Origin of the sequence: Prescottella sp. D32, assembly GCF_037287305.1 — a bacterium.
Classification (GTDB): domain Bacteria; phylum Actinomycetota; class Actinomycetes; order Mycobacteriales; family Mycobacteriaceae; genus Prescottella; species Prescottella equi.
Genome location: NZ_JARBSW010000002.1, coordinates 114,813 through 171,125 on the forward strand (window position 1 = coordinate 114,813; position 56,313 = coordinate 171,125).

A 56,313-nucleotide genomic window follows, 5' to 3' on the forward strand; every position below is an offset into this window, starting at 1 on the left:
GTGCGTTGCCGGAGAGCCGGTAGGCCAGCCGGTAGACCCGGTCGCCGTGCTCGCGAACGAGCTCGTCCCACGACGGCATCGCGGACTTGTCTCCCGTTGCGTCGAACGCGGCGGTGCCCGTCGGTTCGGTCACGTCCGCGTCGATGCCGAGCGCGGACACACCTGAATCTGTGCCCGCCGCGAGCGTACGGTCGGCGGTGTCGGTGTCGATGCGTTCGGCATTGATCATGTGGATGGGTGGATCCTCCTACTCAGGACCGCTGATCACGAGACACGGAATTCTGCCGGTTCAACTCCCGAGAACGAGAAATTGTTCCCGACGATCCGCGGTTGCGCGATCTTCACGCCGTGCGGTCTAGTCGTCCGGCGATGAGATCACCCTCTCGCACCTCGATATGTGGCGAATATGAGCAACCTGAGCGGCGCCTGAGAATCTTGCAGGGCGCGGACCCGAGCGAGCCTCGGCACCGCGCAGGAACGGCCCGGCTAGCCTCTATTGCGTGCTCACCAACGCCGAACGAATTCTCACTCACACCGAGGACACCATCCTCGAGGACGAGATGCTCGCCACCGCGCGCGATCGCGCCGTGGAACTCGGCGCAGCGCCCGTGCCTCCGCCCGTGGGGGCGGCCCTCGCGCTCTTCACCAAGATGCTCGACGCGAAGACGGTCGTCGAGGTCGGGACGGGCGCAGGAGTGAGTGGTCTGTGGCTGCTGCGGGGCATGCGCGAGGACGGCGTGCTCACCACCATCGACAGCGAGCCCGAGCACCAGCGCGCCGCCAAGCAGACGTTCCGGGTCGCGGGCGTGGCCCCGTCCCGCACCCGGCTGATCAACGGCCGCGCCCTCGACGTGCTGCCGCGGCTCGCCGATTCCGCGTACGACCTGGTGTTCGTGGACAACGCCCCGGCGGATCACCCGCACTTCGTCCGCGAGGGTGTGCGTCTGCTGCGCCCGGGCGGCGTCATCGTGCTCCACAACGCGCTGCTCGGCGGTCGGGTCGCCGATCCCGGCCAGCGCGACGCGGCGACGGTCGCGGTGCGCGAGGCCGCGCGCGCGATCGCGGACGACGAGCGCCTCACCCGCGTGCTGTTCCCCATCGGCGACGGCCTGCTGTGCGCCGCCCGCCTCTGATCGCTAGATCCAGACGCCCTTCCCGATCGTGACGACGCCGCCGTTGCTGACCGCGAAACGCTGACGGTCACGTTCGAGGTCGACGCCGATGATCTCGCCCTCCCCCACGACGACGTTCTTGTCGAGGATGGCGCGACGCACCACGGCGCCCTTGCCGACGCGCACGCCCGGCATCAGGACGCTGCCCTCGACGGTGGCGCCGTCCTCGACCATCACGTTGGAGCTCAGTACCGAATTGCGAACCGTCGCCGCGGACAGGATGGATCCGGCGCCGACCACCGATTCCTGTGCCAGACCGCCCTTGACGAACTTGGCCGGCGCGAGGTTCTCGGCGCCACCGCGGATGGGCCAGCGCCGGTTGTAGAGGTTGAACACCGGGTGCACCGACACCAGGTCCATGTGCGCGTCGTAGAACGCGTCGATCGTCCCCACATCGCGCCAGTACCCGCGGTCCCGGTCCGTGGCACCCGGCACCACGTTGTTCTTGAAGTCGTACACCGAGGCGACCCCGGCGTCGACGAGCGCGGGAATGATGTCCCCGCCCATGTCGTGGTCGGAGTCCGAGTTCTCGGAGTCGGCCCGGATGGCGTCGACGAGAACCTTCGTGGTGAACACGTAGTTACCCATCGACGCGAAGGTGACGTTGGGATCGTCGGGGGTCCCGGGCGGATGCGCCGGCTTCTCCAGGAACTGAGTGATCCGGCCGGATTCGTCGCTGTCGATGCAGCCGAAGGCGTACGCCTCGCTGCGGGGCACCCGGATGCCGGCGACGGTGACGCCGGCGCCGGAGTCGATGTGATGCTGGACCATCTGCTCGGGGTCCATCCGATACACGTGGTCGGCACCGAAGACGACGATGTACTCGGGGTCCTCGTCGTACACCAGGTTGAGCGACTGGAAGATCGCGTCGGCACTGCCCGTGTACCACCGTGGCCCGAGCCGCTGCTGCGCCGGGACCGGGGTGATGTACTCGCCGGCGAACCCGGACAACCGCCAGGTCTGGGAGATGTGCCGGTCCAGGGAGTGCGACTTGTACTGGGTGAGCACGCAGATCCGCAGGTAACCGGCGTTCACGAGGTTGCTCAGCACGAAATCGATGAGCCGGTACGCGCCGCCGAAAGGGACGGCGGGCTTGGCGCGGTCAGCGGTGAGCGGGTACAGGCGTTTACCCTCGCCACCGGCGAGCACGATCCCGAGCACATGTGGCTGACTCCTCACACCAGTCAACCTATCCGGCGTCCACCGGCCGCCGCCAGCGTTGCAGGCAAACGCCCGGCGCCGCTGGCCGGAAACGGGTTCCGGCGGTTACGTTTAGCCGGTGCGGGTCGCGATGATGACGAAGGAATATCCCCCGGAGATCTACGGCGGCGCGGGTGTCCACGTGACCGAGCTGGTCTCGCACCTGCGCGCGCTGTGCGAGGTGGACGTCCACTGCATGGGCAGGGCGCGCGACGGCGCCGTCGTCCACGACCCGGACGCGGACCTGTCCGCCGCCAATCCCGCCCTGCGCACACTGTCGGCGGAGCTGCGGATGGCGAACGGCGCGGGGGGCGCCGACGTCGCACACTCGCACACCTGGTACACCGGTCTCGCCGGGCACCTCGCGGGCGCTCTCTACGACATCCCGCACGTCGTCACGGCGCACTCGCTCGAGCCGCGTCGGCCCTGGAAGGCCGAGCAGCTGGGTGGCGGATACCGGATCTCGTCGTGGTCCGAACGCAACGCGATGGAACATGCCGACGCGATCATCGCGGTCAGCGCCGGAATGCGGGCCGACGTGCTCGACACCTATCCGGCGATCGATCCCGCCCGAGTGCACGTGGTGCACAACGGGATCGACACGGACGTCTGGTACCCCGGCCCGGCAGACGCCGGCGCCACCTCGGTACTCGCCGCGCACGGCATCTCGCTCGAGCGGCCGATCGCGGTTTTCGTCGGACGCATCACCCGACAGAAGGGACTTGCCCACCTCGTCGCCGCCGCGCACCGGTTCGATCCCTCGATCCAGTTGGTGCTGTGCGCGGGCGCGCCCGACACGGCGGAACTGGCGGAGGAGACGGAGCGGGAGGTCGCCCGCCTCGCCGCGGCGCGAGGCGGAGTGTTCTGGATCCGCGACATGTTACCCACCGCCCAGGTGCGCGAAATACTTTCCGCCGCGACGGTTTTCGTGTGCCCGTCGGTCTACGAGCCGCTGGGGATCGTGAACCTGGAGGCGATGGCGTGCGCCACGGCGGTGGTCGCCTCGGACGTCGGCGGAATCCCGGAGGTGGTGCAGGACGGTGTCACCGGACGCCTCGTGCACTACAACTCGTACGAGGTGGAGGCCTTCGAACACGCGCTCGCCGACGCGGTCAACGCGGTGGCCGCCGATGCCGGCGCGGCAGCGCAGATGGGTCGTGCGGGACGCGCCCGTGCAACGGCCGAGTTCTCGTGGGCCCGGGTGGCGCAGCAGACGCTGGAGGTCTACCGGGACGTACTCGCTCGCCGATAGCTCGAGACCACGACCGACGCGGTCACCGGGAACGGTTCGGGCAGAGCGGCGATCGCCTCGGCGCGCCGCTCGGGGGGCAGATGGCGAGCGGAGGGCCCCATTCCGACGAGGTGGTCGACGTCGCGATGCGACAGCGGCATGGTGACCTCGACGGGCGTGCGGTGGACCCGCTCGAAACGTCCCGCCAGCGTCTCGCCGAGGCGCTCGACCTTGCGGTCGTCGACGCGCACCATGCCGAGCAGGTCGACCAGTTCGCGCAGGTGGCGGTCGGTGGGGGTGAGCACGACGAGGACTCCGCCGTCGCCGAGGACGCGGTCGATCTCGGCAGCGTTGCGCGGCGCGAAGATCGACAGCACGTGGGTGAGGACCCCGTCCAGCACCGGCAGTTGCCGCCACACGTCGGCGACGACCGCCGCGGCCCGCGGGTGCGATCGCGCCAGCCGGCGCGCCGCCGGTTTGGAGACGTCCAGTCCGATACCTCGAGCGGTCGGCGCCGCATCGAGCACGCGGGCGAGATAGTGACCGGTTCCCGCGCCCACTTCCAGAATCCGCGGTTCGACGTCGTCCGGGGTGGACTGCACGACAGCGTCGGCCACCGCCGCCATCAGCGGGTCGAAGTGACCGGCGTCGAGGAATTCGCAGCGGTCCGCAACCATCTCGGGGCTGTCGCCGGTGAACTTGCTGGGGGCGCCGGTCAGCAGCGTGACGTAGCCCTGCCGGGCCACGTCGAAGCTGTGGCCACGCGGGCAGACCAGGGTCCGATCCACCGGGTCGAGCCCGTCACCACACTGAGGGCACGCGAGGAGCGCACTCACATCCGCCAGCACCGGTACCGCCGTGCCCTTTCCGCCAGATCCGTCGTTCGAGCCACCGCGCGACGATCGCCACACAGGCATCGGCCGGGTTGTCTCACTGACAATCGTGAGCCGACCCGGCCGAGACACCGCGGAGGGATGCACCGATCAGCTGGTGACACCCTTGAGTTCGTCCCCCAGCGCCGCAGCCTCTTCCGGGGTCAGTTCGACGACCAGACGTCCACCGCCCTCGAGTGGAACCCTCATGACGATTCCTCGTCCCTCTTTGGTTGCCTCGAGGGGACCGTCCCCGGTCCGGGGCTTCATGGCCGCCATCCTCTGCTCCCTCCAAATCTGCGCCGGACTCCGCTAGCGCCTCGGGTTACCGTTTGCCCCGCCAGCAATTAGCGAGGCTCCTGGTCCATTCTTCCCTATCGAGTGGGTTGCCGGGTAGCTGAGGCACAAAACCCCTCGAATCCGGCGCCCTCACGAGCCCGGTTCGACCCAGCACGACGCGAGGTGATCGTCCACCATCCCGGTGGCCTGCATGAGCGCATACGCAGTGGTAGGGCCCACGAAACGGAAGCCGCGACGCTTCAGCTCCTTCGCCATCGCCGTGGACTCGGGGGTGACGGCCGGAACGTCCTCGACTCGGTCCAGGCGCCTGGCGCGCCGCGGCGGTGCGAACGACCACAGCAGCGTGTCGAGGTCCGTGCCGGACAGGTCGAGGACGGCGCGCGCGTTCCCGATGACGGCCTCGATCTTCGCGCGGTTGCGGACGATCCCGGCATCGCCCAGCAGACGTTCGACGTCTGCCTCGCGGTAGACGGCCACTCTTTCGGGGTCGAACCCGTCGAAGGCCTTCCGGAACGCTTCGCGCTTGCGCAGGATCGTGATCCACGACAGTCCCGACTGGAACGCCTCCAGGCACAGGCGCTCGAACAGCTCGTCGCGGCCGTGCAGCGGCTGCCCCCACTCGAGGTCGTGGTAGTCGGTGTAGAGCCGGGAGCCTGCGGAGTCGACCGCCCACGGGCAGCGCGACCGCTCGTCGAGCGTCATCGTGGCACCTCCGGGTCCCCCGCTTGGCCGGCGGCACCGGCACCCGCGTCACGGGCCGCCAATTGTGCTCGCAGCGAGTCGATTTCCCGACCCAGGCGGTCCAGCGCCCAGTCGACCTCGCTCGCCTTGTAGCCGCGCAACGTCTGCTGGAACCGCAACGCCTTCACGTCCGCCGCGGTGACGTCCTCGGCAGGCAGCACCGTCGCGGTGGTCCCCGGCGGCAGCGGCGGCAATTCCTCGGAACGACCGAACACGGCGCTCGCGCCGAGGAAGAGCAGGCCACCGACGAGCACCATGACCAACAGGTAGATCAGGACCGTCAGCATGCCCCGATCCTGTCACGAACCCCCGACACCGGCCGTCAGGAGTGAGCGGTCACGGCCGGACCGTGCTCATCGGCGGCCGATCGGCCAGCGAAACGTCCGTGTACGCCGGCACGAACGAGTCGCCGTCCACCAGGAACTGGGTCAGTCCGGCACCCGTGTCGTCGACGCCGCAGCGCCGCAGCATCGTGCCGATGATCTGCCGGCTCATCACCCCGAGTTCGGACAGCGGCCGGTTGCGGTGCTTGCGCACCCCCAGGTTGACCTGGCCGATGGCGCCGAGGCCGAGGCGGTCGTAGGTGTCGAGCAGCAGTCCGATCTCGACCCCGTAGCCGGGCGCGAACGGTACCGACGACAGCAGCTCGCGAGTACCGGCGTACTCACCGCCCAGAGGCTGCAGAACGCACGTGAGTTCGGGGCGCAGCGCCGCCAGCATGGGTCGGGCGACCAGTTCGGTGACGCGTCCACCGCCGTTGGCGTCCTCGGTGCCGCTGACTCGCAGCGGCCGGCGGTAATAGCCCTTGACCAGGTGGATGCCGTCGACCGTGAGCAGCGGACCCAGCAACTTCGGGACGAACGCGGGGTCCGGTTCCACGAGGTCGGAGTCGACGAAGGCGATCAGGTCTCCGGTGCTCGCGGCAATCGACCGCCACAGCACCTCCCCCTTGCCCGCGACCGGAGGCAGGCCCGGCACGGCGTCCTCCCGGCTGATCACCGTCGCACCGGCGGCCGCGGCCCGCTCAGCCGTGGCGTCGCTCGAGCCGGAGTCGAGCACGATCAGTTCGTCGACCAGGCCTCCCAACAGCGGGTGGATGGTGTCGACGACTCCGGCGACGGTCTTCTCCTCGTCGAGCGCGGGCAGAACCACGGACACGGTCCGTCCGGCCTTGGCGCGCTCGAGCTCGGCGATGCTCCACTCCGGGTGATCCCAGCTGTTCGCGTCCGTCCACGTGCGTGACGCCTCGGTGATGCTCATGCCAACCCCCGTACGGTGCGGACGGGCTGCCGTGTTCCCATGATCGCGGCGACCATGTCGACCACCCGACGGGTCGAGGCAACCTCGTGGACGCGGAACACGCGGGCGCCGCCGGCCGCCGCGAGAGCGGTGGCCGCCAGAGTGCCCTCCAACCTGTCCGCCAGTTCCACTCCTAGAGTCTCCCCGACGAAATCCTTGTTGCTCAGGGCCATCAGGACAGGCCATCCGGTGTTAACGAGATCTTCCACGCGGCGCAACAATTCGAGCCCGTGGAAGGTGTTCTTCCCGAAATCGTGAGTCGGGTCGACGAGGATCGAGTCGGATTTCACCCCCAGCGCGGTGGCGTGCTCTGCCGCTCGCACCACCTCGTCGACGACGTCGGCGACCACATCGGCGTACCGCACGCGATGCGGCCGCGTACGCGGGACCGCTCCCCCGGTGTGCGAGCAGACGATGCCGGCGCCCAGTTCCGCGGCGACCTCCACCAGACCCGGGTCCGCGCCCGCCCACGTGTCGTTGATGAGGTCGGCACCCTCGGCGCACGCAAGGCGCGCGACCTCGCTGCGCCACGTGTCGACACTGATGATGACGTCCGGATAGCGCGCGCGGATCGCCTCGACGAACGGGACCACGCGACGGGTCTCCTCGGCGGCGTCCACCAGCGTGCCCGGTCCGGCCTTCACCCCTCCGATGTCGACGAGGTCCGCCCCCTCGTCCACCGCGCGGTCGACGGCTGCCATCGCCGCTTCGTCGGAGAAGGTCGCGCCGCGGTCGTAGAACGAGTCGGGGGTGCGGTTGACGATCGCCATGACGAGGGCACGATCGGTCGCGACCGGCCTGCCGCACAACGTGGGCAGGACGTGACCGGGTGCCCAGGGGGCCGAGGTCACCGAATCGTTGTCGGAGGCGGGGCGCGGTGCCATGCCCCCATGTTCGCATGACCGACGTCTCACTACGCCCCGGGAGCGGTCCCGTCGGCCACCTCACGCACGTACCCGTCGTACGCGGGCCGGTATCCGTCCCTACGACCCGCCAGCACGTAGAGCCGCTCGACATCCGACGAGTACGCCTCCTCCCGCAGTTCCACCTTGCGGCTCTTGAACGTCGAGGTCGTCTCGAGGGAGTCGACGACGCGCACGAAGAGGGGGACCGCATACGACGGCAGCCGGTCGAACAGGTGCGCGGCCAGCCGGGCACCGTCGAGTTCGTGTCCGTCCCGGAGCGTCACCGCGGCCATGCCGGCCTTGCCGTCCGCGCCCGGGACCGCGACGCCGTACACAACCGACTGCTCGATCGCCGGGTGCGCCGACATCGCGCCCTCGACCTCGGTCGTCGCGACGTTCTCCCCCTTCCAGCGGAAGGTGTCGCCCAGCCGGTCGACGAACGCGACGTGCATGAAGCCCTGGTCGCGGACGAGGTCACCGGTGTCGAACCAGCAGTCGCCGTCCTTGAAAGCGTCTCGGACGAGCTTGCTTTCGGTGGCCTCGGGGTCGGTGTAACCGTCGAAGGGCGCCCGGTCGGTGACCTTGGACAGCAGCAGGCCCACCTCGCCGACGCGGACGCGGCGCAGCCGCCCGTCCTGCGCACGTCGTGCCCGCCCGGTGTCCTGGTCGTACTCGACCACCGCGTGCGGCAGAGGGCAGACGCCGGCGGTGCGCTCGACGCCGAGCGCGTTGACGAACGCGATGTTGCACTCGCTGGCGCCGTAGAACTCGGCGACGCGGTCGATCCCGAAGCGCTCGGTGAACTCGGTCCAGATCTCCGGCCGGAGCCCGTTACCCACCATGAGCCGAATCCCGTTGTCGCGGTCCGACGGTCGCTCGGGTTGGTTGAGCAGGTAGCGGCACACCTCGCCGATGTAGACGAACGCGGTGGCACCGTTGCGCTTCGCGTCGTCCCAGAATCGCGACGCGGAGAAGGTACGGGCGATGGCGAACGTGGCACCCGACGACAGGACCGACGAGAGCGAGACCGTCAGGGCGTTGTTGTGATAGAGCGGAAGCGCGCAGTACAGGGTGTCGTTGCGGCGCAGCCGGACTCCCATCGCCCCGAGCCCGGACATGCTCTTGAGCCACCGGAAATGGCTCATCAGACTGGCCTTGGGCATCCCCGTCGTGCCGGACGTGAAGATGTAGAACGCGCGCTCCTTGGCCTGGATCTGCTCGCACACAGCAGGATTCGACGGATCGGCACTTTCGGCGAGCTCGTCCAGCTTGCCCGCGGACAGCACCGTGTCCGCGTCCGGCGCCCCCGACAGCGACGAGATCGCCTCGTCGCACTCCTCCCCCACGACGAGGACCCGACTGTCGAGCAGCGACAGGCTGTGCGCGAGGACCTCGCCCCGCTGATTGTGGTTCAGCATGCCGGCGACGGCACCGAGCTTGACGGCCGCAAGGGTGAGCAGCAACGTCTCGGGACGGTTCTTCATCAGGATCCCGACCACGTCGCCGCGCTCGACGCCCTGCTGGACGAGCACGTCGGCGTAGCGGTTCACCCGCTCGTTCGCCTGCCGATAGCTGATCGAGGCACCGTCGAACCGGATGAACGGCCGATCCGGCTGGCGTCGTGCCAGGTCCTGGAAGACACGGCCGATGGATTCGCGCGCGTCCGGCTTGCGGGTGAGGCCGAGTGCGCCGCGAGCCAGGCTCGGAATCTCCGTCGCCATGCGTGGCAGTTGCAGCGCCAACTGCACCAGACCGATCGTCGAAGCGGCGGCGTCTGAACTCATCGGCATCCTTGTCGGGAGGGGACGGGTCGTTTCTTACTTCACAGTAACCTTTGTGACCCGTCCCCGGAACCCCTGGAGCGGCACCGCTTTCACCCCGCGCACGCGTCCAGTGCAGTCTCGACGTCTCCCGTCACGATCAGACCGTCCAGCGCACGTTGCGCCACGAACCCTTGCGGCTTCAGGCTTTCGAGCCACTCGAGCAGGCCCCGGAAGTGATCGACGGGGTCGAGCATCACCACCGGCTTCTCGTGCATCCCGAGGTATCCGGCGGTCCACGTCTCGAACAGTTCCTCGAGCGTGCCGATACCGCCGGGCAACGTGACGAAGGCGTCCGCCCGGTCCTCCATGATCTTCTTGCGCTCACGCATCGTGTCCGTGACGATCAGCTCGTCGGCGTCGACGTCCGCAACCTCCTTGTGCACGAGCGCCTTCGGGATAACCCCGACGGTCCACGCGCCGGCCTCACGCGCCGCAGTGGCGACAGCGCCCATCATCGACACGTTGCCGCCGCCGGAGACCAGCTGCCACCCGCGGCGCCCGATCGCCGCGCCCACCTCGGACGCCAGCCGCAGGAACTTCTCGTCGACGGGCCCGGACGCGCAGTACACGCACACGGCGAACTTCCCGGCAGTCCTGTCCTCGTTCACCATTCGTCCTCGTCTCCCAGAAGTGCAGCCTCGTCCACGCCCTGCTGCGACTCCACGACGATGCGGACCACCTCGTCGATGCTGTCGGTGACGTGGATGAGGTCGATGTCGCCGGGCGAGATCTTGCCGGACCGTTCGAGGGCACTGCGCAGCCAGTCCATCAGCCCGGACCAGAACTCCGTCCCGACCAGGACGATCGGGAATCTCGTGATCTTGCGCGTCTGGACCAGGGTGAGCGCCTCGAACAACTCGTCCAGCGTCCCGAACCCGCCCGGAAGACAGATGAACGCCTGCGAGTACTTGACGAACATCGTCTTGCGCGCGAAGAAGTACCGGAAGTTGATGCCCAGGTCGACCCAGTCGTTCAGGCGCTGCTCGAAGGGGAGCTCGATGCCGAGCCCGATCGAGTAGCCCCCGTTCTCGCTGGCCCCGCGGTTGGCCGCCTCCATCACCCCCGGGCCGCCGCCGGTGATGACCGCGAAGCCGGCGTCCACCAGGGCGGCAGCGAGGTCGTGCGCCGTCGCGTACTCGGCGGACTCTTCGGGTGTGCGGGCCGAGCCGAACATCGTGACCGCACGAGGCACCTCCGCGAGCGCCCCGAAGCCCTCGATGAACTCGCTCTGGATCCGCAGGACCCGCCACGGGTCGGTGTGCACCCAGTCGGTCGGTCCACGCTGATCGAGCAGTCTGCGGTCGGCGTTCGTCGACTCGGCCTTGCGATCGCGCCGCAGCATGACCGGACCGCGGTGTTTCACCGTCGAACTGTCGGGCCGGGCGGCGCCGGTCTTCCTGTCAGGTGCCATGCGGCCCAGGCTAGGCGTTCACGCACTCAGGTATCCACGCAGCACATGCGCCACGTCGGTGATCTGCTGGACCGGCACGTGCTCGTCCCGCTTGTGCGCGAGGTTCGGGTCGCCCGGGCCGTAGTTGACCGCCGGGATCCCCAGCGCCGAGAACCGGGAGACGTCGGTCCAGCCGTACTTGGCGCGGAACTGCCCGCCCGCGGCGGCGATCAGTGCGGCCGCGGCGGGGTTGGCGAGTCCCGGCAGCGCGCCGGGCGAACTGTCGGTCACCTCGAACCCGAGTTCCAGTCCGGCCAGCGCCGACGCGTCGAACACCTCGCGCACGTGGTCGATCGCCTGATCGACACTGCGGTCGGGCGCGAACCGGAAGTTGACGTCCATTTCCGCGGCGTCCGGCACGACGTTGCCGGCCACCCCACCCGAGATCCGCACCGCGGACAGGCCCTCGCGGTAGACACATCCGTCGATGTCCACGGACCGGGCCTCGTACGCCGACAGCCGCTCGAGCACGGGGGCGAACTTGTGAATGGCGTTGTCGCCCAGCCAGGATCGGGCCGAATGCGCCCGCACGCCCGACGTGCTCAGCCGCACTCGGAGGGTGCCCTGGCAGCCCGCTTCGATGAGTCCGCCGGTGGGCTCGCCGAGGATCGCGACGTCGGCGCGCAGCCAGTCCGGCAACTCGCGTTCGATCCGGCCGAGACCGTTGTACTGCGCGGCGATCTCCTCGCAGTCGTAGAACACCAGCGTGAGGTCGTGCGCCAGGTCGGCGACGGTCGCCGCGAGGTGCAGGAACACCGCGTCACCGGACTTCATGTCGACGGTGCCGCAACCGTGCAGCAGATCGCCGCGCTCGTCCACCGTGCGCCGGCTCGGGACGTTGTCGGCGATCGGCACGGTGTCGAGGTGGCCGGCCAGCATCACCCGACTGGGCAGGCCCCGGTCGGTGCGGGCCAGCACGGCGTCGCCGTTGCGGATCACCTCGAAGCCCGTGGTCTGCTCCCGCAGCGCCTCCTCGACCGCGTCGGCGATTGCGCGTTCGTCGTGCGACACGCTCGGAATGTCCACGAGCGCCGCGGTGAGATCGATGGGGTCGGCATGCAGATCGAGGAGACTCACGTCTCCAGGTTAGGCGCTGCCGCCTCCGCGCCCCCGACCGGTCGGAACGCGCGCATGATCACAATCGGACTCACCGGGCAGGAAGCCTGCCGCCGACTCGCGTAACCTGTGCACCCGTGAGTGCACAGGGAGCATCTGCAGTAGGCGTCGCCAACGTGACCGAGTCGGGCACGGTCCTCGACACCTGGTACCCCGCCCCCGAACTGGGCGAGTACGAGGACAACGGAACCGTCGCGCTCGAGGGCACCGACATTCCGTCGGACCTCGCGCTGCTGGCCGGTCACGACGAGGCCCGTGAGGTCAAGCAGGTCGTGGTCCGCACCACGATCACCGACCTGTCGGCCCCGCCGGTCGACGCGCACGACGCCTACCTGCGTCTGCATCTGCTGTCGCACCGTCTGGTGCAGCCGCACGGCGTGAACCTCGACGGCCTCTTCGGCCTGCTCGCCAATGTCGTGTGGACCAACTTCGGCCCCTGCGCGGTCGACGGCTTCGAGCTGGTCCGCTCCCGCCTGCGTATCCGCGGCGCGGTCACCGTCTTCGGCGTGGACAAGTTCCCCCGGATGGTCGACTACGTCGTCCCGTCGGGCGTGCGCATCGCCGACGCCGACCGGGTCCGCCTCGGCGCCCACCTCGCGAGCGGCACCACCGTCATGCACGAGGGCTTCGTGAACTTCAACGCCGGCACGCTCGGCAGCTCGATGGTCGAGGGCCGCATCTCGGCGGGTGTCGTCGTCGGTGACGGCTCCGACGTCGGTGGCGGCGCGTCGATCATGGGCACCCTGTCAGGTGGCGGCAAGCAGGTCATCGCCGTCGGCGAGCGTTGCCTGCTCGGCGCCAACGCCGGCCTGGGCATCTCGCTCGGCAACGACTGCGTCGTCGAGGCCGGTCTGTACATCACCGCGGGCACCAAGGTCACCGGCCCGGACGGCACCGTCGTCAAGGCGGCCGATCTCAGTGGCCGGTCCAACATCCTGTTCCGCCGCAATTCCGTCTCCGGCGCCGTCGAGGTGGTGCCGTGGAAGGGCACGGGCGTCGAACTGAACGCTGCCCTGCACGCAAACGACTGATTCGGATTCTGTGAGCTCCACCGACACTCCCGTTCGACTAGGGCACGGCCTCAAGGTCCGTCATCTCACGATGATGGGCCTGGGGTCGGCCATCGGCGCCGGCCTGTTCCTCGGCACCGGTGTCGGGATCGCGAAAGCGGGCCCCGCGGTCCTCGTCTCCTATCTGATCGCCGGCTTCGTCGTCGTGTGTGTGATGCGCATGCTCGGCGAGATGGGCGCCGCTCTGCCCGCCAGCGGATCGTTCTCGCACTACGCGCGCATCGGGATCGGCGAATGGGCCGGCTTCGTCATGGGCTGGCTGTACTGGTTCATGCTGATCATGGTGCTGGGCGCCGAGATCACCGGCGCCTCCGCGATCGTCAACGACTGGCTGCCCGGCGTACCCCAGTGGGTGATCGCGCTGGTGTTCGTCACCTTCTTCGCCGTCGTCAATCTGGCGAAGGTCAGCAACTTCGGCGAGTTCGAGTTCTGGTTCGCGGCCCTCAAGGTCGCCGCCATCATCGGCTTCCTCGTGGTGGGCGTCCTGCTGGTCTTCGGTCTGCTGCCGGACACCGATCCCGTCGGATTCACGAACCTGCTCGGTGAGGGTGGGTTCATGCCGAACGGGTTCAGCGGTATCGCGGCGGGCCTGCTGGTGGTCGCCTTCGCGTTCGGTGGCATCGAGATCGTCACCATCGCGGCCGCCGAGTCCGAGAACCCCGAACGATCGATCGCGACCGCCGTCCGCACCGTCATGTGGCGGATCAGCGTCTTCTACATCGGCGCCATCGGCATCATGGTTCTGGTCCTGCCGTGGAACGATCCCGAACTGCAGGACGGTCCCTTCGTCGCCGTGCTCGAGCGGGCGAACATGCCTTACGTCTCCGGGTTGATGGAACTGGTCGTGGTGATCGCGCTGCTGTCGGCGTTCAACGCGAACGTCTACGGCACCTCGCGGATGGCGTTCTCCCTCGCCCGGCGCAACGACGGGCCCGCGGCCCTCGCGAAGCTGTCCAAGACGGGCGTCCCCACCAACGCGGTGCTGCTGTCGGTGTTCTTCGGTTTCGTGAGCGTGCTGCTGAACTGGCTGCTGCCGGACGATCTGCTCGGCATCCTGCTCAACGCCGTCGGCGCGGCGCTGCTGGTGATCTGGGTGTTCATCGTCATCGCGCACCTGCGACTGCGCCCGAAGCTCGAGCGGGAGGGCAAGCTGACGGTCCGGATGTGGCTGTTCCCCTACCTGAGCTACCTCACGCTGGTCCTGCTGGCCGGGTTCGTGGTGCTGATGGCGTTCGACGAGGACGCCCGGAAACAGCTGATCTCCACCGCGGTGCTGTTCCTCGTGATCCTCGCGCTCGGGTTGCTCACGCAGCGGCACCGGGCGCGCAAGTCCTCGGCTCTCGCGGAGTCGGACGCCCAGCTGTAGCCCGCGGCATCTGTAGCATGCGCAATCCTCGGGCGAGTTCACACACTCCTTGTCGGCATCACACCCGCGTTCTGCAGGGAACAGGTGTGTGATGCCGGCAGAAGGTGTGTGCCGTTGCAGCGTGGTGTCCCGCAAGAACGGGCACATCGGGCGCTCCCGCGGCGTAGGGTCGGCGCACACCGACCCCTCTGCCAGTAGGAGTTCCCTTGAGCTTCATCCTCGTCGAACGGCCGCGTGAGCACGTCGCGCTGGTGACCCTCAACCGTCCGGAGCGGATGAACGCGATGGCGTTCGACGTGATGCTGCCGTTCCGCGAGGCACTCGACGCCATCAGCAACGACACCTCGGTCCGGGCCGTCGTGATCACCGGTGCGGGCCGGGGTTTCTGTTCGGGCGCCGACCAGCGATCGGCCGGCCCCATCCCCCACATCGAGGGGCTGACCCGACCGACGATCGCGCTCCGCTCGATGGAGTTGCTCGACGACGTCATCCTGACGCTGCGCCGCATGCACCAGCCGGTGATCGCGGCGGTCAACGGCGCGGCGATCGGCGGCGGACTGTGCCTGTCGCTGGCCGCGGACATCCGGCTCGCCGCTCCCGAGGCCTACTTCCGCGCGGCCGGGATCAACAACGGCCTCACGGCGAGCGAACTCGGACTGAGCTACCTGCTGCCGCGGGCGATCGGATCGTCGCGGGCGTTCGAGATCATGCTGACCGGCCGCGACGTCGACGCCGACGAGGCCGCACGCATCGGGCTCGTGTCCCGCGTCGTGGCGCAGGAGGATCTTCTCGAGGAGGCGTTCGACATGGCGCAGCGGATCGCCATGTTCTCGCGGCCCGGCGTCGAACTCACCAAGCGCACCCTGTGGTCGAGCCTCGACGCGTCGTCGATGGCGCAGCACATGAACCAGGAAGGACTCGGCCAGTTGATGATCCGACTGATGACCGACAACTTCGAGGAAGCCACCCTCGCCCGCAAGGAGAAGCGGGACCCGGTCTTCCGCGACAGCCGCTAGATCGCGGAGATCTCGTACGCGGCCTCCGCCTTCCGGAACTGCGCCTCGAGGCGAGGCCAACGCTCCTCCGACCCGAACTCGGTGCGCGCCCGCGCGAACTGCTCTCGCGCACCGATCACGTCGCCCGACGCCAGCCGGTACCGGAACACGTCGAAGTCGATGTCGGAGTCCGCGGCTCGGGCGACGGCGTCCGGGCCGTCGAGCTCACCCAGCACGTCCAGCGCGGCGACGAGCGCGGCGCGTATCTGCTCGGCGACGGCCGAGACGTCGGTGTCGGCGGTCACCGTGACGTGTGGTCCGATCCCGGGTGCGAGGTGTTCGATCCTGCGCCGGAACTGGCAGTCGACCTCCTTCGGGCGTTCCTGCGGAACCCGTCCGACGACCCGGGCGAACTCCGCCGAGTAGACGCCGCAGTTGACGTAGAAGCGGATCGACTCGTGACTGTTCCCGGCCGACCGTTGGAGGTTGACGACGTCGGTCAACCCGCCGCGATCGCGGGTGAAGGTCAGCTTCTGCTTCCTGAACCCGTGTGACTTCAGCAGCGGAGCAATACCGGTGCCGACCACGGACGAGAACGCCCGCTCGGCGGATTCGGAGATCATGACGCCATCGTTCCAGACCCACGCGTCGCCCTCGGGGACCTCGGAGACCATGGAGGCCCTGCCCGCTTGACCCGTTAAGGTTTCGGCCTTAAAGTCTGCGATGTGACCCAGAACACGTCCCGCAGGGCGATGCTCGTGGCTGCCGAACGGATCGTCGCCGAACGCGGTATGCCCGCACTCACACTCAAGGACGTCCAGCTCGCGGCCAATCAGGCCAACAAGTCGGCCGCCAAGTACCACTTCGGTTCTCGCGACGGCCTCATCGAGGCGCTCGTCGAACTCCGCATGACGCCGGTCAACGCACGACGGCAGGAACTGCTGGACGAGATCGGGCGGCTCGGGGGCCCGCCGACGGTTCGGCAGGCCGTCGAGGCGCTCGTCCGCCCGCTGGCGGCGGAGACGCTCGGCCGACCCGGGAGCCGGTACGCGCGCTTCCTCGTCCAGGCCCTGTTCGACCCCGCGCTCGCGGACATGATCCAGAAGCACCTGCGGGCCGAGACCTACCGGCGAGTGCACCACATGCTGATCGATCTCTGCCCGACACGCGGTGACATCGCGAAGTGGCGCGCGGACACCGTCGTCACGCTCGGAATGACCACTCTTGCAGCACACGAGGGCCGCGACCGCACGCAGCAGCAGACCGCCGCGATCGTCGCGGATCTGGTCGACACGTGCGTCGCGGTGCTCGAGGCCCCCACATCCGTTCCACACAGCACTCCAGATTCGACGGAACACACCGATCCCCAAGGAGTTTCGCTATGACCGCTTCCGCAAATCCCGACATCTTCCGGACCTTCATCGAACCGCGTCCGACGGACCCCCTGTACGCAGTCGGCCCGCTCGTCGCACGACGCACCACCGAGAGCGCCGACGACCGACCCTACGAATTGTTCTCGCTCACACCGAAGACCCCGACCATCGGCGCCGAGGTGTCCGGGATCCGGCTGACCGGCGACCTCTCCGACGACGTGCTCGCGGAACTGCGACGCGCACTGCTCGAGTGGAAGGTCCTGTTCTTCCGTGACCAGGACATCGACCGTGCCGATCATCGTGCATTCGCCGCCCGCTGGGGCGAACTCGAGCAGCACCCCTTCTTCAAGTACACCCAGCCCGGCCAGAGCGATGCGGACGTCGCGACCCTGGCCAAGGACGCGATGGCCGCCGGTGTCGAGAACATGTGGCACAACGACGTGACGTGGCACGAATTTCCTTCGTTCGCAGCGGTCCTGCGCGGCGTCGAGGTACCGGACGTGGGTGGGGACACCCTATGGGCCGACACGGGCGCCGCATACGATCTGCTCCCGGAGGATCTCCGCGCGCGCATCGACCATCTCGAGGCCGAGCACGATTGGATCAACTCGTTCGGCCGCGGGATGCCGGCCGAGACCGTCGAGATGCTCCGTCCGGTCTTCCCGCCCGTGGTCCACCCCGTGGTCCGCGTCATCCCCGAGACCGGACGCCGCGTGCTGTTCGTCAATTCCGTGTTCACACAACGCATCGTCGGCGTGTCCGAGGAGGAATCGAACGAGATCCTGCGCGCGCTCTACCGGCACGTCCAGCGTCCGGAGTTCCAGGTGCGGCTGCACTGGAGCCCCGACACGATCGCGTTCTGGGACAACCGCACCTGCCAGCACTACGCGTCGAGTGACTACTTCCCCGCACGTCGGGTGATGGACCGGATCTCGATCGTGGGCGACAAGCCGGTGGGTGTCACAGCCTGACGCTCACTCCTCCGGTCCGACGCGAACCACCAGTTTGCCGAAGTTCTTGCCGTGCAACATCCCCAGGAACGCCGACGGCGCATTGTCCAGTCCGTGCACGACGTCCTCCCGGTACTTCAGCCGACCTTCGGCGATCCACCGGGAGGCGTCGCGTTCGAAATCCGCGTACATCTCCGCGACGAACTCGGACTGGATGAACCCGCGCACCGTCAGACTCTTCGTGAGCACGAGCCCCATGAACGCCGGCAACCGGTCCGGCCCCTCCGGAGTGGTCGCAGCATTGTACTGGGAGACCAACCCGCACACCGGGATCCGGGCGTAGAGGTTGAGCAGCGGCAGGACTGCCGCGGTGACCGGCCCGCCGACGTTCTCGAAGTAGACGTCCACGCCGCCCGGAACCGCGGCACGCAACCGGTCGGCGAAATCCGTTGCCCGGTGGTCGACGGCGGCGTCGAACCCGAGTTCGTCGCGCACGTACGCGCACTTGTCGGGGCCGCCGGCGATGCCGACGGCACGGGCGCCGTGGATCTGCGCGATCTGCCCGACCGCAGAGCCCACCGGCCCGGCCGCGGCCGCCACCACGACGGTCTCCCCGGCCTGCGGGCGGCCGATCTTCAGCAGCCCCGAGTACGCCGTGAATCCGGGCATTCCGAGCACCCCGAGCGCGGTGGACAGCGGGGCACGGTCCGGGTCGAGGGGCCGGACGGTGTCACCGTCGACCACGGCGTGCGTCTGCCACCCGGTGTATCCGAGGACGTAGGTGCCGGCGGCGATGCGCGGGTTCCGTGACTCGATAACCCGGGAGACCGTCCCACCTACCATGACGTCGCCCACCTCGACGGGATCGGCGTAGGACTCGGCGGCGCTCATCCGGCCCCGCATGTACGGGTCCAGCGACAGATAGACGGTGCGCAAGAGCACCTGGCCATCGGACAGGTCGGGCAATTCGACTGTCTCCGTGCGGAAGTTGTCCGCAGTCGGTTCTCCGTGCGGTCGTGACGCGAGGACGATTCGGGTGCTCGTGACAGCGCTCATACCCCGACGGTACGCCCGCCCCCGGTCGGCGGGGATAGGGTCGAAGGGAACCGGCCGGCGCCCGATTCGGCCGCACGAGAGCCTGGAGGTTTCATGACGGACATTCGGAAGGTCACCGTACTGGGCGCGGGAGTTCTGGGTTCCCAGATCGCCTTCCAGACGGCTTTCAAGGGATTCGACGTCACCTCGTACGACATCGACGACAAGGCACTCGACGCCGCGCGCGGTCGCTTCGCCGGCCTGGTCGACACCTATCGGCAGGAGGTTCCCGGCGCCGACGACGGCAGCGCCGCCGCCACCCTGGACCGGCTGACGCTGACGTCCGATCTGGACGCGGCCGTGGCCGACGCCGATCTGGTCATCGAGGCGATCCCGGAGATCCTGTCCCTCAAGCAGGACACGTACCGCAGAATCGGTGCCGCCGCGCCGGAGCGGACCATCTTCGCGACGAACTCGTCGACGCTGTTGCCGAGCGACCTCGCCGAGGCCACCGGCCGTCCCGACCGCTTCCTCGCGCTGCACTTCGCGAACCGGGTGTGGCGGTTCAACACCGCGGAAGTGATGGGCACGGAGCGGACCGATCCCGAGGTGTTCCGCACCGTCGTCGAGTTCGCCACCGAGATCGGCATGGTCCCGATCGAACTGCACAAGGAGAAGTCGGGCTACGTCCTGAACTCGCTGCTGGTGCCGTTCCTCAACTCGGCCGCCGCCCTCGCCGCCGGCGGCTACGCGCAACCGGAGGACGTCGACAAGACCTGGAAGATCGCGACCGGCGCGCCCCTCGGTCCGTTCCAGATATTCGACATCATCGGCCTCACGACGCCGTACAACATCATGTCGCACGGTGACGAGGACGCGCAGAAGCTGGCGGTGTGGCTCAAGGAGAACTACATCGACAAGGGCAAGCTCGGCGTCGCGTCGGGTGAGGGCTTCTACAAATACGACGCCTGACTGCCGGATCGCCGGGAAGCGGGGCGAGGGGCAGGCGCCGATGCGTAGCGGCACCTGTCTCCCCCCCGGCCGCCCGTCAGGCCGGGACCGGCCCCCGTGCCAACTCGACCTCGCCCCGATTCCGGAACCGGCGGCTTCGCCACCCGTGCGCCTTTCCGGTGCCCCCAACTACCAAAAAGGCGCACGGGCGCGCAGCGCCTACAGGAGCTTCTTCTGCACCTTGCCCATCGCGTTGCGCGGCAGCGACTCGACCAGGCGGACCTCGCGCGGGCGCTTGTGCACCGAGAGCTGCGATGCGACGTGGTCGATCAGCGCCTGCTCGTCGAGTCCGTCGCCGACGACGAACGCGACGATGCGCTGGCCCAGGTCGGCGTCGGGCAGTCCGACGACGGCGGCCTCCTTGACGCCCGGGTGCCCGAGCAGCGCAGTCTCCACCTCCCCGGCACCGATGCGGTAGCCGCCGGACTTGATGAGGTCGGTGGACTCACGGCCGACGATGCGGTGGAAGCCGCCGGCGTCGATGACCGCGACGTCGCCGGTCTTGAACCAGCCGTCCTCCGTCCACGACTCGGCGGTGGCGTCGGGCCGATTCAGGTAGCCGTCGAACAGCGTCGCCCCGCGGACCTGCAGGCCGCCGATGCTCTCGCCGTCGTGCGGCACCTCCCCGCCGTGCTCGTCGCGCAGCCGGGTCTCGACGCCGCTCACCGGCACGCCCACCCAGCCGGGTCGGCGTTCGCCGTCGACGCGGGTGCTGATCGTCAGCATGGTCTCGCTCATGCCGTAGCGCTCGATCGGGGTGAGCCCGGTGAGCGCGCGCAACCGCTCGAACACCGGGACCGGCAGCGGCGCACTGCCCGACACCAGCAGCCGCGCACCGCTCAGGGCACGGGCCGACGCCTCGTCCTCCACGATTCGGGACCACACGGTGGGCACCCCGAAGAACAGCGATCCACCGGCCCGCGCGGCGTCCGCATACGCCTGCGGCGTCGGTTTGACGGTGTGGACCAGCCGGCTGCCCACCCGCAGCGGGCCGAGGACACCGAGGATCAGCCCGTGCACGTGGAACAGCGGAAGACCGTGCACCAGAACATCCTTCGACGTCCAGTCCCACGCCTCGGCGAGTGCGTCGATCCCGGCGGCGATCGCGCGCCGGCTGAGCAGCACGCCCTTCGGCGGACCCGTCGTGCCCGACGTGTACAGCACGAACGCGGTGGACGACGGGTGCGGTTCGGGATGGCTGTGCCAGTCGCGGGCGTGCACGCGCACCGGCACCACCGGCAGCGCGGATCCCTCCGGAGCCCGGCCCAGCCACCCCTGCGCCCCGGAGTCGGAAAGGATGTGTTCGAGCTCGGCCGGACCCGAATCCGGCGGAACCGGAACCACCGTGACCCCCGCGAGCAGGCAGCCGACGACGGCGATCACCGTCGCGGGCGTGGGCTCGGCCAGCACCGCCACCACCCGGGCGCCGGCGATGCGCTTGGCCAACGCGCCGGCCGCCCCGAGGATGTCGGTGCGCGAGAGTACGGTGTCGCCGATTCGGACGGCGTCGGGCATGTCGTCGCCGCGCGCGACGGCGAGGGGATTGAGCGAACTGAGCAGCACGACGCTCACTGTCTCACATCGCGCGTCAGCCCCGGGAGAGCGTCGAACGCAGGAAGAACCGAAGGTTCGACGGCCGCTCCGCCAACCGCCGCATGAAGTACCCGTACCACTGCGCGCCGTACGGCACGTAGACCCGGACCCGACGCCCCGCGTCCACCAATCGGGCCTGCTCGAGGTCGCGGATCCCGAACAGCATCTGATGTTCGAAATCGTCTGTTCCCCGCCCGGTTTCGGTGATCAGGCGATCCACCGAGGCGATCATCGCCGGGTCGTGGGTGGCCACCATCGGGTAACCGTCACCTGCCATGAGGACCCGAAGGCACCGCCGGTACGACGCGTCGACGTCGGCCCGCGACCGGTACGCCACCGACTCCGGTTCGCGGTAAGCGCCCTTGCACAGCCGGATCCGCGATCCGGCGCCCGCAAGGTCGCGGCAGTCGCCCTCGGTCCGCCGCAGATATGCCTGCAGCACCGTCCCGAGCCACGGGAAGTCGGCCCGCAATTCCCGCACGATCGCCAGCGTGGAGTCGGTGCGGGTGTGGTCCTCGGCGTCGACGGTCACCCACACCCCGTGCTCGTGGGCGGCCGCGCAGATGGTCCGCGCGTGGTCGAGCGCGATCTTGTCGCCGTCGCCCGGCAGCCCCTGGCCCAGTGCGGACAGCTTCATCGACACCTCGAGCGTCCGCACTCCGGTCGCCGCGGCCTGGGGCAGGCGCGCGAGCTCGGCGAGCAGTTCGAGATACGCGACGACGGTGTTCCGGGCCTGCTCGACGTCGAGGGTGTCCTCGCCGAGGTGGTCGATGCTCACCGATCGGCCCGCGACCAGCAGCGTCGACGTCGCGGCCATCGCGTCGGCGAGCGACTCCCCCGCCACGAAACGGCGCACGATCGACTTGGTGACCGGCGCCCGGGTGATCGCACTCTTCACCCTCGACGAGCGCGCTGCGGCCAGGATCGCCGGCCGCAGCGGATTCGACAGGACGCCCGGCGTCATCGGCCGTGCCCCGACCCCATGTGCGGGTAGCGATGATCGGTGGGCGGGACGAAGGTCTCCTTGATCGTGCGCGGCGATACCCACCGCAGCAGGTTGAGCGGCGAGCCGGCCTTGTCGTTGGTACCCGACGCCCGCGCCCCGCCGAACGGTTGCTGACCCACTACCGCGCCGGTCGGTTTGTCGTTGACGTAGAAGTTCCCCGCCGCGTACCGCAATGCCGCCGAGGCTCGTTCGATCGCCGCGCGGTCCGTGGCCACCACGGCGCCGGTCAACGCGTACGCCGCTGTCGTGTCCACCGCGGTGAGCACGTCGTCGAACGCCTGCGGGGCGGAGTCGTCGTAGACGTGGATCGACAGAATCGGACCGAAGTACTCCTTCACGAGCGCCTCGTCGCGCGGATCGTCCACCGTGAGGACCGTCGGCCGGACGAAGTACCCCACACTGTCGTCGTACTTGCCGCCCACGGCGATCCGCACTCCGTCGGCGCCGCGCGCCCGCTCGATCGCCGCGACGCTCTTGTCGTAGGCGCGCCGGTCGATCAGCGCACCGCCGAAGTTCTCCAGATCGGTGACGTCGCCGTAGGAGAGGGCGTCGACCTCGGCGAGGAACTGGTCCTGCATCCGCGACCACACCGATCGCGGAATGTAGGCGCGCGACGCCGCCGAGCACTTCTGGCCCTGGTACTCGAACGCCCCGCGGATCAGTGCCGTGGACAGCACCGCCGGATCGGCGGACGGGTGCGCCACCACGAAGTCCTTGCCGCCCGTCTCCCCCACCAGGCGCGGATAGCTGCGATAGTCGGCGATGTTCGCGCCCACCTCGCCCCACAGGTGGCGGAACGTCGTGGTGGAACCGGTGAAGTGGATCCCGGCCAGCCGTGGATCACGCAGCGCCACATCGGAAACGGCGAGACCGTCGCCGGTGAGCAGGTTGATCACGCCCGGTGGCAGGCCGGCGGCCTCGAGCAGGCGCAACGTCCAGTACGCGGCGAGCGTCTGGGTGGGCGACGGCTTCCAGACCACCGTGTTACCCATCAGCGCGGGAGCGGTCGGCAGGTTCCCGGCGATCGCGGTGAAATTGAACGGCGTGATGGCGTAGACGAAACCCTCGAGCGGGCGGTATTCGAGCCGATTCCACACCCCGGGCGACGACGTCGGTTGCTCGGCCAGGATGCCACGGGCGAAGTGGACGTTGAACCGCCAGAAGTCGACCAGTTCGCACGGCGCATCGATCTCGGCCTGCTGGACGGACTTGGACTGCCCCAGCATCGTCGCCGCCGCGATCTTCTCCCGCCACGGCCCGGACAGCAGATCCGCCGCCCGCAACAGCACCGCGGCCCGCTCGTCGAACGGGAGCTCGCGCCACGCCGGCGCCGCCGCGGTCGCCGCCTCGATGGCCGCGGACGCGTCGTCGTACGTCGCATTCGAGTAGGTGCCGAGGACGGCGGAATGCCGATGCGGTTGAACCACTTCCCTCGGTTCACCGCTGCCGTGACGGTGCTCGCCGCCGATGACGTGCGGGATGTCGACAACGGTCGAGGTGTGCTCCGCCAGCGCCCTCGTCAGTCGGTCGCGCTCGGGACTGCCCGGCGCGTAGGAGTGGACCGGCTCGTTGTACGGCGCCGGAACGTCCGTGACGGCATCCATGCTGCCCTCCTCAGCCAGTAGCCAAGTGACTGCAACCAAGCTCAGGCTACGCCCGCCACCGCCTCCCGCGCCCCGCAACAAGTGCGCGAAGCGTCAGATCGAGTGCCCTCTCCCCGCGATAAGTGCGCAAAACGCGAGAACCCGGGCCCCACGCGCGCGACAAGTGCGCGAAACGCGGGAACCCGGGTACCCGAAGATGAGATCAGGACAGGCGCGCTGCGGCCGCCTCGATCCGCTCGTCGGTGGCCGTCAGGGCGATCCGGACGTGCGCGGCGCCGCGCGGTCCGTAGAAGTCGCCCGGCGCGACCAGGATGCCGCGCTCTGCGAACCAGTCGACCGTGGTGCGGCAGTTCTCGCCGCGGGTGGCCCACAGGTACAGGCCGGCCTCCGAGTCGTCGACGGTGAAACCGGCACCGCGCACGGCGGCCAGCAGGACGTCACGGCGGCGGCGGTACCGCTCGCGCTGCTCCTTCTCCTGGTCGTCGTCGGTGAGCGCGGCCGCCATCGCCGCCTGGATCGGCGTCGGCATCATCATGCCCGCGTGCTTGCGCACCTCGAGCAGTTCGGCGACGAGCGCCGGATCGCCCGCGACGAAGCCGGCCCGGTAGCTGGCCAGATTCGACGTCTTCGACAGCGAATGGATCGCGATCAGCCCGGTGTGGTCGCCGCCGCACACCCTCGGGTCGAGGATCGAGACGGCTTCACCCTCCCAGGTCAGGCCCAGGTAGCACTCGTCGGACGCGACGATGGCGCCGCGCTCACGCGCGAAGTCGACCACCTTCCGCAAATGCTCCACGCCGAGGACCTTGCCGGTGGGATTCGACGGCGAGTTCACGAAGATCAACGCCGGCTTCTCCGGCCCCAACTGCGCGGTCCCGTCGGCGCGCAGCACCCGGGCACCGGCGAGCAACGCACCCACCTCGTACGTGGGATACGCAACCTCGGGGATCACGACCAGGTCGTCGGCGCCGAGACCGAGGAGGCTCGGCAGCCACGCGATGACTTCCTTGGTGCCGATCACCGGCAGGATCGCCGCGGGATCGACGCCCGTCATGCCGTAGCGGCGGGCCAGGGACGCCGACGTCGCCTCGCGCAGCGCGTCGGTCCCGTGCGTCGTCGGATAGCCGGGCTCAGCCGACGCCGACGCCAAGGCGTCCCGGATGCCCGGGGCAACCGGATCGACCGGAGTTCCCACCGACAGGTTGACGATCCCGTCGGGATGGGACTGGGCCTTCTCCTTCGCGGACGCGAGGGAGTCCCACGGAAAATCGGGCAGGGTCTGGGCCACGGGAATGCGAGGCAACGCCGGAACCCCTACCTACTCTTCGCCCATGGGGGGCAGCGCCTTGATGAACGGCGGGTCGAAGTCGACCTTGCCGAGCTTCGCCGCACCGCCCGGCGAACCCAGATCGTCGAAGAAGTCGACGTTGGCGGCGACGTAGCCGTTCCACTGATCCGGAACGTCGTCCTCGTAGAAGATGGCCTCGACGGGGCAGACCGGCTCACACGCACCGCAGTCCACGCACTCGTCCGGATGGATGTAGAGCATGCGACCACCCTCGTAGATGCAGTCGACCGGGCACTCCTCGATACATGCCTTGTCCATCACATCGACGCACGGTTCGGCAATCGTGTAGGTCACTGCTGCTCTCCCTGCCTTTCTGACACGGGCGCTCGGGCGCCTCGGTGAGCCGGATGCCGGGCTCGCGCCCGACGAACTTCCGGAAGGTCCAGTATGAAGCGCGCGCGCCGACGCAGTCAGGTAAGGGTGACCTATGAAGCCCGGCGGCTCCGCTGCGAACCCGCCGCTCGTTTGCCTCCCCCGCGGCGCGGGTAGCCGGATGCAAGTGCAGAGGAGGCGCCATGGCCGACCGGAACGTCGCGGACTATCTGCTCGAGCGCCTACGGGCGTGGAACGTCGAGCACGTGTTCGCGTACGCGGGCGACGGCATCAACGGGATCCTCGCCGCGTGGGGTCGAGCCGACAACCACCCCAGGTTCGTGCAGGCCAGGCACGAGGAGATGTGCGCCTTCGAAGCCGTCGGATACGCGAAGTTCTCCGGCCGGGTCGGGGTGTGTATGGCGACGTCCGGCCCGGGCGCGATCCACCTGCTCAACGGCCTCTACGACGCCAAGCTGGACCACGTTCCCGTGGTAGCGATCGTCGGGCAGACCAACCGGAGCGCGATGGGCGGCTCCTATCAGCAGGAGGTGGACCTGGCGAGCCTGTACAAGGACGTGGCCGCCGACTACGTGCAGACCGTGAACGTGCCCGAGCAGCTGCCCAACGTCCTCGACCGCGCGATCCGCACCGCGCTCTCGCAGCGTGCGCCGACGGCCCTCATCATCCCCGCCGACGTGCAGGAGTTGCCGTACTCGCCACCTACCCACGCCTTCAAGATGGTGCCGTCCAGCCTCGGTCTCGACCTTCCGCAGATCGCCCCGGACGACGACGCCGTCCGGCGGGCCGCCGACATCCTCAACGCCGGCTCCAAGGTCGCGATGCTGGTCGGCGCCGGGGCCCGGGGGGCGGACGCCGAACTCGCCGAGGCGGCCGACCTGCTCGGTGCGGGCGCCGCGAAGGCCCTGCTGGGCAAGGACGTGCTGTCCGACGAGCTGCCCTGGGTCACCGGATCCATCGGCCTGCTCGGCACCCGGCCGAGCTACGAGATGATGACCGGCTGCGACACGCTGCTCACCGTGGGGTCGAGCTTCCCCTACAGCCAGTTCATGCCCGATTACGGACAGGCGCGCGGAGTACAGATCGACATCGACGCCCGGTTCGTCGGCATGCGGTACCCGTACGAGGTCAACCTGGTGGCGGACGCCCGGGCCGCGCTGCGAGCACTGATCCCGCAGCTCGAGCGCAAACAGGACCGGTCGTGGCGCGAGGGCATCGAGGCCGACGTCGCCCGCTGGTGGGAGACGATGGACATGCAGGCCCGGGTAACGGCCGACCCGGTCAATCCGCTGCGATTGTTCTCCGAGCTCTCCCCGAGCCTGCCCGACGACGCGATCGTCACCGCCGATTCCGGATCGGCCGCCAACTGGTATGCGCGCCAACTCCGTTTCCGCGGCGACATTCGGGGTTCGCTGTCGGGGACGCTGGCGACGATGGGTCCCGGCGTCCCGTACGGCATCGGCGCGAAGTTCGCCCACCCCGTCCGGCCGGCGATCGTGTTCGCCGGCGACGGCGCCATGCAGATGAACGGTATGGCCGAGCTGATCACGGTCAAGCGGTACTGGCAGGAGTGGTCGGACCCGCGCCTGATCGTCGCCGTCCTGCACAACAACGACCTCAACCAGGTGACGTGGGAGATGCGGGCCATGGGCGGCGCACCGAAGTTCACCGAGTCGCAGAGCCTCCCGGACGTCGACTACGCCGCCTTCGCCGCGAGCCTGGGACTGCAAGGCATCACCGTCGACGACCCCGACGCCCTCGCCGGCGCGTGGGAGCGCGCCCTGTCCGCGGACCGGCCCACCGTCCTCGACGTCCACACCGATCCTGACATGCCGCCGATCCCGCCCCACGCGACGTGGGAGCAGTTCAAGGACGCGACCGCCGCCGTCCTGGGCGGCGACGAGAACGCGTGGGGCCTCGTGAAGACGGGCATCAAGACGAAGGCCCAGGAGTTCCTGCCACACCGCAAGGACTGAACCGTTCCTGCGGCGGGAGGCGCCGACGTCGAGAGGCACCGACGCTACAGCGTCACCGTCTCCCCGCGATCGACGTACACGATGCGGTCACCGAGGCCGCGCCGCGTCACCTCGTCGCGAAAGTCCGAGAGCGGCGAGGCGAAGACCGTGTAGTCGTCGAAGTGCACGGGCACCACCTTCGGTAGGGAGAGCAACTCCACCAGGTCGGCGCCCTGGCGGCCGTCCATCGTCACGGTCAGCCCGAACGGCAGCCGGTCACCGGCCGGCAGCCGGGTCCCACCGAGATGCACGACGCCGACATCCAGATCCGGGTGCCGGCGGGGAATCTCCTGCAGCGCATCGACGATCAGCGTGTCACCCGAGATGTACAGCCGGCGCTCCACCGGGCCGCCGAGCGGACCGAACTCGAGGATGCTGCCCATCACCGGCGGCAGTAGGCGGCGCGCCACCACCGGCGCGTGCTCCCCCGGCGCCGCCGTCACCACCACCTGGGCGCCACCCGTCGTGAGCGTGTGCCGCTGCCAGGTCTGCAACCCCGTCGCCCGCGAGAATCCTCTGCGGTGCAGTCTCTTCGCGGCGTGCGGCGTCGTCAGCACCGGCAGATCCCGGTCGAGGTGCCGCTGCGCGACCCGGTCCCAGTGGTCACCGTGCAGGTGGGAGAGCACGATCGCGTCGAGGGGCGGCAGGTCCCGCACGTCGATCGCCGGATCGTGGCGGCGCGCCGAGACGAGCCCGTACCCGAGATACGCGTGCTGTCCGCGGTGCAGGAAGTTCGGATCGGTCAGCACCGTCAGATCGCCGTATCGCAGCAGCACCGTCGCGTTGCCGACGAACGTCAGTGTCAGGTCCACCTGGGGCTCCCTTCGGCCTCTCGACCACGGGTGCCCCGGCGCGAACCTTCCGAAACAGCGAACTCACCGCACCGGAATGGGTGCACCCTCCCGGCGGCTGTAGTTCGTCAGTCGTTCGTGCGCCGGACGACCGATGCCCTCGGCGATGGCCCGCAGCTCCTCGACCGTCTTCTCCGAACCGTGCTGCGATCCGGCCATCCGCGAGATGGTCTCCTCCATCAACGTTCCGCCGAGGTCGTTGGCACCGCCCTGGAGCATGGCCTGCGTGCCCGCGACGCCGAGCTTGACCCAGCTGGTCTGGATGTTGGCGATCCGGCCGTGCAGCATGATCCGCGCCAGCGCGTGGGCCGCCCGGTTGTCGCGCTGCGTCGGCCCCGGGCGGGACGCGCCGGCCAGGTACAGCGGTGCGCTCTGGTGCACGAACGGCAGCAACACGAATTCGGTGAATCCGCCCGTGCGGTCCTGGATTCCGCGGATGACGTTCAGATGTCCGACCCAGTGCCGGGGACTGTCCACGTGGCCGTACATCATCGTCGAACTCGACCGCAGTCCCACCTCGTGCGCGGTGGTGACGACGTCGATCCACGCCGACGCGGGCAGCTTGCCCTTGGTGAGGACCCAGCGGACCTCGTCGTCGAGGATCTCCGCGGCGGTGCCCGGGATGGTGTCGAGGCCGGCCGCACGCAGCTCGGTGAGCCAGTCGCGGACGCTCTGACCGCCGCGGGAGGCGCCGTTCACGATCTCCATCGGGCTGAACGCGTGCACGTGCATCGACGGCACCCGGCGCTTGACCGCCCGCACCAGGTCCGCGTACCCGGTGACCGGCAGCTCGGGGTCGATGCCGCCCTGCATGCAGACCTCGGTCGCGCCCGCGACGTGCGCCTCCCACGCCCGGTCCGCGACTTCCTCGGCCGATAGCGTGAACGCGTCCGCGTCGCCCTTGCGCTGCGCGAACGCGCAGAACCGGCAGCCGGTGTAGCAGATGTTGGTGAAGTTGATGTTCCGGTTGACGACGTAGGTGACGTCGTCGCCGACGGCGTCCTTGCGCAGCGCGTCGGCGAGCGCGACGACGGCCTCGAGGCCGTCCCCGTCGGCCGTCGCGAGTGCGAGGTACTCGTCGTCGGACAGCGTCGCCGGATCGCGTTCGGCGCTGCGCAACGCGGACAGCACGTCGGTGTCCACGCGGGCCGGCGCGGCGCGACCCAGTTCGAGAACCTGCTCGCGCACGGTCTCCCAGTCGCCGAACGCGCTACCGAGGTCCGATCGGGTCTCGGTGTTGCGGCCGTCGGTGTCGATCTCGGTGTTGAGGTCCACGCGGCCGGACGACACCCACTCCTCGTCCGGTTCCTGCCACGGCAAACCCGCCGGCTTCACGTCGGCCCGGGCGAGGCCGGTCACCGGGTCGGCCACAGCGCGCACGTGCGCCCCGATCCGCGGATCGATCCACGGATGCCCGGCCAGCACGTACTGCGGCTGCGCCGCGGTCCGCTCGACCAGCGTGTACCCGGCCTGCGCGGTGATCGCGGCGAGCGAGTCCAGATTCGGCCACGGCCGTTCGGGATTCACGTGATCGGGGGTGAGCGGCGACACCCCGCCCCAGTCGTCGACACCCGCGCCGATCAACGCCAGGCATTCCGCCTCGGATACCAGGTTCGGGGGCGACTGGATCCGCATCCCCGGCCCCAACAGCAGGCGCGCGACCGCGATGGTGGCCAGGAACTCCTCGAGGTTCGCGTCGGGGGCGTCCCGCATAGCGGTGTCCGGCTTGGCCAGGAAGTTCTGCACGATCACTTCCTGCACGTGCCCGAAGGCCTTGTGCAGCTTGCGGATCGCCATGATCGACTCGGCGCGCTCGGCGAGCGTCTCGCCGATACCGACGAGGATGCCGGTCGTGAATGGCACCGACAGTCGTCCCGCGTCGGTGAGCGTGCGCAGCCGCACCTCGGGATCCTTGTCGGGGCTGCCGTAATGGCACTCGCCCTTGTCCGTGAACAGTCGGGTCGACGTCGTCTCGAGCATCATGCCCATCGACGGCGCCACCGGCTTGAGCCGCGAGATCTCCTCCCAGCTCATGACGCCCGGGTTGAGGTGCGGCAGCAGTCCGGTCTCCTCGAGAACCCGGATCGACATGGCCCGCACGTAGTCGAGAGTGGAGTCGTAGCCACGCTCGTCGAGCCATTGCTTCGCCTCCGGCCAGCGGTCCTCAGGCCGGTCACCGAGGGTGAACAGTGCCTCCTTGCAACCCAATTCGGCGCCCTGGCGGGCGATCTCGAGAATCTCGTCGGGCTCCAGGTACATGCCGTGCCCGGCCGCCCGCAGCTTGCCGGGGACCGTCACGAACGTGCAGTAGTGGCACTTGTCGCGGCACAGGCGCGTGATCGGGACGAACACCTTGCGCGAGTACGACACCGTATTCGGCCGTCCCGCAGCGAGCAGGCCCGCGTCGCGCACCTTCGCGGCAGACGCGCACAGATCCTCGAGGTCGGCGCCACGCGCGTGCAGCAGCGTGGTGGCCTCGTCGACGTTGAGCGTCGCGCCGTCCCGGGCCCGGCGCAGGACTCGCCGCATCGCACTCGCGGACGGGCCCTCGGTGGGAACCGACGGGATCGGCAGAATCGTGGACCGGTCGGTGTCATCGCTCGAGTGACTCACCCGACGATCATGCGCCACCGACCGGTCTCGCTGCCACCGTGGGTCTCACACCACCCGTCTAACCGCGGGGATAGTCCTCGTCCAACGGAACGCTCCGCCGCTGCTCCGCGGCGTCCGCCGGATTCACTTCGAGGGGTGTCGGCGGCGGCGTCGACTCCTCGTGTTCGTCGTCCGACTCGGCCGGAGTCAACTGTTCGACGAGATCGGCCTCCGGAACGTCCACGGCCCCCGCGTCGTTGTTCTCTGCGTCGGTCCGAACCATCACGACCACCTCCCGTCTCGACAGGCACCGCACGCCCTGTGCGGCCACCTCCACCATAGGACGCATCGTCCCGGCTCGGGCAGGATGAGGTCGTGAGCGTTCCTTCCGACCCGACCCGTTCCCCGCGTACGGTGACCATGGCCGACCCGGCATGGCGACCGAGCACGAAGGCCCCCGCGCTGTGGGCCACCACCGCGACCCTCGTCTGGCTCCCGGTGTTCGCGGCGCAGGTCGTGTGGGCGGTGCTCGACGGGCGCTGGACGACGTGGCCGCACGTGACGGTGTTCGCGGTGACGCTCGCGGTCGCGGTCGCGGACATCGTGGTCGTGCCGCGGTGGCGGTACCGGGTACACCGCTGGGAGATCAGCGACGACGCGGTCTACACCCGCACCGGCTGGTTCGATCAGGAACGGCGCATCGCACCGATCACCCGCATCCAGACCGTCGACACCGAACGGGGACCACTCGACCGTCTGTTCGGTCTGGCGACCGTCACCGTCACCACGGCGTCGTCCGCCGGGGCGGTCAAGATCACCGCTCTGGACCTCGACGTCGCCGACCGCACCGTCGAGCAACTGACCGCGATCACCGCCCGCAATGCCGGGGACGCGACGTGAGCGTGCCGGCCGAGAGGACCGGCGAGGCCGCCCTCGCCGCCGAGGACGAGCAACCGTGGCTGCGCCTCGACAAGCGGATGCTGCTCGTCCACCCCGTCAACGAGGTCGTCAAACTGCTCCCGGTGATCGCGGTCTCGTGGATCGTCGGCAGCAGCAGCGGCAATCACTACTGGGGCCTGATCGTGGTCGCCGCGCTCGTCGCGTACGGCGTCCTGCGCTGGGTCACCACCACCTACAGGATCGGCCCGGTACACGTGCAGTTGCGTCGCGGCGTCTTCCAGAAGAAGGTGCTGTCGGTCCCCCGCAACCGGATCCGGTCCGTCGACGTCGAGGCCCGCGTGTTGCATCGACTGCTCGGGCTGGCCGTGCTGCGGATCGGCACCGGACGCCACAGCGGACGCGACGAGGAGAAGTTCGAACTCGACGCACTCGACGTCTCACTCGTTCCGGATCTGCGAGCCGCGTTGCTGTCGGGTCACGGGCAGCACCCCGACCGACCCGACGCGGACAGCGCCCCCGACCGGGAGGGTGCCGAGATCGGCCACTGGACCCCTGCCTGGGTGCGGTACGCCCCGTTCTCCGTCACCGGACTTGTCGCGATCGGCGCGCTGGTGGGCATCGTCTTCCAGTACGGCCTGGTGGACAGCATCGCGCGGTCGCCCGCATTCGAGGAGGGCGTCGACTCCGCGCAGCAGGCCGGCGCACTCGTCCTCGCAGTCCTCGGCTTCCTCGCCTTCGTCGGGCTGTTCCTCGCCGCGAGCGTTCTCGCGTGCGTCCGCTACCTCGTCGTCTACGGCCGCATGACCGTCACCGACACCGGCCGCACACTGCACGTGAGCCACGGTCTGCTGCGGACCCGGCAGACCACCCTCGACCGGCAGCGCCTGCGCGGCACGACGCTCAAGGAGCCGCTGCTGCTGCGGCTGGCGGGCGGCGCCTCGCTCGACGCGATCATGACCGGTGTTTCCGCCGAGCACCGCGAGTCGTCGCTGCTGCTGCCGCAGAGTCCGCGCGCCGAGGCGATGCGTGTGATGGCGACCGTGCTCGGCGACGACCGCCAGGCCGAGACACCGTTGGCATTGCACGGCCCGGCCGCACGGCGACGGCGCTACACCCGTGCGCTGTGGCCCGCTGTCGTGGCCGCCCTCGCCGCGGCGGGCGTCGCGGTCGCCGGACGCGACGTTCCGTGGCCCGTGTGGGCAGGCGTCGTGGTCCTCGCCGTCGCCGGTGCCGGCCTCGCCCGGGACCGCTACCGCGGGCTCGGTCATGCCGTCCTGCCCGGCTGGCTGGTCACCCGCAGCGGCTCTCTCGACCGCCGACGCGACAGCCTGGCAGCAGAGGGCATCATCGGCTGGACGGTGCGGCAGACGTTCTTCCAGCGGCGCGCCGGAGTCGCCACCGTGATCGCCGCGACCCCGGCCGGCACCGGCCGCTACGTCGTGCACGACCTCCCGGCCGAGCAGGCCTGGGCGCTCGTGGACGCCGTGACGCCCGGCGCGGGCGGCATCTGGCTACGCGTTCAGCGCTGAGCCGCCGCCACGAGCGACGAGAGCCGGACCTGGAACAGGTACAGGCCCGCCGGAAGCAATGCCGCGACGAACAGCAGCAGGGTGCGCCAGTCCTCGAACACCAGCACGTCGCCGCCCGGACCGCCGATCGCGCACAGACCGAAGCCGAAGAGCCACCCGAACAGCGGCAGCGCGGCCACGAGAGCACGATCGGTGAACTTGCGGGCGCCCAGTACCAGCAACAGGTTGACCACCGCGGAAATCAACACCGTGATCGGGAACGGCGTCGTCCCGATGTACGCCGGCAGGAACAGCACCGACAGCACCGCGCAGAGGAAGCCGTCGAATGTGAGCAGGGCGAGTGTCGTGCGCGCCTCGGCGGGCGACGCGGGCGGGTCGACGGCGATGCTCGGGTCGGTCATGACTTCAAGGGTCCGTCATCGGCGCCGACGCGGCGACGGCGGGGTCCGGTCACGGGACCGGCGGATAGCCCATCGCCGTCAGTAAGTCGCTCATCTGGTGTGCGAACGCGTGCAGTGATCCGATGTAGAGGTCGTGGAAGTACGGCGCCATCGGCCGCAGGCTGTCCACGAAAGCCGTGATCGCATTCTGGAGTTCCCAGTTGTACATCCGCAGCGACCTCCCGTTCGACAGAGGCTGGTGCCGACGCACGGACCCCCACGAACGTGGCCTGGGTCACAGCTTACGGGGAATCGTCAGCCGATCCCGCCGAACAGATCCTTCTCCCGTCCGTCCGATTCGACGGGCCCGGGCTCACCCCGGACCAGGGTGTAGTGCTCGACGGCGAGGATCGGCTGGATCACGTCGTTCGACAGCGCGAACTCGGTCCCCGACGGAGCGACGGTCACCTGCGTCGCGTGTGCCCGGAACGCGGCGCGTTTGGCGTCCAGCACCGGCCGGACGTCCACGGCGGCGGTCACGGACGCGTCCGGCACCGTCGGGAGTTCGTCCGGCGTCGGCATCCGCCAACCGTGCGGCACGTCGGTGATCGCGGTGATTCCCGCCTCGAGCGTGGACCGCTCGGTGACCGTCCAGTAGAACTTCGCGACATTCCAGGGTTGCCCGCAGTCCGGGAAGGCGTCGGTCCCGGCAGCCTCGACGGCGGCCGTCGTGAGCCGGTGCGCCTGAATGTGATCGGGGTGCCCGTAGCCCCCGACCGGATCGTAGGTGACCACCACGTGCGGGCGTAGCTCCCGGATCACCGCGACGATCGCGGCGATCGCCTCGTCGATGTCGGCGTTGACGAACGCGCGCGGATTACGAGCCGACGGCGTGCCCACCATCCCGGAATCCCGCCAGCGACCCGCACCGCCGAGGAAGCGCGGCCGGGACACGCCCAGCGCCTGCAGCGCGCCGGTCAGCTCCATGATCCGGTAGCCGCCCAGCTGATCCGCCGCGCCCGCGACCAGGCCGGCCCACCGGTCCCCGATGACCTCGCCCTCCTCGCCGAGAGTGCAGGTCAGCACCGTCACGTCGGCGCCGTCGGAGGCGTACCGCGCGATGGTGCCACCCGTCGTGAGCGTCTCGTCGTCGGGATGGGCGTGCACGAACAGGATGCGTCGGGCGTTCATCTCACTCACTTCGTCGTGCGGGTCCACACTCCGGCGTCGCCGAAGATGCCCACCGGGATCGGACCCGCCAGCGACACGCCCTCCACACCTGGACCGGCGACCACGATCGCGTTGTCCTGGAGGACCGGCAGGACGGCCGCCAACTCCCACAACCGGGGCTCGGCGTCGGCGATGACGCGCGCCGGGTCGTCGAGGCCACGCAGGGCCGCGTCGATCCCGGGCTGCAAGACGGGATCGCACAGACCGGACAGGTTGCTGGGAGAGCGCACCGACGGCGCCGGCGTGGCCGCGGACGTGGGTGCCGGAGACGTCGTCTGCGGCGTCGTGTCCGGTGCCGACTCCGACGTGTCCAGCGGCAGGCAGCCGAAGCGGGACGCCAGCGACGTCGCCGGGTCCGACCCGGCGCGTTCCCAACCGACGACGGCGTCGACCGTGCCCGACGTGAGTGCCTCGCCGTACAGGTCCTCGGCCTTGAGCGCACGCACCGAGGCCGCGATACCCGCCCCCCGCCACTGGTCGGCGACAGTGTTGGCGACGGCGATCGCGATGTCGTCGTTCTCCGGCGCACCCAGTACGAGGGTCAACTGCTCGTTGTCCCGCACCAGACGTCCGACGGTGACGGTCTCCGGATCGTTGCCCTCGGCGAGCGTCGGGACGACCTGGAAGCCGGCACCGGCAAGCGCCCCGAAGGCCTGCTCCCGCGTCGGCGGCGGTGGCGCCGTCGGCGCATACCCCGGGTCGGACGGAGCCAGCACCTGTGCGCGCGCGGGGGTGGCGGACGATTCGCTGCCCGCCCCCACCGTGGCCAGCAGGTTGGGATCGAGAAGTCCGAACAGTCCCTTGCGGACCGTGGGCTCGGCCAGCGTGGACACCCGGCCGTTGAGAGTCACCGACAGCACCCGTGGCTGCAGTTCGGTGCCGGTGCGCACGCTGGGAATGACCGACAGCTGCCCCAGTGTGGCGGCACCGCCGTGCACGCGGGCCACCTGGGCGTCGCCCGACCGGATCGAGTCCGCGAGCTGGGCCGGGGAGCCACCGCGGCGCATCAGGATCTGATCCGCCTTGGCGGGGGTGCCCCAGAACCGGTCGTTACGCTCGAGCACGATCTCGTCGCGGCCGCGATCGACCGACTTGATGTGGAACTGCGCCCCCGAGACCGGAATGCTGTCACCGAGCCCGCGGGCGAAGCCGCCCGGCGTGTCCTTGACCAGATGCGACGGCAGCAGGTCGGTGAAGAGCTCGCGCCACGCCGGATACGGGGCGGTGAGAGTCACGGTGACGGTCTTGCCGCCCCCGGACGACTCGACGTCGTCGATCAGACCGTAGCCCGCGGGATCCACGACGCCCGGCTGGGTGATCATCTGCTGCCACAGGTAGCGGAAGTCCTCGGCCGCGATCGGAGCACCGTCCGACCACTGGGCCTCGTTTCGCAACTGGTAGGTGATGGTCGTCGGAGCCTCCGGCGGCACCGCGGTCGCCGACACCAGCACGGACGGATCGGGCACCCACAGCGTCACGCCGGGGCGCGCCGGATCGAGCGCGGGACGGAACGGACTGGGCAGCACCAGCGCGCTCACCGCCGAGTTGACGGGTGACTGGTCCGCGAGGAGATGCGGATTGAACCCGATGCCCACGTCGTCGATCGCGACGGCAACGGTGTTCTTGGTGGGAACCGCAGTCGTCGGCTTGGGGCTGTCGGTGCTCTCGACCGGCGGCGGCGGGTTGGCGGTACAGGCCGCCAGCGCCAGCAGCGACACCGCAGCCAGGGTCCTCGGAACCAATGCACGGAACATCCCGTGCCGTACGTGCGCCACTACCGGCCCTCCCGTCCGCGAGCGGCACACCCGCCCGTGCGCGTTGCGCGAGCACTCAGCCTCGCACAACGCGCACGGAACGCGTCACACACTTACAGCGCGGCCTTGTCACGCGACTTCGCGCGCGAACGCTCGCGAGCGCGATCGGTCTGCGACAGATGCAGCTTGCGCACACGCACGACCTCGGGAGTGACCTCGACACACTCGTCGGCGGCACAGAACTCCATCGCCGCCTCGAGGGTCAGCTCGATCGGCTTCGCGAGCGTCTCCGTCGCGTCGGCCGTCGCCGAGCGCATGTTGGTGAGCTTCTTCTCCTTGGTGACATTGATGTCGAGATCCTCGGCGCGCGGGTTGATACCCACGACCATGCCCTCGTACGTGTCCGAGCCGGGCTCGACGAAGAAGGTGCCGCGGTCCGCCAGCTGGATCATCGCGAACGGGGTCACCGAGCCGGTGCGGTCCGAGACCAGCGAGCCGGTGTGGCGGGCGCGGATCTCGCCGGCCCACGGGGCGTAGCCGTGCGAGACGGCGTTGGCGATGCCGGTGCCGCGGGTCTCGGTGAGGAAGTCGGTGCGGAAACCGATGAGGCCACGCGACGGAACGATGAACTCCATCCGAACCCAGCCGGTGCCGTGGTTCGTCATCTGGACCATCTTGCCCTTGCGGTTGGCCAGCAGCTGGGTGATCGCGCCCAAGTGCTCCTCGGGGGTGTCGATCGTGAGCTCCTCGAAGGGCTCGTGCAGCTTGCCGTCGACATGCTTGGTGACGACCTGCGGCTTGCCGACCGTGAGCTCGAAGCCCTCGCGGCGCATCTGCTCGACGAGGATGGCCAGTGCCAGCTCGCCACGGCCCTGGACCTCCCACGCGTCGGGGCGTCCGATGTCGAGCACGCGCAGCGACACGTTGCCGATCAGCTCGGAGTCCAGACGGGACTTGACCATGCGGGCGGTCAGCTTGTGGCCCTTGACGCGACCCACCAGCGGCGACGTGTTGGTACCGATGACCACGGAGATGGCCGGCTCGTCGACGGTGATCGTCGGCAGAGCCACCGGGTTCTCGATGTCGGCGAGGGTGTCGCCGATCATGATCTCGGGGATACCCGCGACGGCGACGATGTCACCGGCCACGGCGACCTCGCCGGGCTCACGGTTGACGCCGACGGTCTTCAGCAACTCGGTGATCTTGACGTTCTTGACGCCGTCGGCGTGCATCCACGCGACGTTCTGCCCCTTGCGGAGCTCGCCGTTGTGGATGCGGACCAGCGCGAGGCGACCGAGGAAGTCGGAGGCGTCGAGGTTGGTGACGTGGGCCTGCAGCGGCGCGGCGGAATCACCCTTGGGCGCCGGCACGTGCTCCATGAGGACGTCGAACAGCACGTCGAGGTTCTCGGTGTCGGGCGCCTGTCCGTCCTCGGGACGGTTCATCGACGCCTTGCCCTCGCGGCCCGACGCGTACAGGACCGGCAGGTCCAGCAGCGCCTCCGCGGCGGCGGCGGCCTCGTCGTCGAGATCGGACGCCAGGTCCAGGAGCAGGTCCTGGGCCTCGGTGACGACCTCTTCGATGCGCGCGTCGGGTCGGTCCGTCTTGTTCACGACGATGATGACCGGCAGCGACGCGGCGAGCGCCTTGCGCAGCACGAAGCGGGTCTGCGGCAGCGGACCCTCGGACGCGTCGACGAGCAGCACGACGCCGTCGACCATCGACAGACCGCGCTCGACCTCGCCACCGAAGTCGGCGTGGCCCGGGGTGTCGATGACGTTGATGACGGTGACGGTGCCGTCCGGGTTGTGACGGTGGACGGCGGTGTTCTTCGCGAGGATGGTGATGCCCTTCTCGCGTTCGAGGTCACCGGAGTCCATGACGCGGTCGACCAGCTCGGCGCGCTCGGCGAAGGCGCCGGACTGGCGCAGCATGGCGTCGACGAGGGTGGTCTTGCCATGGTCGACGTGCGCGACGATGGCGACGTTACGGAAATTGGTGGTGCTCACGCGGGGCGTTCTCCTGGCTGCTGACGGGGCCACACGAAGTTGCTGTCGTACGGCTTCTGGCTGCCGCTACGCGCATGCGTGATTCCCATTCGCGATCCCCCGAGTATCGGAACGCACCGGACGTCGCACGAGGAATCGCGACGTGTGCACCGACGGGGGACTGCGGCCAGCGAATACCCTACCCGCCCGAGCGGCCGCCCTCCGCACCGCGCCCCTCCTACGACGGCCCTGACCAGGCGATAGTGATCTGCACCACTACGGTCGGAGGTCCTGCGAACTCTCCCGAGGCGGTGCGTCCGGCGTCGGGTCGTCGTTGCCGCGGGCCCGGATAAGGGTACGTTTACTCTCGTGCGGGAACGCTCCGGGCACCGCACTCGGGAGGAAGGCCGGGTTCGCACATGGGCAAGGGAAAGGTGAAGGCCAGCAAGGTCTCTGGCCTCAAGCCCAAGAAGAAGTGCTGCCGGAAGAAGACGCGCTGCCTCAAGTGTCCGGTGGTGATCATGCGGATGAAGAAGCTCGAGAACGAGGGCGCGACCAAGAAGGAACTCAAGAAGGGCCTGAAGAAGGCGCGCGCAGCGTGAGTGGCGATGTCACTCGCCCAGCAGTGCCACCAACTCGGGCAGCCAGCCACGGTCGTTGCCGACGAGGGCGATCTCGCGCAGTTCGAGTGCATCCACCCAGCGCAGTGCCGCATGCTCGAGGGCCTGCGGCGTCCCGCTGACCAGTTCGGCCCGGTAGGCGCGCAGCACCAGTCCTCCGCGGAGCGGGACGTCGGCGCCGATCCGCTCCCCTGCCGTCGCCTCGACGCCCAGTTCCTCGCGCAGTTCGCGGCGCACCGCGTCGCTCGGCGCCTCGCCGGGCTCGACCTTCCCTCCGGGCAGTTCCCACAGACCGGCCAACTCCGGCGGTCGGGTGCGCTGTGCGAGCAGCAGGCGTCCGTCCCGGATCAGCGCGGCTGCGACGACCTCGCGTCCAGCGCTCATTGCGGTCCCCTCGCCATCGCACCATCATGAGGTATGGCCGAGCTGCTGTCCGACACCGAGATCGATGCCGCCCTCACGAATCTGCCGCACTGGCGCCGCGACGGCGCGTCGCTCACCCGAACCATCGAGTCGGCGAGCTTTCCCGCCGCCATCGCGTTGGTGGACCGCGTCGCCGAAACCGCGGAGTCGATGAACCACCACCCGGACATCGACATCCGATGGCGCACGGTCACGTACTCGCTCTCCACCCACTCTGCGGGCGGGATCACCGGATCGGATCTGGAGTTGGCGCGGCAGATCGACGATCTGGCGGCGTCGGCGTGACGGGGTGCCGCCGGCCCGCGTAGGCCACCCATGCGAACAGCACCAGCGCCCCGACGACGTTGACGGTCGCGGCCCACGCGAGCACGCCGGGGCGCGAGATGGGCTCGTCCTCGATCTGCTTGAGCAGCCACGGCACACCGACGACGGTCACGGCGAGCCAGCCGGCCGCGATGATCCGGGATCCCAGCAGCCGCCCGTACGGGCCGTGCACGAGCCAGATCAACATCGGCAGCACCCACACCCAGTGGTGGACCCAGGAGATCGGCGACACCAGCAGCCCGAAGAGCTGGACGAGCACCAGCGTGCCGAGTCGGTCGTCCCGCCCGAGAGCACGCCACGCGAAGAACGCGAGCCCGGCGGAGACGACGACGGCCGCGATCCACACCGCCCCCGATTCGACGTCGTGACCGGCCAGGCGGCTCAGCGCGCCACGCAGCGACTGGTTCCAGGCCGATCCGACGGGCCCGATCCGGTCGGCGTCGCCGAACTTCGAGGTGAAGTAGTCACGAGCCTGCGCGCCGATCACGAGGTAGCTCACCGCGACCGTGCCGAAGAAGGCGACGGCGGAGAAGATCGCGGCCCGCCAACGACGCTGCGCCAGGAAGTACAGCCCGGTGACCGCGGGCGTCAGTTTGATGCCGGCCAGGACACCGACGATGCCACCGGACAGCCACCACCGGGCGCTGCGGACGGCGATCATCGCACCGAGCACCAGGAACACGTTGACCTGCCCGTAGTCCAGGGTGGTCCGGACCGGTTCCGTCCAGATTCCCACCGCGGTCCACACCGCGGCCACGTACTGCCAGTGCCGTTCGCGGGCGACCTCACCGAGCAGCAGTTCCAGACTGATGCGGATCACCCAGAACAGCGCCGCGACCGTGGCGAGCTGCCAGAGAAGCCCGACCAGCCCGAACGGCAGGTAGTGCAGCGGCAGGAACACGAGCGCCGCGAACGGCGGATACGTGAACGGGAGCGGGAAGTCGGGCGTCTCCTCGGAGTACGTGAAGGCGTACAGGTCGCCACGCAGCAGCGCGGCCGAACCGTCGACGTAGACGTGGAGGTCGACGAAGTTCGCACCGTTCGGCGTCAGGTAGGTCCACAGCAGTCGGAGGATCACCGAGAGGGCGAGTAGTAGCGGCGCCCACCGGAGAAGTCCGCGCGCGGCCGCGGCCGTACGCGGCCGTCGATCGGCACGTGAAAGCTGGGACACTGGCGGCGCTCTCCCGTGATCGTGTGTGCTGGCAGGACGCACCCAGTGTGGCGCGGGAGCGGGAAGGACCAGGTGTGGCGTCAGCCTAACGCCCCGGCCCGATGCGCCGAAAATACCTTGCTCATCAGTAACAGTTGCATCAAGGTTCACATTTTCCGCATACGTCACAGATATTGTCACCAGGCGATGGCAGTTACATCACAGCTTGAATAGACTCCGCAGGGTTGTGGATCACGAATGCGACGTGCAGAACAGTCTGTACACATCGGGGGATCGATCCATAGAGTGACCCGCGACGAACAAACCGCGACCACGGAGGCCGTGGGCGCCCGTGCGGCAGACCGACGCTGTCAGCAAGCGTCTGAACGACAAGGATGGGGAAACCGTGATTCGTAACCGAGGAACGCGACGAGCAATCACTGCATGCGCAGTCGTGGCCGCCGCTGCGCTCGCTGTACCGGCCAACGCGGCCGCACAGCCGACGCCTCCCGGGCTCCCCGAGGGCGTCTCCATCGATGCGCTGACCTCCCTCGCGCCCGCCATCCTGGGTGCCGCGGCGGCGCCGGCGGACATGCAGGACGTCGACGCCAAGACCGACCTGCTCGCCCAGGCCCGCATCCTTCTCGAAGGCGCGAACCTGCCGCCGGAACTGAAGTCGACGCTCGAGCGCGTCATCACGTTCCTGGACGGCAGCGGTGGCGGCGGACCGGAGATCCCACAGGACGGCCCGGTCATCGCGCAGTTCCTGTACCCGACCGTGGGCAAGGGCTGCATCGCCCCGTCCAGCGATTCCGTCGGCACGGCCCTGGCCGTCCCCGGTCCCGCGCACCTGCCGCCTCCGGGCCCCGGCGCCGGCCAGGCCGGCTTCGTCTTCACCGCGCTCGGCACCGCGAAGGCGGCCCCGAACCAGGGCATGACGGTGTCGTGGATCAACGTCGACAACGGCCGCCGCGAGACCCAGCCGTTGACCACGGAGGCCCGCATCAACCCGGACGGACCGGCGACGCTGTCGGCGATCGCGAACACCGGCCCGGGTCGTGTGCTCGCCGTGATCTCCGGCGACCTCACCACCGAGCCCGACGGTTCCGCGCCGATCACGTGCAACTTCCTGCCGACGGTCGGAATGTTCGCGGTCGCGTAACCCCGCTCGCACAGGAAGGCCCCGCCGGCTCCGGCGGGGCCTTTCCCTGTTCACGGCCCAGGCTCGCGTGGTAGACCGGGGAATGGCCGAGATGACGAAGTCGATCCGCTCACTGCACTCCCGACGATCCATCCTGTCGATCCGATCGGAGGGATCGATCCTCTGCATCGGCAGCGTGGGCTCCATCCTGTCGATCGGATCCATCGGGTCGGTCCTGTCGATCGGTTCCGTCGGCTCCGCCGGGTCGGCGATGTCCTCGCTGTCGTTCGGCAGCATCGGTTCCGTGCTGTCGGGACTGTCCCGCTGGTCGCTGTTGGCCTGGCGTGGCGTCGGGCAGGCACCCGACGAACATCCGACCCTCGTGGTCGTCGCCGACGAACCGGACCTCGCCGAGTCGACGACGTTGCACGTCCAGTCCTAGTCGGACTCCGGCCTCGGCCAGGCTCGACCCTCGAGCGCTTCGACATCCCGGTTGAACCGCACCAGCAAATCGTGGAGCAACGCGATCTCGTCCGGGGCCCAGTCCTCGAGTACCCGTTCGGCACCGTCGCGGTTGAGATCACGATCGGCTCGCAGGCGCGCCAGGCCGGTCTCCGTGGCTCGAATCTTGCGCGCCACACCGCCGTCCGGATCGGCGATGCGTTCGACCAGTTCGTGTCGCTCGAGCGCCCCCACCTGACGGTTGACCGTGGAGATGTCGAGGAGGAAAGCCTCGGCCAGTTCCTTGAGGCTCATCAAACGATCGAGTTCCAGGCGCGCGAGGATCAGGTAGGCCGAGCGGTCGAGGGTCTGTTGTCCCCGTTGCCACGACAGGGCGTGGTAGCGCGACAGGAGCATCAACTCGTACTCGACGCCCGCTACGGTCCGGTCTTCGTCGGACAAACCCGACCCCTTCCACCTCGATTGCCCGCAATGTCCGCGTTGTGCGGTACGGCGCCCGATGTGTACGGTACACATTCTTCCAATTTTCTCTTTCTGCAGTTTCTTTCGAGGAGTTTCCTTGTCCACACCCGTCGCGTCCTCGACGGTGAAGACGACCCCATCCGTATCCGGCAACGCCATCGTCGCGATTCTCGGCTTCTGCGGCATCGTCGTCTCTCTGATGCAGACGCTCGTCGTCCCGATCATTCCCCAACTGCCACATCTGATCTCGGCCTCACCGGCGGACGCGTCGTGGGCCGTCACCGCCACTCTCCTCGCCGCCGCCGTGGTCACCCCCATCAGCGGCCGGCTCGGCGACATGTTCGGCAAGAAGAAGGTCCTCGTCATCAGCCTGGGCCTGGTCGTCGCCGGGTCCGTGGTGTGTGCCTTCGCCGACTCCCTCATCCCGCTCATCGTCGGTCGTTCCTTGCAGGGCGCCTCGGTGGGGGTGATCCCGCTCGGCATCAGCATCCTGCGCGACGAGTTGCCTCCCCGGAAGGTGGCCGGCGCGATGGCCATCGTCAGCGCCACCCTCGGCGTCGGCGGCGCGATCGGCCTGCCGATCGCGGCAGCGGTCGCGCAGGTGGCCGACTGGCACGTGCTGTTCTGGATGTCGGCCGGACTCGGCCTCGTCTGTGCGGCACTGGCCGCCGCCGTCATCCCGGAATCCTCCGTCCGGAACCCCGGCCGATTCGACTTCGTCGGCGCGATCGGGCTCAGCGCGGCGCTGATCCTGTTCCTGCTGCCCATCACCAAGGGCGGCACGTGGGGCTGGAGCGACCCACTCACCCTCGGCCTGCTCGCAGGATCCCTCGTGTTGTTCCTGGCCTGGGGATTCCTGCAGCTGCGCACGGCGCGGCCGCTCGTGGATCTGCGAGTGTCCGCCCGTCCGCACGTGCTCTTCACCAACCTCGCGTCGATCGCGATCGGCTTCTCGATGTACGGCAACTCCCTGACGCTGCCCCAGTTGCTCATGGCGCCGGAATCGACCGGGTACGGACTCGGGCTCTCGATGGTCACGGCGGGCCTCGCGCTGGCCCCGGGCGGGATGGTGATGATGGCACTCTCGCCGGTCTCCGCCAAGATCTCGGCCTGGCGGGGACCGCGTTTCACCCTCATGGTCGGCTCGGTCGTCGTCGGCCTGGGCTATACGTTCGTGTACTTCCTGTCGTCCTCGGTGTGGATGATCGTCGTCGGCGGCATGATCATCGGCGCGGGCGTCGGACTGTCGTACTCGTCGATGCCTGCGCTGATCATCGGTGCCGTCCCGGTGTCGGAGACCGCCGCCGCGAACGGTCTCAACTCCCTCATGCGGTCGATCGGCACGTCCAGCGCGGCCGCTGTCATCAGCGTCGTCCTGGCGAGCATGACCGTGACGCTGGGGACCGCCACGATTCCCTCGTTCGATGCGTTCCGCGCGACGTTCGTCATCGCGATCGTCGCCGCCCTGGTGTCGTTGGCGTTCGCGTTCCTCATCCCGAAGGCCCGCCCGGCGGCCGCCGGGACGCAGCATCCCTGACGGCCGTCCGAATACGGGGAAGGCCCGCAACCGGGGATCCGGTTGCGGGCCTTCGTGGTTCTCGTGGCGTCCTACTGCTGGCCGCCGCCCGAGGACCCGTCCGAGGAACCCAGGTACAGGTTCGCAGCGATCGCGTAGAACAGGTTGATGAGGAAATCCACGAGAGCCTCCGAGTCGTAGCGGTTTCGGACCGATAACGGTAGCCGACCGGTTCTTGCGAACCGGACCGACACCGGGCGTATCGGAACATCCGTCCAACTTGTTTCACTCCGCAGGCGCGGTAGCGTTGAGGAAGCATGTGAAGTCACTCCAGACGGGAGTCACGACCATGAGCAGAGAGAAGTGGTGGGTACTCGCCGGCCCGGACAGCGGCTGGTCGCTCGAACAGCGGGCCAACGGCGACCACGTGGTCGTCAACACGACCACCTCCGAGGAACACGTGCTCAACGGGTACCAGTGGATGCACGTCAAGCATGCCGACGCGGCAACGGGCACACCCGAACACGGTCTGAAGGTCCTCGGGGAGGGCCCGCCGCCCTTCGGCCGATGGACCGAACTCCACGGCACCTGAAAACCCACCCGAATCAGGCAAAAAACTGAAACACGTTCCAGGCGTGCGTTAGGTTGCAGGTGAGTCCGCGTGCGAGGCGGGCGACCGCATCGACCACGAGGAGCGCAGCCATGCCGTGGACCCGCGAAGAACTCGAAGGAGCCTTCGAGAACTACCAGAAGACCGTCGTGCGAGCGACGCAGACCGGCGACTGGAATCTCTTCGCCGACATGTTCACCGAGGACGCCACCTACCTCGAGCACGCATTCGGCCGATTCGAGGGCCGCGAGGAGATTCGCCGTTGGGTGACGCGCACGATGACCGCGTTCCCGGGCAACCGCATGCCCGAGTTCCCCGCCTCCTGGCACGTCGTCGACGTCGAACGCGGCTGGGTGATCTGCGAGATCCAGAACCCGATGGAGGATCCCGGTGACGGCACCGAACACGGCGCCGCGAACATCACGATCCTCCACTACGCGGGCGACGACCTCTGGTCGCACGAGGAGGACGCCTACAACCCGATGAACTTCTTCGCGATGGCGAAGAAGTGGTGCGAGCATGCGGAGGCCGCGGGCAACCTGCCCGAGGATGCACGTGTGTGGCGCGAGAAGATGGCGAAGCTGCCCGGCTGATCAGCACCCGGGAACGACGACGGGCGCCCTCCGTACGCGGAGGGCGCCCGTTCTCGTGTGCGACGAGTTCGTCAGTAGCTGGTCCAGAGCACCGCGATCAGGGCGTTGACGATGCCCAGGATGCCCACGATGTGCGCGAAGTTCGGGTTGCCTTCGCCGCGCTTCTGGCGAGCCCGGCCGATCTCTGCGACGGCGACGATGATCAGCGTGATGAGCAGCTTGACGCCGATCTTGGCATGGTCGTAGTCCTTGCCCAGCGAATCGACGGCTTCGCCGAGGCCGACGATGACGAGGCCCGACAGCAGCTGGATGCGCGCGCCCCAGACCATCACCTCGCTGATCCGGGGGGCCTTCAGGACCGAGAGGTAACCACCGACGATCGCGGCCATGCCCAGCAGGTGCACGGCGACGAGGATGTTGTAGACGACAGACATGCCATTACCTTAGCTTTACGTATCCGGCGGTCTCACAATTCCGCGGCCACAATCCATCGTTGGATGGATTCTCCCGGGATCGATTCCTCGACTATGACAGGAAGAACGGCTTCTGCGCCGACCATTGACCGTACTGCGGCTTGAGGATCGAGTTGAGGTCGATGCCGATGCCCTCGATCTGTCGCTTGTCGATCTCGAACTGGTGCAGGTGCGCGGCCGGATGCACGTAGCCGGCCGGGGATCCCCAATTGTGCTGCCAGAACAGTCCCCCGATCCCGGCGCGCAGGCAACGGTCGATGGTCGGCGTGTTGGCGTACACGCCGACGTTCCGCCGCCCGAGGACCTCCTCCCAGCCCCGCAGGTATGGCGCGATGAGGTTGTCGAATTCCCACGGCGACGGATTGTCGTCGATCGACGCGTAGATCGGGCAGTTCTCGGGGCCGCCGGCAGCCCGGTGCAACTCCAGTCCGCGTTGCGCGTGGCGGATGCCGGCGTCGAAGCCGCCGCGCCAGTCCGACGTCTGCCCCTTGCCGAACTGGTAGCAGGAGACGATCTGCAGGCCGAACGCCGCCATGGCCGCGGCCTCACCGAACTGCATGGGCTTGCCGAGCATCCACTCGGCACCCGGACGCCGATCCGACACGTACCTGATCGCGCCCACGTGGCCGGCCGCACGGATGCCCAGCGGAGACGGCACGCCGGCCGAGTAGTCGATCAGGGTCGCGGGCCCGGCGTTCGCGACCGACGGTCCTGCGAGCGCCGCGAGCCCCGCTGCCGCGGTGCCTGCCGCCGCGTACTTGAAGAGTTCTCGCCTGGAAACCTGCACCGTGAAACCTCGCATCGCCGGGACTGGGGTGTGCGGCGACGGATTCGGCGCCCGCACTTGTCGATTCGACGGCTATTCCACCACAGCCACTCTGGTTCCGTCAGTCACATCGGTGACTTCGGTACCACTAGCTCGACTCGAGGCCCGCGAAGAATCCGGTGTTGACGGCGACGTCCTCGACGACACGGGTCCGGGTCTGCACACCCAACCCGTGCTCTTTGAGCAGTTCACAGAGCCGGTCCCCGTCGATCAGATCCACCGGCGGCGCACCGTCGCGCCGCGATTCCGCCCGGGCCTCGCTGGTGAACGTGCCGGTCGTGATCAGCAGGCCCTTCTCCCCCCGGCCCGCCATTGCTCCGCGCAGATCTCGCACCGCCCCGGCGCCGACGCTGCCGCTCACCCGCTTGCACTGGAAGGCGACGGGGAAGCTCAGCAGCGAGATCTGGCACATACCGATGCCGTCGATACCACCGTCCGCGGTCCGCCCGGTGATGGTCGCGGTCGAGAATCCCGCTTCCCGGAGCAGGCGCTGCGTCAGACGCTCGAACGCCGTGGACGACATGCCGAGCACCGCCTCGAGCACCGTCGACTTCCAGGCGGCCGTGTCGGCGTCGTTGTAGGCCGAATCCGGCGTGGTGTCGGTCTCGGCGTCGGCAAGCGGAAGCACCTGCGCGTCAGGTGTATTGGCCTTGCGGCTGAGCCGCTGCCGACGCTTGTCGGCGGTGAAGGCCAACAGCAGCGGCCGTAATTCCGGTTCGGTGACCGCGCGCCCCTGCTTGGTGACACTCCACACCGCCCGCCGACTGTTCGCGAGCAGACCCATTCCCTTGAGATAGGTTCGGGCCCAAGCCAACCGGTATTCGACCTCGGTTCCGGGCCCCTCACCGTGCAGAACCCCCTGCAACTCCGGGGACCACCCCTGGCGCTCGACCACGGCGCCGTCGAGTTCGTTGTTCGACGCCGATCCGCCCAACGCGATGAGCGCCTGGAGCGTGGGCCACAGCAGTTCGGTGTATGGCGGCAGTTGAGCGATCAGCTCCTGCTGACCGGCGACGCCGTCACGCCGTGGCTCCTGTTCCTGCACACCCGCTCCCATCCGCGCCGTCCATCGATGGCCGCTCGACACGGGATCGGCCAGCCGACCTGGATGTTATCGGGTGTCGCGCACTCCCCCGAATCCGGTGGTTCCGCCGGAGCGGCGGAGCCACCGGTGCACGTCAGGCCCGGGCAGCGGCGTCGCGGCCGGCCACCCGACCGAACGCGAGGGCGTCGGCGATGTGGAAGCCGCCGTCCTTGCGCCAGCTGTAGGTCGAGCTCACCTCACCGGCGGCGTAGAGACCGGCGATGACCTCTCCCCGGGTGTCGAGGACGCGCGCTCGCCCGTCCCGGCGAGGGCCACCGTTGCTCCAGCCCAGCAGTGGCGTCACCTCGAGCACGTAGAACGGTGCCTGCGTCACGGCGCCCAGCGTCTGCGGCTCGCGCCCGAAGTGGTCGTCCCGACCCGCCTCGCACGCCGCGTTGTACTGCTCGACGGTGCGCTCGAGCGTCTGTGCGTCCACCCCGATCAGGTCGGCGAGTTCGGCGATCGAGTCGGCGCGGCGGATCCAGCCCTTCTCGATCTCCGCGCTGTTGTCGACACTCCACCGGCTCCCGTTCATCAGCAGGTTCCAGCCCACGGGGAGCACGTCGGGCGTCGGGCTGAGCGGACCTGCCGTCCGCATCTGCTCGTCGAAGATCAGGTGGAAGGGGCGCAGCGGGAACAGCTCGTACGCGCCACCGCGGGCGGTGTGGCCGTGCTTGGGCTCGGAGCTCTCGTCGGTGAAACGGCGCCCGTCGCCGGACACCCACAGGTAATTGTGGGCGTTCCACAGCGCCAGGTAGTGCCCGAACTCGTCGTCGCCCCGCACCCCGGTGATGGTCATCATGTTGTCCATGTGCCACAGGTCGGCGCCCACCGCCTGCGCCATGCGGTGGCCGTCGCCGGTCGAGGCCGGTGATCCCCACAGCACGTGGTCCTCGACCCGCAGGTAGTCCCGCACCATCTGCGGATCGGCCGCGAATCCCCCGGTGGCCAGCACGACGCCGCCACGCGCGCCGATCCGTCGGCGCCCGGCGGGCCCCTCCACGACGACGCCGCCGACCGCTCCCGCGTCGACGATCAACTCGACGGCGGGCGTACGGAACCGGGTCTCGATGCCACGCTCCGCGAGCGCGCGGCGCAGGAAGTCGTGGAGCAGTCCGTTGCCCATCCGGCCGCCGACGGTGTCCATCCCGGCGTAACAGTCACTGCCCTCCAGCTCCAGGTATTCGGGCTCCGTGTGGTAGTCGCCGCTCATGGCGACGTCCGCGCCGAGCCCTTTGAGCCACGGTGAGATCTCGGCCGTCTCGCTCGCCCACGCCTCGACGACGTCCTCGGCGACGGGGAAGGGACCGTTCAGCGCGTGCAGGAAGATGCGAGCCCGCTCCGGGTCCCGGTTGACCCACCAGCCACTGCCCGAGACGCGGGTGTTGCCGCCCGCCGTCGCCTCGTCGCACTTCTCGACGACCAGAACCGTGGCGCCGGCCTGATGCGCGTCGAGCGCGGCGGCGGCGCCCGCAGCGCCGGATCCCACCACCACCACATCGAATTCCTCGTCGAAGCCCGTCACGCCCACATTCGCCCCTCTCGGTCATGTGATCCACACCGCTTTCGCAAGCCGATGTGATTCACACCATCTTTCAACGGAGCCGGGCGGGGCGCGCCGGGGTTCCCATCCAGCGGAACAGTCGCCGGCGTCAGCGGTCGACGAGCACCTGCAGAGCGGCGCCGTAGCGTTCGACGATGTCGTCGATCGGCGCTGCTCGCAGCCACGGGCTCTCCATGACGTAGAGCGCGGCCATGAGTCCGGACAGCTGCGCGGCCAGCAGATGCGCGCGCAGCTCGGCATCCTCGCCCATCAGACGCGGAGCCAGTGGCGCGACGATCATCTGGTCGATTGCCTCCTGCAGGTGCTCTCGCACGACGGGCCGGTCGGACGCACGCACCAGGGCGGCATAGACCGCCGTCGGCTTGTCCGCCTGCTGCCGCCGCGTCCGTCGGACGACGAAATCCACCAGCGCCCTACCCAATCCGTCCAGTGGGCCCTGCACCACCTCGACGAAGGCGTCGGACATCGTCATCGTCCGGATGAAGAGCTTCTCCTTCGAGCCGAAGTAGCGGATGACGAGCGCCGGATCGACGCCGGCGTGCCGAGCGATGTCGCGGACCCCGGTGGCGGCGAAACCCTGCTCGGCGAACAGTTCCGCGGCAGCCGCCTGCACCGCTTCGCGGTTGTGGGCGGTGCCCGCGCGGGCGTGGGGTTCGGGTGTCTCGACGGTCATCGATCGTCCTTCGCTCGGAGGTGTCCGATTCCAACCTTGCCGCAGAGCCTACGTCAACAGTGTTGACATCCGGTCGTCAACACTGTTGACTATCCGTCTCGTCAACAGTGTTGACATTTCGACGATTCAGAAAGGGCGATGCGGATGCCCAACACCACCGATCAGCGCCACGACGACTGGGACCGAGCCATGGAGGCCGACACCGAGGCGGTCGCCCCCGCGCTCCACCTCGACCACGGCGCACCCGACGGCGCCGCCGGCGGTCCCACCCAGTGGCGCACCGTCGTCGAATCGATGGTGTTTCCGCTGTTCTTCGCGGTCATGTTCGCGCTCTGTTATGTCAGCGCGTTCCACAACCCCGCGCCGCGCGACGTGGAGATCGTCGTCGTCGGCCCCGAGTCCGCCACGACCGCGCTGGTCGACCGGCTCGCTCCGACCGTCGGCGACAAGTTCGACCTCGAGACCTCCACGGACGCGACCGGCGCGATCGATCGCCTGCAGAACCGCGAGATCGCCGGCGTGATCGAGCTGGGTCCGACGATGAACCTGCACATCGCGTCCGCCGAGGGCACGATGCGGGTCCAGGCGGCGGAGGGGCTCGCACAGCCGCTCGCCGCCGCGCAGGGCGTCGACCTGAACGTGGTCGACCACGCGCCGCTCGCCGCGGACGATCCGACCGGCACCGGCCTGTTCTATCTCGTCATGGTCTGCACGATCGTCGGGTACCTGACGATCACCGTGCTCTCCCAGGTGGCGCCGCGCATGCGATTGCGTCAGCAGCTCGGTGTGCTGGGCGTGATGTCGGTGGTCGGTGTGCTCGCCGCATATCTGGTCTCGGCGATCTTCGTCGGCTTCTACGGCGCGTCGTTCGCGGCCAGTCTCGCGCTGCTCGCCGTGGTGATCGCCTACACGATCGTCGTGGGGTTGGTGAGCATCCTCGTCAACCGGGTGTTCGGCAAGGCCGCGATCATGGTCGTGATGGTCTTGATGATCTTCGTGAACTTCCCGAGTGCTGGTGGCGCGTTCCCCGCCGACTTCCTACCCGGCTTCTGGTCCGCACTCAGCCACTTCTGGATCGGCGCGGGTGCCGTCGACGCCACCCGTTCGATCGTCTACTTCGGCGGCACCGGCGTCGGCCACGGACTGCTCGTGATCGGCGGATGGTTCGTCGTCACCGCGGCCCTGTTGGGGCTCACGCAGCTCCGCAAGCCGAAGGCCGAGGCACCGCAGCAGCAGGCCGGCTGACCGCACTCATCGCCATACGGCTCGACCAAGAACACCGTCCGGGGATTCCCGGGCGGTGTTCTTCGTCGTCAGCTCAGGCTGCCGTACACCGTGGCGCCGGCGAACACCGTGGCTCGCACCTCGATGTCCGCGATCCGCTCGGGATCCACAGCGAGCGGATTCGCCGACAGGACGACCAGGTCGGCGTGCATCCCAGGTTTCAACGCGCCGATGGAATCCTCACTGAACAGCTGCCAGGCCGCGTCGACGGTCTGGGCGCGCAGCGCCGCCTCCACCGGGATGCGCTCCTCGGGCGCCAGCACCCGCCCGCCGCGGGAACGCCGGGTGACGGAGTCCGCGAGGTTGCGCAGCGGATCGGTCGGCGTGACCGGACCGTCGTTGTGGAACGAGATGCGATGACCGGCAGCCAGCGCCGAACCCGCGGCGGCCCAGTGCCCGCCGTGCTCGCTACCGAACAGATCGTCGACGAGGACGTCACCCCAGTAGTAGAGGTGGTCGACGAACAGGCTGCAGGTCACCCCCAGGTCGGCGGCGCGTCGGAACTGGTCCGGGCGCATCGCACCGACATGCTCGAGGCGCAGTCGGTGATCGTCACGCGGGTTCGCGGACAGCATCTGCTCCCACGCGTCGAGGACCATTGTGATCGCGTCGTCGCCATGCGCGTGGCACGCGATCTGCCAGCCCTGTTCGTAGTACGGGGTGCTGATCTCGAGGATCTGCTCGCCCGTGTAGTTGGCTCCGCCGTGACTGCAGGCCATGCCTAGTGCGCGCGTGGCCGGGGTGTCCAGGTAAGCGAAGCTGAGCGCGATGTTCCCGATCCACGGTGAACCGTCGGACCAGATCTTGATCCCGACCTGCCGCACCATCTCGTCACCCGCGCCCGGGTCGAACGCCATCTCGCTCACGGTGGTGACGCCGGCAGCGTTCAGTCGCGCGGATTCGGCCGCGAGCAGGTCGGGGAATCGTCCCGCCGCCGAGGCCAGCACCGGGCCGGCGATCGCGATCACGGCCGCCGACTCGTATGCGACACCGGTGAGCTCACCGGTGTCGGCGTCGCGCCCGAAGCGGGCACCCTCCGGATCGGGAGTGTCCTCGGTGACGCCGGCGGCGGCCGCGGCGGTCGAGTTGAAGTAGGCGGCATGTCCGGAGTTGTGCAGGACGATCAACGGCTTGTGCGGCGACTGCTCGTTCATCCACTGCAGAGTGGGCTCGTCGAGCCCCTTCTGCAGCAGCGGATCCCAGCCGTTGAGTACGGCGCCTTCGGGGCCGGCGTCCGCGACGGCTTGCGCGATCGTGGCGAGCACGCCGTCGGCGTCGGGGACCGTGACGGGGCGGATATCGACGACGGGCTCGCCCAGCAGGACCGCCTCGTTCAGAGGGTGACCGTGCGCCTCGATGAATCCCGGCATGATGCAAGCGTTTCCGACGTCGTGGACGACGGTCCGAGGGCCGATGAATCCGGCGACGTCGGCGTCGGCCCCGACTGCGACGATGCGCCCGTCCTCGACGGCAACCGCAGTCGCTCGCGGATTCGCGTCGTCCATCGTCAACACGTCACCGAACACCACCAGGTCAGCCATCGGCACTCTCCGCTCCGTTCCCGGCTTCGGGCGGCCGGTTCTCGCCCGACAGGCTACAGACCAGCCGTTCTCTTCGCGCGTCCTGCGCGTGTGGCCCGGCCGCGTCGTGTCGTCGTCCGGTAGGAAGAACGGAGGGCGTTCGACCAGCGCGGACGTCGACCTGTGGACACGGAAGGAAAGGCCCCATGGCGAAGAAGAAGTGGTCGGAGATGAGCCCGATTCAGCGCGCGGTGATCATCGCAGCCGGCTCGGTCCAGTTGAGCCTGGCGGCGACCGCGTGGGCGGATCTCGCGACCCGGCCGCGCGACGAGGTCAACGGCAGCAAGCGCAGGTGGGCCGCGATCATCGCCGTCAACTTCATCGGCCCCCTGTCGTACTTCCGGTGGGGGCGGCGCACGTCTGCGTGATCACTGCGCCGACTGCACACGTTCCTCGACGAGGTCGGCGAAGACGACGGTGTTGTCGCGGTAGCTTCTTGCAGCAGTGTCGAATTCGCCGCCACATGTGATCAGCCGGAGCCCGGGGTGATCGATGTTGCCGTACACCGCCGCGGTCGGGAACTCCGCTTTCGCGTAGCGGTCGACTCTCGTCACCCGGAACACAGCCGTGACCCCGTCGGATCGGATCGTGTCGATCGTGTCTCCCGGTATCAGTTCGTGGAGGCGAAGGAACACGCCGGGCTCACCGCCCCAGTCGACGTGGCCGGCGAGTATCGCGGGACCTCGTTCGCCGGGAACCGGTGAGCCGGAATACCATCCGGCGGGGAATGCTCCGGGCGGCACCTCGAGCGTGCCGTCCGGCTCCAGCCCGAGATCGACGAGTTCGGTGTCGACTCCGATCGCGGCGACGACGAGTCGGTCGGGGCGGAGCACCGCGTTTTCCGGACCGGACACGATCGGGGCGGCGGCTGACGTCGTGGGTGCCGGACCGGATTGTGCCGGGACGGCCGATTCGGGTGCGGCGCAACTGGCCAGCAGGAATCCGCATGCGAGGGCCCCGGCAAGAACGGCCGACAGGCCGGTTCCGGACGATCTCCGGAACCGGCCTGTCGGCTTGTCGTTCACGGTCGAACTCACTGCCTACTGCTTGCGGCGGTGGCGTCCGGTGGCTGCGGCCGTTCCGGCCGTGGCTGCCAGCAGCAGTGCGGTTCCCAGCAGCAGCCCCCGCCCCGCGGTGTCGCTCGGGGCGCCCTTGTCACCGGCTTCGACGCCGCCGACGGGTACCGCGGAGATCTGAGCGCCCCCCTGCTGCGCCGCGGCGGGCGCGCTCACGTTCTGCAGAGCGGCTGCCTGGGCGGCAATCGGCTGCGTGATATTCCCAGTGCCCGCGCCTTCGGCTTCGGCATTCGCACCGCTGCCGGCGTTGCCGGTCGAGGCCAGGGTGCTGCCGAGTGCGGCGCCTCCGGCGAGGGCACTCCCGAGTGCCGCACTGCCGAGGGTTCCGCCACCGGCAAGGGTGCTGCCGAGAGCCAGCCCGCCTACCGCGGCACTCCCGAGGACTGCACTGCCCAGGTCGGAGCTACCTGCTTCGCCGCCACCGGCGCTGCCGTTCTCGGAGCTACCGGCCTCGGTTTCACCGGCGCTGCCCAGTCCGAGGCTGCCGAGGGCGAGGTCCGTGAGGCTCCCCAAGCCGAGGTCACCGCTTCCTGCGGTCAGCCCGCCGCTGCCCGTGCCGCTGCCGGAGGCACTGCCCGAACCGAGGTCCGCCAGGCTACCGAGGTCCGCGCTACCCACATCGGTACCACCGGTGCTGCCCGCATCCCCTGTGGACCCGAGTGCCACGGCACTACCGACAACCGGCAGAGCCAAACTTCCGAACGGAAGCGCCAAGCTACCCAGCGCAAGCTCACCCAAGCTACCCAAGTCGAGATCACCACTGCCGGAGCTCAACTCACCACTACCGGTCTCCAGGCTGCCGGTGTCGCTACCGGAATCGCTGCCCGACCCCAGGTCAGCCAGGCTCCCCAGATCCACCACACCACCAAGGTCCGCACTCCCCACACCGGCACCCCCGGCGCTCCCCGCATCCCCCGTGGACCCGAGTGCCGCGGCACTACCGACAACCGGCAGAGCCAAACTTCCGAACGGAAGCGCCAAGCTACCCAGCGCAGCCTCACCCAGGCTGCCCAGGTCCAGATCGCCACTGCCGGCTGTCAGCTCACCGCTACCCGTCTCCAGGCTGCCGGTGTCGCTACCGGAATCACTGCCCGTACCCAGGTCAGCCAGGCTCCCCAGATCCACCAGACCACCAAGGTCCGCGCTACCCACATCGGTACCACCGGTGCTGCCCGCATCCCCTGTGGACCCGAGCGCCGCGGCACTACCGACAACCGGCAGAGCCAAACTTCCGAACGGAAGCGCCAAGCTACCCAGCGCAGCCTCACCCAGGCTGCCCAGGTCCAGATCGCCACTGCCGGCTGTCAGCTCACCGCTACCGGTCTCCAGGCTGCCGGTGTCGCTACCGGAATCACTGCCCGACCCCAGGTCAGCCAGGCTACCCAGATCGACACCCAGGCTTCCCAGCGCAAGCTCACCC

Annotated in this window: 58 protein-coding genes (2 of these 58 running past the window's edge); 20 read left to right on the forward strand and 38 right to left on the reverse strand. The window is 69.0% G+C overall.

All coding sequences use genetic code 11. From position 1 onward, the window contains the following. Positions 1–229, reverse strand: the 5' end (the start) of a protein-coding gene (gene sigE, locus PSS76_RS10060) for an RNA polymerase sigma factor SigE (protein WP_005514455.1). The gene continues 446 nt to the left of window position 1, outside the view; 229 of the gene's 675 nt are visible here — the first part of the coding sequence; it begins with the start codon at positions 227–229; its stop codon lies beyond the left edge, outside the window. Positions 230–500: 271 nt separating this feature from the next. On the opposite strand from sigE, the gene PSS76_RS10065 reads away from it, so the two are divergent. Then, positions 501–1,133, forward strand: coding sequence for an O-methyltransferase (locus tag PSS76_RS10065; RefSeq protein ID WP_005514457.1), 633 nt, complete (start codon positions 501–503; stop codon positions 1,131–1,133). 3 nt (positions 1,134–1,136) lie between these two features. On the opposite strand, the gene glgC is transcribed toward PSS76_RS10065, so the two are convergent. Next, positions 1,137–2,351 carry a glucose-1-phosphate adenylyltransferase gene (glgC, locus tag PSS76_RS10070; RefSeq protein WP_022594859.1) on the reverse strand — a complete coding sequence of 405 codons (1,215 nt, stop codon included), beginning with the start codon at positions 2,349–2,351 and terminating at the stop codon, positions 1,137–1,139. 100 nt (positions 2,352–2,451) lie between these two features. Here glgC and glgA point away from each other — a divergent pair, with 100 nt between their 5' ends. After that, positions 2,452–3,624 carry a glycogen synthase gene (gene glgA, locus PSS76_RS10075; RefSeq protein WP_337456165.1) on the forward strand — a complete coding sequence of 391 codons (1,173 nt, stop codon included), beginning with the start codon at positions 2,452–2,454 and terminating at the stop codon, positions 3,622–3,624. On the opposite strand, the gene PSS76_RS10080 is transcribed toward glgA, so the two are convergent. The 10 genes from PSS76_RS10080 to dapE all read right to left on the reverse strand — a co-directional run bounded on the left by PSS76_RS10080 (position 3,597) and on the right by dapE (position 12,070). After that, positions 3,597–4,451, reverse strand: a complete 855-nt coding sequence (locus tag PSS76_RS10080; protein WP_037084453.1) for a putative RNA methyltransferase — start codon at positions 4,449–4,451, stop codon at positions 3,597–3,599. The two genes, glgA and PSS76_RS10080, sit on opposite strands and share 28 nt — an antisense overlap. 135 nt (positions 4,452–4,586) lie before the next feature. Next, positions 4,587–4,754, reverse strand: coding sequence for a DUF3117 domain-containing protein (locus PSS76_RS10085; protein ID WP_003931055.1), 168 nt, complete (start codon positions 4,752–4,754; stop codon positions 4,587–4,589). 150 nt (positions 4,755–4,904) lie between these two features. Then, positions 4,905–5,477: a DNA-3-methyladenine glycosylase I gene (locus tag PSS76_RS10090; protein ID WP_005514462.1), complete on the reverse strand. Its 573-nt coding sequence runs from the start codon at positions 5,475–5,477 to the stop codon at positions 4,905–4,907. Then, positions 5,474–5,803 carry a DivIVA domain-containing protein gene (locus PSS76_RS10095; protein ID WP_005514464.1) on the reverse strand — a complete coding sequence of 110 codons (330 nt, stop codon included), beginning with the start codon at positions 5,801–5,803 and terminating at the stop codon, positions 5,474–5,476. Before PSS76_RS10095 ends, PSS76_RS10090 begins: the two co-directional genes overlap by 4 nt. Positions 5,804–5,852: 49 nt before the next feature. Beyond that, positions 5,853–6,776 carry a glucosyl-3-phosphoglycerate synthase gene (locus PSS76_RS10100; RefSeq protein ID WP_005514465.1) on the reverse strand — a complete coding sequence of 308 codons (924 nt, stop codon included), beginning with the start codon at positions 6,774–6,776 and terminating at the stop codon, positions 5,853–5,855. Beyond that, positions 6,773–7,699: a dihydropteroate synthase gene (folP, locus tag PSS76_RS10105; protein ID WP_005514466.1), complete on the reverse strand. Its 927-nt coding sequence runs from the start codon at positions 7,697–7,699 to the stop codon at positions 6,773–6,775. Before folP ends, PSS76_RS10100 begins: the two co-directional genes overlap by 4 nt. A 29-nt stretch (positions 7,700–7,728) precedes the next feature. Further along, the gene (locus PSS76_RS10110; RefSeq protein WP_013415390.1) at positions 7,729–9,510 is read right to left on the reverse strand and encodes a long-chain-acyl-CoA synthetase; all 1,782 of its coding nucleotides are present in this window, start codon (positions 9,508–9,510) and stop codon (positions 7,729–7,731) included. An 83-nt stretch (positions 9,511–9,593) separates the two neighbouring features. Then, positions 9,594–10,154, reverse strand: coding sequence for a cytokinin riboside 5'-monophosphate phosphoribohydrolase (log, locus tag PSS76_RS10115; protein WP_005514468.1), 561 nt, complete (start codon positions 10,152–10,154; stop codon positions 9,594–9,596). After that, positions 10,148–10,954 carry an LOG family protein gene (locus PSS76_RS10120; RefSeq protein WP_013415389.1) on the reverse strand — a complete coding sequence of 269 codons (807 nt, stop codon included), beginning with the start codon at positions 10,952–10,954 and terminating at the stop codon, positions 10,148–10,150. The genes log and PSS76_RS10120 overlap by 7 nt, the downstream gene beginning before the upstream one ends. A gap of 18 nt (positions 10,955–10,972) precedes the next feature. Further along, positions 10,973–12,070, reverse strand: coding sequence for a succinyl-diaminopimelate desuccinylase (dapE, locus tag PSS76_RS10125; protein WP_005514470.1), 1,098 nt, complete (start codon positions 12,068–12,070; stop codon positions 10,973–10,975). Between the two features lie 116 nt (positions 12,071–12,186). Between dapE and dapD the strand changes: the two genes are divergently transcribed. The 3 genes from dapD (at position 12,187) to PSS76_RS10140 (ending at position 15,561) form a co-directional block, all read left to right on the forward strand. Next, positions 12,187–13,140 (forward strand): 2,3,4,5-tetrahydropyridine-2,6-dicarboxylate N-succinyltransferase, encoded by a 954-nt coding sequence (gene dapD, locus PSS76_RS10130; protein WP_041674042.1) that lies wholly within the window; start codon positions 12,187–12,189, stop codon positions 13,138–13,140. Positions 13,141–13,150: 10 nt separating this feature from the next. Further along, positions 13,151–14,545: an amino acid permease gene (locus PSS76_RS10135; RefSeq protein WP_064076038.1), complete on the forward strand. Its 1,395-nt coding sequence runs from the start codon at positions 13,151–13,153 to the stop codon at positions 14,543–14,545. Positions 14,546–14,751: 206 nt separating this feature from the next. Then, entirely contained in the window at positions 14,752–15,561 is an 810-nt protein-coding gene (locus PSS76_RS10140) for an enoyl-CoA hydratase (protein ID WP_022594846.1), read from the forward strand. Here PSS76_RS10140 and PSS76_RS10145 read toward each other — a convergent pair. Next, positions 15,558–16,163 (reverse strand): DUF4304 domain-containing protein, encoded by a 606-nt coding sequence (locus PSS76_RS10145; RefSeq protein ID WP_231849574.1) that lies wholly within the window; start codon positions 16,161–16,163, stop codon positions 15,558–15,560. The genes PSS76_RS10140 and PSS76_RS10145 overlap by 4 nt on opposite strands. A gap of 129 nt (positions 16,164–16,292) precedes the next feature. Between PSS76_RS10145 and PSS76_RS10150 the strand changes: the two genes are divergently transcribed. Together PSS76_RS10150 and PSS76_RS10155 are read left to right on the forward strand one after the other, a co-directional pair. Beyond that, positions 16,293–16,925 carry a TetR/AcrR family transcriptional regulator gene (locus PSS76_RS10150; RefSeq protein WP_044990721.1) on the forward strand — a complete coding sequence of 211 codons (633 nt, stop codon included), beginning with the start codon at positions 16,293–16,295 and terminating at the stop codon, positions 16,923–16,925. Further along, positions 16,922–17,884, forward strand: a complete 963-nt coding sequence (locus tag PSS76_RS10155; protein ID WP_013415383.1) for a TauD/TfdA dioxygenase family protein — start codon at positions 16,922–16,924, stop codon at positions 17,882–17,884. The genes PSS76_RS10150 and PSS76_RS10155 overlap by 4 nt, the downstream gene beginning before the upstream one ends. 3 nt (positions 17,885–17,887) lie before the next feature. Here the strand turns inward: PSS76_RS10155 and curA are convergent, their stop codons facing one another. Then, complete coding sequence (gene curA, locus PSS76_RS10160) at positions 17,888–18,919, reverse strand: NADPH-dependent curcumin/dihydrocurcumin reductase (RefSeq protein ID WP_084846899.1); 1,032 nt, start codon at positions 18,917–18,919, stop codon at positions 17,888–17,890. Positions 18,920–19,012: 93 nt separating this feature from the next. On the opposite strand from curA, the gene PSS76_RS10165 reads away from it, so the two are divergent. Further along, complete coding sequence (locus PSS76_RS10165) at positions 19,013–19,870, forward strand: 3-hydroxyacyl-CoA dehydrogenase (protein WP_069856075.1); 858 nt, start codon at positions 19,013–19,015, stop codon at positions 19,868–19,870. 198 nt (positions 19,871–20,068) lie between these two features. Here PSS76_RS10165 and PSS76_RS10170 read toward each other — a convergent pair whose 3' ends face one another. The 5 genes from PSS76_RS10170 to fdxA all read right to left on the reverse strand — a co-directional run bounded on the left by PSS76_RS10170 (position 20,069) and on the right by fdxA (position 25,754). Further along, the gene (locus PSS76_RS10170) at positions 20,069–21,472 is read right to left on the reverse strand and encodes an acyl-CoA synthetase (protein ID WP_337456283.1); all 1,404 of its coding nucleotides are present in this window, start codon (positions 21,470–21,472) and stop codon (positions 20,069–20,071) included. Between the two features lie 25 nt (positions 21,473–21,497). Next, positions 21,498–22,466, reverse strand: coding sequence for a proline dehydrogenase family protein (locus PSS76_RS10175; RefSeq protein ID WP_064076035.1), 969 nt, complete (start codon positions 22,464–22,466; stop codon positions 21,498–21,500). Beyond that, positions 22,463–24,112, reverse strand: coding sequence for an L-glutamate gamma-semialdehyde dehydrogenase (pruA, locus tag PSS76_RS10180; protein ID WP_069856077.1), 1,650 nt, complete (start codon positions 24,110–24,112; stop codon positions 22,463–22,465). The genes PSS76_RS10175 and pruA overlap by 4 nt, the downstream gene beginning before the upstream one ends. Before the next feature lie 202 nt (positions 24,113–24,314). Next, positions 24,315–25,415 carry a succinyldiaminopimelate transaminase gene (gene dapC / locus PSS76_RS10185; protein WP_041674040.1) on the reverse strand — a complete coding sequence of 367 codons (1,101 nt, stop codon included), beginning with the start codon at positions 25,413–25,415 and terminating at the stop codon, positions 24,315–24,317. 15 nt (positions 25,416–25,430) lie between these two features. Further along, complete coding sequence (gene fdxA / locus PSS76_RS10190) at positions 25,431–25,754, reverse strand: ferredoxin (protein ID WP_005514494.1); 324 nt, start codon at positions 25,752–25,754, stop codon at positions 25,431–25,433. A gap of 221 nt (positions 25,755–25,975) precedes the next feature. Here fdxA and PSS76_RS10195 point away from each other — a divergent pair, with 221 nt between their 5' ends. Next, positions 25,976–27,769 (forward strand): thiamine pyrophosphate-requiring protein, encoded by a 1,794-nt coding sequence (locus tag PSS76_RS10195; protein WP_337456166.1) that lies wholly within the window; start codon positions 25,976–25,978, stop codon positions 27,767–27,769. A gap of 44 nt (positions 27,770–27,813) precedes the next feature. Here PSS76_RS10195 and PSS76_RS10200 read toward each other — a convergent pair whose 3' ends face one another. From PSS76_RS10200 to PSS76_RS10210, 3 genes are all read right to left on the reverse strand, one after another. Beyond that, complete coding sequence (locus tag PSS76_RS10200; protein ID WP_013415376.1) at positions 27,814–28,620, reverse strand: MBL fold metallo-hydrolase; 807 nt, start codon at positions 28,618–28,620, stop codon at positions 27,814–27,816. A gap of 63 nt (positions 28,621–28,683) precedes the next feature. After that, a complete protein-coding gene (locus tag PSS76_RS10205) occupies positions 28,684–31,290 on the reverse strand; it encodes a bifunctional FO biosynthesis protein CofGH (protein ID WP_064076031.1) in 2,607 nt (868 codons plus the stop codon). Between the two features lie 40 nt (positions 31,291–31,330). Beyond that, complete coding sequence (locus PSS76_RS10210; RefSeq protein ID WP_037085488.1) at positions 31,331–31,534, reverse strand: Rv3202a family protein; 204 nt, start codon at positions 31,532–31,534, stop codon at positions 31,331–31,333. A gap of 137 nt (positions 31,535–31,671) precedes the next feature. Here PSS76_RS10210 and PSS76_RS10215 point away from each other — a divergent pair, with 137 nt between their 5' ends. After that, positions 31,672–32,151, forward strand: a complete 480-nt coding sequence (locus PSS76_RS10215; protein ID WP_005514500.1) for a PH domain-containing protein — start codon at positions 31,672–31,674, stop codon at positions 32,149–32,151. Then, positions 32,148–33,680, forward strand: a complete 1,533-nt coding sequence (locus tag PSS76_RS10220) for a PH domain-containing protein (protein WP_013415373.1) — start codon at positions 32,148–32,150, stop codon at positions 33,678–33,680. The genes PSS76_RS10215 and PSS76_RS10220 overlap by 4 nt, the downstream gene beginning before the upstream one ends. Here the strand turns inward: PSS76_RS10220 and PSS76_RS10225 are convergent. The 5 genes from PSS76_RS10225 to typA form a co-directional block, all read right to left on the reverse strand. Next, positions 33,671–34,081: a hypothetical protein gene (locus tag PSS76_RS10225; protein ID WP_013415372.1), complete on the reverse strand. Its 411-nt coding sequence runs from the start codon at positions 34,079–34,081 to the stop codon at positions 33,671–33,673. The two genes, PSS76_RS10220 and PSS76_RS10225, sit on opposite strands and share 10 nt — an antisense overlap. Before the next feature lie 49 nt (positions 34,082–34,130). Beyond that, positions 34,131–34,289 (reverse strand): hypothetical protein, encoded by a 159-nt coding sequence (locus tag PSS76_RS10230; RefSeq protein WP_005514503.1) that lies wholly within the window; start codon positions 34,287–34,289, stop codon positions 34,131–34,133. 86 nt (positions 34,290–34,375) lie between these two features. Then, positions 34,376–35,251 carry an N-acetyl-1-D-myo-inositol-2-amino-2-deoxy-alpha-D-glucopyranoside deacetylase gene (gene mshB, locus PSS76_RS10235; protein ID WP_013415371.1) on the reverse strand — a complete coding sequence of 292 codons (876 nt, stop codon included), beginning with the start codon at positions 35,249–35,251 and terminating at the stop codon, positions 34,376–34,378. 5 nt (positions 35,252–35,256) lie between these two features. Further along, complete coding sequence (locus tag PSS76_RS10240) at positions 35,257–37,044, reverse strand: ABC transporter family substrate-binding protein (protein ID WP_175271444.1); 1,788 nt, start codon at positions 37,042–37,044, stop codon at positions 35,257–35,259. Positions 37,045–37,157: 113 nt separating this feature from the next. Further along, positions 37,158–39,053, reverse strand: a complete 1,896-nt coding sequence (gene typA / locus PSS76_RS10245; protein WP_005514506.1) for a translational GTPase TypA — start codon at positions 39,051–39,053, stop codon at positions 37,158–37,160. A 398-nt stretch (positions 39,054–39,451) separates the two neighbouring features. On the opposite strand from typA, the gene PSS76_RS10250 reads away from it, so the two are divergent. Beyond that, positions 39,452–39,634 carry a hypothetical protein gene (locus tag PSS76_RS10250; protein ID WP_005514508.1) on the forward strand — a complete coding sequence of 61 codons (183 nt, stop codon included), beginning with the start codon at positions 39,452–39,454 and terminating at the stop codon, positions 39,632–39,634. Positions 39,635–39,643: 9 nt separating this feature from the next. Here the strand turns inward: PSS76_RS10250 and PSS76_RS10255 are convergent, their stop codons facing one another. After that, positions 39,644–40,036: a (deoxy)nucleoside triphosphate pyrophosphohydrolase gene (locus PSS76_RS10255; RefSeq protein ID WP_013415369.1), complete on the reverse strand. Its 393-nt coding sequence runs from the start codon at positions 40,034–40,036 to the stop codon at positions 39,644–39,646. Between the two features lie 33 nt (positions 40,037–40,069). Here PSS76_RS10255 and PSS76_RS10260 point away from each other — a divergent pair, with 33 nt between their 5' ends. Then, positions 40,070–40,360 (forward strand): 4a-hydroxytetrahydrobiopterin dehydratase, encoded by a 291-nt coding sequence (locus tag PSS76_RS10260; RefSeq protein ID WP_005514511.1) that lies wholly within the window; start codon positions 40,070–40,072, stop codon positions 40,358–40,360. Here PSS76_RS10260 and PSS76_RS10265 read toward each other — a convergent pair. Beyond that, on the reverse strand, positions 40,302–41,570 hold the full coding sequence (locus PSS76_RS10265; protein ID WP_013415368.1) for a mannosyltransferase: 1,269 nt from the start codon (positions 41,568–41,570) through the stop codon (positions 40,302–40,304). The two genes, PSS76_RS10260 and PSS76_RS10265, sit on opposite strands and share 59 nt — an antisense overlap. Positions 41,571–41,955: 385 nt before the next feature. Between PSS76_RS10265 and PSS76_RS10270 the strand changes: the two genes are divergently transcribed. Both PSS76_RS10270 and PSS76_RS10275 read left to right on the forward strand, forming a co-directional pair. Beyond that, positions 41,956–42,711, forward strand: coding sequence for an Rv1157c family protein (locus PSS76_RS10270; RefSeq protein ID WP_041674609.1), 756 nt, complete (start codon positions 41,956–41,958; stop codon positions 42,709–42,711). Between the two features lie 82 nt (positions 42,712–42,793). After that, positions 42,794–43,132 (forward strand): hypothetical protein, encoded by a 339-nt coding sequence (locus PSS76_RS10275; RefSeq protein ID WP_337456167.1) that lies wholly within the window; start codon positions 42,794–42,796, stop codon positions 43,130–43,132. Here the strand turns inward: PSS76_RS10275 and PSS76_RS10280 are convergent. After that, the gene (locus PSS76_RS10280; RefSeq protein WP_005514516.1) at positions 43,129–43,593 is read right to left on the reverse strand and encodes a MarR family winged helix-turn-helix transcriptional regulator; all 465 of its coding nucleotides are present in this window, start codon (positions 43,591–43,593) and stop codon (positions 43,129–43,131) included. The genes PSS76_RS10275 and PSS76_RS10280 overlap by 4 nt on opposite strands. 58 nt (positions 43,594–43,651) lie before the next feature. Here PSS76_RS10280 and PSS76_RS10285 point away from each other — a divergent pair, with 58 nt between their 5' ends. The 3 genes from PSS76_RS10285 to PSS76_RS10295 all read left to right on the forward strand — a co-directional run bounded on the left by PSS76_RS10285 (position 43,652) and on the right by PSS76_RS10295 (position 46,333). Beyond that, positions 43,652–45,151 carry an MFS transporter gene (locus PSS76_RS10285; protein WP_080559270.1) on the forward strand — a complete coding sequence of 500 codons (1,500 nt, stop codon included), beginning with the start codon at positions 43,652–43,654 and terminating at the stop codon, positions 45,149–45,151. Positions 45,152–45,479: 328 nt separating this feature from the next. Then, entirely contained in the window at positions 45,480–45,722 is a 243-nt protein-coding gene (locus tag PSS76_RS10290; RefSeq protein WP_005514519.1) for a hypothetical protein, read from the forward strand. 110 nt (positions 45,723–45,832) lie between these two features. After that, positions 45,833–46,333 carry a nuclear transport factor 2 family protein gene (locus PSS76_RS10295; protein WP_013415363.1) on the forward strand — a complete coding sequence of 167 codons (501 nt, stop codon included), beginning with the start codon at positions 45,833–45,835 and terminating at the stop codon, positions 46,331–46,333. Positions 46,334–46,404: 71 nt separating this feature from the next. On the opposite strand, the gene PSS76_RS10300 is transcribed toward PSS76_RS10295, so the two are convergent. The 5 genes from PSS76_RS10300 to PSS76_RS10320 all read right to left on the reverse strand — a co-directional run bounded on the left by PSS76_RS10300 (position 46,405) and on the right by PSS76_RS10320 (position 50,953). Then, complete coding sequence (locus PSS76_RS10300; protein ID WP_005514524.1) at positions 46,405–46,767, reverse strand: hypothetical protein; 363 nt, start codon at positions 46,765–46,767, stop codon at positions 46,405–46,407. A 91-nt stretch (positions 46,768–46,858) separates the two neighbouring features. Then, positions 46,859–47,608, reverse strand: coding sequence for a DUF1906 domain-containing protein (locus tag PSS76_RS10305; RefSeq protein ID WP_005514525.1), 750 nt, complete (start codon positions 47,606–47,608; stop codon positions 46,859–46,861). A 112-nt stretch (positions 47,609–47,720) separates the two neighbouring features. Then, a complete protein-coding gene (locus PSS76_RS10310; RefSeq protein WP_013415361.1) occupies positions 47,721–48,677 on the reverse strand; it encodes a restriction endonuclease in 957 nt (318 codons plus the stop codon). A 133-nt stretch (positions 48,678–48,810) separates the two neighbouring features. Then, on the reverse strand, positions 48,811–50,247 hold the full coding sequence (locus PSS76_RS10315) for an FAD-dependent oxidoreductase (RefSeq protein WP_064058054.1): 1,437 nt from the start codon (positions 50,245–50,247) through the stop codon (positions 48,811–48,813). Positions 50,248–50,368: 121 nt separating this feature from the next. Further along, positions 50,369–50,953: a TetR/AcrR family transcriptional regulator gene (locus PSS76_RS10320; protein ID WP_005514528.1), complete on the reverse strand. Its 585-nt coding sequence runs from the start codon at positions 50,951–50,953 to the stop codon at positions 50,369–50,371. A 144-nt stretch (positions 50,954–51,097) separates the two neighbouring features. Between PSS76_RS10320 and PSS76_RS10325 the strand changes: the two genes are divergently transcribed. Continuing rightward, positions 51,098–52,198: an ABC transporter permease gene (locus PSS76_RS10325; protein ID WP_013415359.1), complete on the forward strand. Its 1,101-nt coding sequence runs from the start codon at positions 51,098–51,100 to the stop codon at positions 52,196–52,198. 68 nt (positions 52,199–52,266) lie between these two features. Here the strand turns inward: PSS76_RS10325 and PSS76_RS10330 are convergent, their stop codons facing one another. Beyond that, positions 52,267–53,778, reverse strand: coding sequence for an amidohydrolase (locus tag PSS76_RS10330; protein WP_443147372.1), 1,512 nt, complete (start codon positions 53,776–53,778; stop codon positions 52,267–52,269). 185 nt (positions 53,779–53,963) lie between these two features. On the opposite strand from PSS76_RS10330, the gene PSS76_RS10335 reads away from it, so the two are divergent. Continuing rightward, the gene (locus PSS76_RS10335; protein ID WP_005514534.1) at positions 53,964–54,185 is read left to right on the forward strand and encodes a PLDc N-terminal domain-containing protein; all 222 of its coding nucleotides are present in this window, start codon (positions 53,964–53,966) and stop codon (positions 54,183–54,185) included. Here the strand turns inward: PSS76_RS10335 and PSS76_RS10340 are convergent, their stop codons facing one another. Then, positions 54,186–54,854, reverse strand: a complete 669-nt coding sequence (locus PSS76_RS10340) for a class F sortase (protein WP_013415357.1) — start codon at positions 54,852–54,854, stop codon at positions 54,186–54,188. Between the two features lie 3 nt (positions 54,855–54,857). Then, positions 54,858–56,313: the 3' portion of a beta strand repeat-containing protein gene (locus PSS76_RS10345; protein ID WP_337456169.1), read on the reverse strand. It continues 1,478 nt past the right edge of the window; the window shows 1,456 of its 2,934 coding nt (coding positions 1,479–2,934); its start codon lies off the right edge, out of view — the gene reads right to left on this strand; the stop codon is at positions 54,858–54,860.

Bases quoted from the DNA above. Each gene is read 5' to 3' on its own strand.
- PSS76_RS10250 (WP_005514508.1), top strand. From the start codon at position 39,452: ATGGGCAAGGGAAAGGTGAAGGCCAGCAAGGTCTCTGGCCTCAAGCCC.
- PSS76_RS10260 (WP_005514511.1), top strand. From the start codon at position 40,070: ATGGCCGAGCTGCTGTCCGACACCGAGATCGATGCCGCCCTCACGAAT.
- PSS76_RS10210 (WP_037085488.1), bottom strand. From the start codon at position 31,534: ATGGTTCGGACCGACGCAGAGAACAACGACGCGGGGGCCGTGGACGTT.
- curA (WP_084846899.1), bottom strand. From the start codon at position 18,919: ATGAGCGCTGTCACGAGCACCCGAATCGTCCTCGCGTCACGACCGCAC.
- PSS76_RS10295 (WP_013415363.1), top strand. From the start codon at position 45,833: ATGCCGTGGACCCGCGAAGAACTCGAAGGAGCCTTCGAGAACTACCAG.
- PSS76_RS10195 (WP_337456166.1), top strand. From the start codon at position 25,976: ATGGCCGACCGGAACGTCGCGGACTATCTGCTCGAGCGCCTACGGGCG.
- PSS76_RS10215 (WP_005514500.1), top strand. From the start codon at position 31,672: ATGGCCGACCCGGCATGGCGACCGAGCACGAAGGCCCCCGCGCTGTGG.
- PSS76_RS10095 (WP_005514464.1), bottom strand. From the start codon at position 5,803: ATGCTGACGGTCCTGATCTACCTGTTGGTCATGGTGCTCGTCGGTGGC.
- PSS76_RS10165 (WP_069856075.1), top strand. From the start codon at position 19,013: ATGACGGACATTCGGAAGGTCACCGTACTGGGCGCGGGAGTTCTGGGT.
- log (WP_005514468.1), bottom strand. From the start codon at position 10,154: ATGGTGAACGAGGACAGGACTGCCGGGAAGTTCGCCGTGTGCGTGTAC.
- PSS76_RS10290 (WP_005514519.1), top strand. From the start codon at position 45,480: ATGAGCAGAGAGAAGTGGTGGGTACTCGCCGGCCCGGACAGCGGCTGG.
- PSS76_RS10325 (WP_013415359.1), top strand. From the start codon at position 51,098: ATGCCCAACACCACCGATCAGCGCCACGACGACTGGGACCGAGCCATG.
- PSS76_RS10120 (WP_013415389.1), bottom strand. From the start codon at position 10,954: ATGGCACCTGACAGGAAGACCGGCGCCGCCCGGCCCGACAGTTCGACG.
- pruA (WP_069856077.1), bottom strand. From the start codon at position 24,112: ATGGATGCCGTCACGGACGTTCCGGCGCCGTACAACGAGCCGGTCCAC.
- PSS76_RS10090 (WP_005514462.1), bottom strand. From the start codon at position 5,477: ATGACGCTCGACGAGCGGTCGCGCTGCCCGTGGGCGGTCGACTCCGCA.
- folP (WP_005514466.1), bottom strand. From the start codon at position 7,699: ATGGCACCGCGCCCCGCCTCCGACAACGATTCGGTGACCTCGGCCCCC.
- PSS76_RS10100 (WP_005514465.1), bottom strand. From the start codon at position 6,776: ATGAGCATCACCGAGGCGTCACGCACGTGGACGGACGCGAACAGCTGG.
- PSS76_RS10175 (WP_064076035.1), bottom strand. From the start codon at position 22,466: ATGACGCCGGGCGTCCTGTCGAATCCGCTGCGGCCGGCGATCCTGGCC.
- PSS76_RS10110 (WP_013415390.1), bottom strand. From the start codon at position 9,510: ATGCCGATGAGTTCAGACGCCGCCGCTTCGACGATCGGTCTGGTGCAG.
- PSS76_RS10300 (WP_005514524.1), bottom strand. From the start codon at position 46,767: ATGTCTGTCGTCTACAACATCCTCGTCGCCGTGCACCTGCTGGGCATG.
- PSS76_RS10230 (WP_005514503.1), bottom strand. From the start codon at position 34,289: ATGTACAACTGGGAACTCCAGAATGCGATCACGGCTTTCGTGGACAGC.
- PSS76_RS10335 (WP_005514534.1), top strand. From the start codon at position 53,964: ATGGCGAAGAAGAAGTGGTCGGAGATGAGCCCGATTCAGCGCGCGGTG.
- PSS76_RS10330 (WP_443147372.1), bottom strand. From the start codon at position 53,778: ATGGCTGACCTGGTGGTGTTCGGTGACGTGTTGACGATGGACGACGCG.
- PSS76_RS10320 (WP_005514528.1), bottom strand. From the start codon at position 50,953: ATGACCGTCGAGACACCCGAACCCCACGCCCGCGCGGGCACCGCCCAC.
- mshB (WP_013415371.1), bottom strand. From the start codon at position 35,251: ATGAACGCCCGACGCATCCTGTTCGTGCACGCCCATCCCGACGACGAG.
- PSS76_RS10285 (WP_080559270.1), top strand. From the start codon at position 43,652: ATGTGTACGGTACACATTCTTCCAATTTTCTCTTTCTGCAGTTTCTTT.
- PSS76_RS10150 (WP_044990721.1), top strand. From the start codon at position 16,293: ATGCTCGTGGCTGCCGAACGGATCGTCGCCGAACGCGGTATGCCCGCA.
- PSS76_RS10155 (WP_013415383.1), top strand. From the start codon at position 16,922: ATGACCGCTTCCGCAAATCCCGACATCTTCCGGACCTTCATCGAACCG.
- PSS76_RS10255 (WP_013415369.1), bottom strand. From the start codon at position 40,036: ATGAGCGCTGGACGCGAGGTCGTCGCAGCCGCGCTGATCCGGGACGGA.
- PSS76_RS10275 (WP_337456167.1), top strand. From the start codon at position 42,794: ATGGCCGAGATGACGAAGTCGATCCGCTCACTGCACTCCCGACGATCC.
- PSS76_RS10225 (WP_013415372.1), bottom strand. From the start codon at position 34,081: ATGACCGACCCGAGCATCGCCGTCGACCCGCCCGCGTCGCCCGCCGAG.
- PSS76_RS10305 (WP_005514525.1), bottom strand. From the start codon at position 47,608: ATGCGAGGTTTCACGGTGCAGGTTTCCAGGCGAGAACTCTTCAAGTAC.
- PSS76_RS10240 (WP_175271444.1), bottom strand. From the start codon at position 37,044: ATGTTCCGTGCATTGGTTCCGAGGACCCTGGCTGCGGTGTCGCTGCTG.
- PSS76_RS10085 (WP_003931055.1), bottom strand. From the start codon at position 4,754: ATGGCGGCCATGAAGCCCCGGACCGGGGACGGTCCCCTCGAGGCAACC.
- PSS76_RS10145 (WP_231849574.1), bottom strand. From the start codon at position 16,163: ATGATCTCCGAATCCGCCGAGCGGGCGTTCTCGTCCGTGGTCGGCACC.